At 73.4% G+C, this 57,671-nt stretch carries 41 protein-coding genes (2 of these 41 cut by a window edge); 19 read left to right on the top strand and 22 right to left on the bottom strand.

Annotation, left to right across the window (positions count from 1 at the left end; translation table 11 throughout):
* The 4 genes from AQJ58_RS33730 to AQJ58_RS33715 all read left to right on the top strand — a co-directional run.
* On the top strand, positions 1-117 hold the final stretch of the coding sequence (locus AQJ58_RS33730) for a sensor histidine kinase (protein WP_067257045.1). It extends 2,436 nt beyond the left edge of the window; the window shows 117 of its 2,553 coding nt (coding positions 2,437-2,553); the start codon falls outside the window, past its left edge; it ends in the stop codon at positions 115-117.
* Positions 114-551, top strand: a complete 438-nt coding sequence (locus AQJ58_RS33725; RefSeq protein WP_067257037.1) for a roadblock/LC7 domain-containing protein — start codon at positions 114-116, stop codon at positions 549-551. Before AQJ58_RS33730 ends, AQJ58_RS33725 begins: the two co-directional genes overlap by 4 nt.
* A gap of 22 nt (positions 552-573) precedes the next feature.
* On the top strand, positions 574-984 hold the full coding sequence (locus tag AQJ58_RS33720) for a DUF742 domain-containing protein (protein ID WP_067257035.1): 411 nt from the start codon (positions 574-576) through the stop codon (positions 982-984).
* Positions 985-1,219: 235 nt separating this feature from the next.
* Entirely contained in the window at positions 1,220-1,825 is a 606-nt protein-coding gene (locus AQJ58_RS33715) for a GTP-binding protein (RefSeq protein ID WP_067257033.1), read from the top strand.
* Between the two features lie 10 nt (positions 1,826-1,835).
* Here AQJ58_RS33715 and AQJ58_RS33710 read toward each other — a convergent pair whose 3' ends face one another.
* The gene (locus tag AQJ58_RS33710) at positions 1,836-2,264 is read right to left on the bottom strand and encodes a PPOX class F420-dependent oxidoreductase (RefSeq protein WP_067257032.1); all 429 of its coding nucleotides are present in this window, start codon (positions 2,262-2,264) and stop codon (positions 1,836-1,838) included.
* Between the two features lie 119 nt (positions 2,265-2,383).
* Here AQJ58_RS33710 and AQJ58_RS33705 point away from each other — a divergent pair, with 119 nt between their 5' ends.
* Positions 2,384-2,797 (top strand): roadblock/LC7 domain-containing protein, encoded by a 414-nt coding sequence (locus tag AQJ58_RS33705; protein WP_067257031.1) that lies wholly within the window; start codon positions 2,384-2,386, stop codon positions 2,795-2,797.
* A gap of 127 nt (positions 2,798-2,924) precedes the next feature.
* Complete coding sequence (locus tag AQJ58_RS33700) at positions 2,925-3,821, top strand: DUF6397 family protein (RefSeq protein WP_067257030.1); 897 nt, start codon at positions 2,925-2,927, stop codon at positions 3,819-3,821.
* A gap of 13 nt (positions 3,822-3,834) precedes the next feature.
* On the opposite strand, the gene AQJ58_RS33695 is transcribed toward AQJ58_RS33700, so the two are convergent.
* Together AQJ58_RS33695 and AQJ58_RS33690 are read right to left on the bottom strand one after the other, a co-directional pair.
* Positions 3,835-4,701, bottom strand: coding sequence for an acyl-CoA thioesterase (locus AQJ58_RS33695; protein ID WP_067257028.1), 867 nt, complete (start codon positions 4,699-4,701; stop codon positions 3,835-3,837).
* A gap of 31 nt (positions 4,702-4,732) precedes the next feature.
* Positions 4,733-7,246, bottom strand: coding sequence for a DEAD/DEAH box helicase (locus tag AQJ58_RS33690; RefSeq protein ID WP_067257026.1), 2,514 nt, complete (start codon positions 7,244-7,246; stop codon positions 4,733-4,735).
* A 145-nt stretch (positions 7,247-7,391) separates the two neighbouring features.
* On the opposite strand from AQJ58_RS33690, the gene AQJ58_RS33685 reads away from it, so the two are divergent.
* Complete coding sequence (locus tag AQJ58_RS33685; RefSeq protein WP_067257023.1) at positions 7,392-8,186, top strand: metal-dependent hydrolase; 795 nt, start codon at positions 7,392-7,394, stop codon at positions 8,184-8,186.
* A 26-nt stretch (positions 8,187-8,212) separates the two neighbouring features.
* On the opposite strand, the gene AQJ58_RS33680 is transcribed toward AQJ58_RS33685, so the two are convergent.
* The 4 genes from AQJ58_RS33680 to AQJ58_RS33665 form a co-directional block, all read right to left on the bottom strand.
* The gene (locus tag AQJ58_RS33680) at positions 8,213-8,467 is read right to left on the bottom strand and encodes a type B 50S ribosomal protein L31 (RefSeq protein ID WP_067257022.1); all 255 of its coding nucleotides are present in this window, start codon (positions 8,465-8,467) and stop codon (positions 8,213-8,215) included.
* A 54-nt stretch (positions 8,468-8,521) separates the two neighbouring features.
* Positions 8,522-8,992: a DUF5709 domain-containing protein gene (locus tag AQJ58_RS33675; RefSeq protein WP_067257021.1), complete on the bottom strand. Its 471-nt coding sequence runs from the start codon at positions 8,990-8,992 to the stop codon at positions 8,522-8,524.
* Between the two features lie 983 nt (positions 8,993-9,975).
* A complete protein-coding gene (locus tag AQJ58_RS33670; protein WP_067257020.1) occupies positions 9,976-11,757 on the bottom strand; it encodes an ABC transporter ATP-binding protein in 1,782 nt (593 codons plus the stop codon).
* A complete protein-coding gene (locus tag AQJ58_RS33665; protein ID WP_067257019.1) occupies positions 11,754-13,607 on the bottom strand; it encodes an ABC transporter transmembrane domain-containing protein in 1,854 nt (617 codons plus the stop codon). Before AQJ58_RS33665 ends, AQJ58_RS33670 begins: the two co-directional genes overlap by 4 nt.
* Before the next feature lie 198 nt (positions 13,608-13,805).
* Between AQJ58_RS33665 and AQJ58_RS33660 the strand changes: the two genes are divergently transcribed.
* The 3 genes from AQJ58_RS33660 to AQJ58_RS33650 all read left to right on the top strand — a co-directional run bounded on the left by AQJ58_RS33660 (position 13,806) and on the right by AQJ58_RS33650 (position 17,845).
* Positions 13,806-14,621, top strand: coding sequence for a L,D-transpeptidase family protein (locus tag AQJ58_RS33660; RefSeq protein ID WP_067257017.1), 816 nt, complete (start codon positions 13,806-13,808; stop codon positions 14,619-14,621).
* 57 nt (positions 14,622-14,678) lie between these two features.
* On the top strand, positions 14,679-16,274 hold the full coding sequence (locus AQJ58_RS33655; protein WP_234360372.1) for a peptide-N4-asparagine amidase: 1,596 nt from the start codon (positions 14,679-14,681) through the stop codon (positions 16,272-16,274).
* 218 nt (positions 16,275-16,492) lie between these two features.
* The gene (locus tag AQJ58_RS33650; protein ID WP_067257014.1) at positions 16,493-17,845 is read left to right on the top strand and encodes a cation:dicarboxylate symporter family transporter; all 1,353 of its coding nucleotides are present in this window, start codon (positions 16,493-16,495) and stop codon (positions 17,843-17,845) included.
* Positions 17,846-18,023: 178 nt separating this feature from the next.
* Here the strand turns inward: AQJ58_RS33650 and AQJ58_RS33645 are convergent, their stop codons facing one another.
* Entirely contained in the window at positions 18,024-18,476 is a 453-nt protein-coding gene (locus AQJ58_RS33645; RefSeq protein ID WP_067257012.1) for a MarR family winged helix-turn-helix transcriptional regulator, read from the bottom strand.
* 93 nt (positions 18,477-18,569) lie between these two features.
* On the opposite strand from AQJ58_RS33645, the gene AQJ58_RS33640 reads away from it, so the two are divergent.
* Together AQJ58_RS33640 and mltG are read left to right on the top strand one after the other, a co-directional pair.
* Complete coding sequence (locus AQJ58_RS33640) at positions 18,570-20,372, top strand: ABC transporter ATP-binding protein (protein WP_067257010.1); 1,803 nt, start codon at positions 18,570-18,572, stop codon at positions 20,370-20,372.
* 63 nt (positions 20,373-20,435) lie between these two features.
* Entirely contained in the window at positions 20,436-21,293 is an 858-nt protein-coding gene (gene mltG, locus AQJ58_RS33635) for an endolytic transglycosylase MltG (RefSeq protein ID WP_067257008.1), read from the top strand.
* Positions 21,294-21,305: 12 nt separating this feature from the next.
* On the opposite strand, the gene AQJ58_RS33630 is transcribed toward mltG, so the two are convergent.
* Positions 21,306-22,442, bottom strand: a complete 1,137-nt coding sequence (locus AQJ58_RS33630) for an NAD(P)-binding domain-containing protein (protein WP_079079403.1) — start codon at positions 22,440-22,442, stop codon at positions 21,306-21,308.
* Between the two features lie 104 nt (positions 22,443-22,546).
* On the opposite strand from AQJ58_RS33630, the gene AQJ58_RS33625 reads away from it, so the two are divergent.
* Positions 22,547-22,969 carry a secondary thiamine-phosphate synthase enzyme YjbQ gene (locus tag AQJ58_RS33625; RefSeq protein ID WP_067257007.1) on the top strand — a complete coding sequence of 141 codons (423 nt, stop codon included), beginning with the start codon at positions 22,547-22,549 and terminating at the stop codon, positions 22,967-22,969.
* Positions 22,970-23,048: 79 nt separating this feature from the next.
* Here the strand turns inward: AQJ58_RS33625 and AQJ58_RS33620 are convergent, their stop codons facing one another.
* Complete coding sequence (locus tag AQJ58_RS33620; protein ID WP_234360371.1) at positions 23,049-25,610, bottom strand: SpoIIE family protein phosphatase; 2,562 nt, start codon at positions 25,608-25,610, stop codon at positions 23,049-23,051.
* Positions 25,611-26,155: 545 nt separating this feature from the next.
* Complete coding sequence (locus AQJ58_RS45740; protein ID WP_067257003.1) at positions 26,156-26,500, bottom strand: hypothetical protein; 345 nt, start codon at positions 26,498-26,500, stop codon at positions 26,156-26,158.
* Between the two features lie 274 nt (positions 26,501-26,774).
* Here AQJ58_RS45740 and AQJ58_RS33610 point away from each other — a divergent pair, with 274 nt between their 5' ends.
* The 4 genes from AQJ58_RS33610 (at position 26,775) to AQJ58_RS33595 (ending at position 33,818) form a co-directional block, all read left to right on the top strand.
* On the top strand, positions 26,775-29,834 hold the full coding sequence (locus AQJ58_RS33610) for a SpoIIE family protein phosphatase (protein ID WP_067256999.1): 3,060 nt from the start codon (positions 26,775-26,777) through the stop codon (positions 29,832-29,834).
* Between the two features lie 58 nt (positions 29,835-29,892).
* On the top strand, positions 29,893-31,545 hold the full coding sequence (locus tag AQJ58_RS33605) for a sugar ABC transporter ATP-binding protein (RefSeq protein ID WP_067256998.1): 1,653 nt from the start codon (positions 29,893-29,895) through the stop codon (positions 31,543-31,545).
* Positions 31,542-32,579: an ABC transporter permease gene (locus tag AQJ58_RS33600; RefSeq protein ID WP_067256997.1), complete on the top strand. Its 1,038-nt coding sequence runs from the start codon at positions 31,542-31,544 to the stop codon at positions 32,577-32,579. The genes AQJ58_RS33605 and AQJ58_RS33600 overlap by 4 nt, the downstream gene beginning before the upstream one ends.
* Positions 32,580-32,651: 72 nt before the next feature.
* Complete coding sequence (locus tag AQJ58_RS33595) at positions 32,652-33,818, top strand: substrate-binding domain-containing protein (protein ID WP_067256996.1); 1,167 nt, start codon at positions 32,652-32,654, stop codon at positions 33,816-33,818.
* Between the two features lie 3 nt (positions 33,819-33,821).
* On the opposite strand, the gene AQJ58_RS33590 is transcribed toward AQJ58_RS33595, so the two are convergent.
* The 5 genes from AQJ58_RS33590 to AQJ58_RS33570 form a co-directional block, all read right to left on the bottom strand.
* Positions 33,822-35,630: a glycoside hydrolase family 15 protein gene (locus AQJ58_RS33590; protein WP_067256995.1), complete on the bottom strand. Its 1,809-nt coding sequence runs from the start codon at positions 35,628-35,630 to the stop codon at positions 33,822-33,824.
* 169 nt (positions 35,631-35,799) lie between these two features.
* The gene (locus AQJ58_RS33585) at positions 35,800-36,015 is read right to left on the bottom strand and encodes a hypothetical protein (RefSeq protein ID WP_420712200.1); all 216 of its coding nucleotides are present in this window, start codon (positions 36,013-36,015) and stop codon (positions 35,800-35,802) included.
* Positions 36,016-36,105: 90 nt separating this feature from the next.
* Positions 36,106-37,353: a vWA domain-containing protein gene (locus tag AQJ58_RS33580; RefSeq protein WP_067256993.1), complete on the bottom strand. Its 1,248-nt coding sequence runs from the start codon at positions 37,351-37,353 to the stop codon at positions 36,106-36,108.
* A gap of 14 nt (positions 37,354-37,367) precedes the next feature.
* Positions 37,368-38,618, bottom strand: coding sequence for an AAA family ATPase (locus AQJ58_RS33575; RefSeq protein WP_067256992.1), 1,251 nt, complete (start codon positions 38,616-38,618; stop codon positions 37,368-37,370).
* Between the two features lie 95 nt (positions 38,619-38,713).
* Positions 38,714-40,099 carry a hypothetical protein gene (locus AQJ58_RS33570; protein ID WP_067256985.1) on the bottom strand — a complete coding sequence of 462 codons (1,386 nt, stop codon included), beginning with the start codon at positions 40,097-40,099 and terminating at the stop codon, positions 38,714-38,716.
* Between the two features lie 265 nt (positions 40,100-40,364).
* Here AQJ58_RS33570 and AQJ58_RS33565 point away from each other — a divergent pair, with 265 nt between their 5' ends.
* Entirely contained in the window at positions 40,365-43,079 is a 2,715-nt protein-coding gene (locus tag AQJ58_RS33565; RefSeq protein WP_067256983.1) for an MGH1-like glycoside hydrolase domain-containing protein, read from the top strand.
* Positions 43,076-44,557, top strand: coding sequence for an alpha-amylase family protein (locus tag AQJ58_RS33560; RefSeq protein ID WP_067256981.1), 1,482 nt, complete (start codon positions 43,076-43,078; stop codon positions 44,555-44,557). Before AQJ58_RS33565 ends, AQJ58_RS33560 begins: the two co-directional genes overlap by 4 nt.
* On the opposite strand, the gene AQJ58_RS33555 is transcribed toward AQJ58_RS33560, so the two are convergent.
* The 6 genes from AQJ58_RS33555 to AQJ58_RS33530 form a co-directional block, all read right to left on the bottom strand.
* Positions 44,517-45,059 carry a DinB family protein gene (locus AQJ58_RS33555; RefSeq protein WP_067257153.1) on the bottom strand — a complete coding sequence of 181 codons (543 nt, stop codon included), beginning with the start codon at positions 45,057-45,059 and terminating at the stop codon, positions 44,517-44,519. The two genes, AQJ58_RS33560 and AQJ58_RS33555, sit on opposite strands and share 41 nt — an antisense overlap.
* A 40-nt stretch (positions 45,060-45,099) precedes the next feature.
* A complete protein-coding gene (locus AQJ58_RS33550) occupies positions 45,100-46,905 on the bottom strand; it encodes a hypothetical protein (RefSeq protein ID WP_067256980.1) in 1,806 nt (601 codons plus the stop codon).
* Positions 46,902-50,591, bottom strand: a complete 3,690-nt coding sequence (locus AQJ58_RS33545; RefSeq protein ID WP_079079402.1) for a vWA domain-containing protein — start codon at positions 50,589-50,591, stop codon at positions 46,902-46,904. Before AQJ58_RS33545 ends, AQJ58_RS33550 begins: the two co-directional genes overlap by 4 nt.
* A 107-nt stretch (positions 50,592-50,698) precedes the next feature.
* Positions 50,699-51,868 (bottom strand): ATP-binding protein, encoded by a 1,170-nt coding sequence (locus tag AQJ58_RS33540; protein ID WP_067257147.1) that lies wholly within the window; start codon positions 51,866-51,868, stop codon positions 50,699-50,701.
* Positions 51,869-51,903: 35 nt separating this feature from the next.
* Positions 51,904-56,937, bottom strand: coding sequence for a hypothetical protein (locus AQJ58_RS33535; RefSeq protein WP_067256978.1), 5,034 nt, complete (start codon positions 56,935-56,937; stop codon positions 51,904-51,906).
* Positions 56,934-57,671: the 3' portion of a DUF4132 domain-containing protein gene (locus tag AQJ58_RS33530; RefSeq protein WP_067256977.1), read on the bottom strand. The gene runs 117 nt beyond the window's last position; the window shows 738 of its 855 coding nt (coding positions 118-855); the start codon falls outside the window, past its right edge; it ends in the stop codon at positions 56,934-56,936. Before AQJ58_RS33530 ends, AQJ58_RS33535 begins: the two co-directional genes overlap by 4 nt.

Genomic DNA, 57,671 nt, shown 5'->3' with positions numbered 1-57,671 from the left:
GACCGCATGGCCGCCTACCGGGCCGGCTGGGCACGAGGCGGCGGCAGGCAACCCGGCCGGGGCGGAGCACCGCATCCCGCACCGGGCAGCGACAGCAGCGAAGGAGACCCCGCATGATCCACGACCCGACCCCGAGGCCGGCCCAGCGGTCCGGCGAACTCGACTGGCTGCTCGACGACTTGGTGACGAGAGTCAGCGAGGTACGGCATGCCGTGGTGCTGTCCAACGACGGCCTCGCCGTCGGCGCATCCACCGGCCTGAGCCGCGAGGACGCCGAACACCTCGCGGCCGTCGCCTCCGGCTTCCACAGCCTCGCCAAGGGCGCCGGACGCCACTTCGGCGCCGGCGGCGTCCGGCAGACCATGGTGGAGATGGACGACGGCTTCCTGTTCGTGGCCGCTGCCGGAGACGGCTCCTGCCTCGCCCTCCTCACCGCCGTCACCGCCGACATCGGCCTGGTCGCCTACGAGATGGCACGGCTGGTCAAGCGGGTCGGCGAGCACCTCTTCACCGGTCCCCGTGCGGGCGCGCGGCCGCCCGCCGCCGGATGAGGCGAGGAAGCGACCGGCCGACATGACCGAGGACAGGACCGGCGTCCCGCACGAGCCGGGGAGCCAGTGGTACGACAACGAGGCCGGACCCCTGGTACGCCCGTACGCCATGACGGGCGGCCGCACCAAGCCGGGCCCCTGCGGTGTGCGCTTCGACCTGATCGCCCTGGTCACCCTGGAACCGGGGACCCCCGACACGGACGACCAGGCCCTCGGACCCGAGCACCGGGCGCTCACCGACCTGTGCCGCGCGGAGACGCAGTCGGTCGCCGAACTCGCCGCGGGCGCCGACCTGCCCGTGGGGGTGGTCCGGGTCCTCCTCGGCGACCTCCTGGAGCTCGGCCGCGTCACCGTCAGCCTGCCGGTCCCGCCCGCCCGCCTGCCCGACGAGCGCATCCTCCGCGAGGTGATCGAGGGGCTGCGAGCCCTGTAGGCCGGGGGCCCGGCCACGGCGGACGCGGACCCGAGCCGACCCGGACGCAGAACGGACCCGGACGCAGAACGGACCCGCCTGGCACAGGCTCACGCACACCTTCGGACCGTGAACGCGCAGCGGACGGTCAGATCGGTCAGATTACGGTCGAACCCCTCGGAAGGGGGCCCACCTTGTCATGATGCTGACTTCGCACACCTGCACCGCATCCGTCCTCTCCCGAGAGAAGTGATCCATGGTCTCCGAGCACTCCGATGCCACAGGTGGCGAGACGGCCCCCCTGGCGTTGAAGATTCTGGTCGCAGGCGGCTTCGGCGTCGGCAAGACCACCCTGGTGGGCGCCGTCAGCGAGATCAGACCGCTGCGCACCGAGGAACTGCTCAGCGAAGCCGGCCAGTGGGTGGACGACACCGACGGAGTGGACCAGAAGGTCACCACGACCGTCGCCATGGACTTCGGCCGGATCACCATCCGCTCCGGCCTCTCCCTCTACCTCTTCGGAACCCCCGGCCAGGACCGCTTCTGGTTCCTGTGGGACGAGTTGTCACAAGGGGCGCTGGGCGCGGTCGTCCTGGCCGACACCCGGCGCCTCGAGGACTGCTTCCCCGCCGTCGACTACTTCGAGCACCGGCACATCCCCTTCGTCGTCGCCGTCAACTGCTTCACCGGCGCCCGGACCTACGGCGCCGCGGACGTCTCACGCGCCCTCGACCTCGACGGCGGCACCCCCGTCGTGCTGTGCGACGCACGGGACCGCGCCTCGGGGAAGGAGGTGCTGATCCGGCTCGTCGAGTACGCCGGGCGGATGCACACCGCTCGGCTGCTCGACTCGGTGAGCTGAGGGGCGCCGCTCAGTCGGCGACGGACCTCAGCGCCAGTACTTTGTCGATCGCGACGCGCACCAGCAGTTCACCGGGTGCGCCGTTGCGTGCGCCGAACTCCTCGGCACGCTCCTCGCCCATGTACCGGGCCCCGATGCGGGCCGCCCAGTACCGGACCTCGTCGAGCTCCTCCGAGATCCGGGCCCGGCCCTGGAGCACCACGAAGTCGAACGGCGGCCGGTCGTCGTCCGCGCACAGGGCGATCCGGCCGTCCCGCGCCAGGTTCCGCCCCTTCACCGTCTCCTTGCCGGTGGTGAACACCACGGCGTCCCCGTCGAGCAGGAACCACACCGGTGCCACATGCGGACTGCCGTCGGCCCGCACCGTGGACAGCTTTCCGGTGCGGGTGCCGTGCGAGACGAACGCCCGCCATTCCTCGTCGGTCATCTTCTGCGCCATGCCGTAATCCTCCTTGCTCCGGCGCCCGTTCCTGGGGAAGGCTGGCGGGCGTTTCCTCCGGCGAGGCGGAGGAACACGGGGGAATCTCACGGGGAAATGACACGCGGGGAGACGGAGACATGGCGCAGAACCAGGGGCTGGGCCGGCTGCTGGACGACCTGACCGAGCGCGTCGAACACGTCCGCCATGCGCTCGTCCTGTCCAACGACGGACTGGTGGCGGGCGCGAGCACCGGACTGCGCCGCGAGGACGCGGAGCACCTCGCCGCGGTCTCGTCCGGACTGCACAGCCTGGCCAAGGGCTCCGGACGCCACTTCGGCGCGGGCCAGGTACGCCAGACCATGATCGAGTTCGATGACGCGCTGCTCTTCGTCACCGCGGCCGGCTCCGGCAGCTGTCTGTGCGTGCTCAGCGGCGCGCAGGGCGACATGGGCCAGATCGCCTACGAGATGACGCTGCTCGTCAGCCGGGTCGGTGAGCACGTCACCGTGGACGCCCGCCAGCCCGACCGGGCGCCACTGGAAGATCTCTGACCTGCACTTTTCTTGGCCCCGTGGAGTTATCCACAGGCCCGCCGCAGATCCGCGGTTCCCGCTACGGTTTTTTCCGAGGCCACCGCGGACCGTGCGGGGCCGTCGTACTCCACGGGGGAGACCGGACATGTCCTCGAACACCGTCGCACCACAGCAGACCCCGTCGTGCTCCGCGAGCCGCGCGGCTCGGGAACTCGGCCTGAAGCGCGGCGAGTTCGACCTCGCCGTGCACCTGGGCCGGATCAGGACCGTCCCCGACGAAGGCGGAGGGGGCCGCCGGGTGGTGCCCCGCGCCGAAGTCGACCGGCTGCTCGGAACCACGAGGGAACTGCGCGAGCACGTGCGGGTCGTCGGCACCGGCGAGGCGGCCGCCCTCATGCGGGTACCGGCCTCCCGGTTCACCCGCCTCGCCCGGCTCGGACTCGTCGTGCCCGTGCGCTTCTACCTGAACCGCTATCGGGTCGTCGTCTGGCAGTACCTGGCCGTGGAACTGGAGCAGTTCACCGCCGACGAGCACAACGCCCGCCTGCTCAAGGGCCGCGCACCCGAGTCGATGCGGGCCCAGCTGGCGGCCGGCCGCGATCTCAGGGCCCGGAACTGGCGAGGCCGTCACCTGGGCTTCCTGTTGCGACAGTGCGACGATCCCTGGCAGAAGGCCGGAGCCCTGGCCGCGTTCCTCGACCCGCTCCGGATCGCGGAGATCGTCGAGGACCCCTACGAGCGCACCCACCTGAACCGGTTCCGGCCCGGACCGCCCGCCCACGGCGCTCCGGGCAGCCCGGCCGCACTCCTCGTCGAGAAGATCGCCACGGCCGACGACCCGGACGAGATCGCCTGGCTCCGGGCCGACCTGGACCGCACCCTGGACGAAGCCCGAGCCCACCGGCCCGCGCCCCGCCCGCAATGCTCTGGCCCTGCACAGGAACGAAGGCCCCCGCTCCCCACGGCAGCACCCGGGACGCCACCGCGCCCCCGACGCGCGCCTCGGGGCCTGCTGAGCCTCCTGCGCCGCAGGAACTCCTGACAGGGCGGGCGCGCTACAGCTTGCGGAACAGACCTTCCTGCACGACCGACACCAACAGACGCCCCTGAAGGTCGTAGATCCGCCCGCGGGCCAGGCCGCGCCCCCCCGTGGCGATCGGTGACTCCTGGTCGTACAGGAACCACTCGTCCGCGCGGAACGGCCGGTGGAACCACATCGCGTGATCCAGCGACGCCATGTCGAAGTTCCGCTGCCCCCACAGAGGTTCCACCGGCAGCCGGACGGCGTCCAGGAGCGTCATGTCGCTGGCGTACGTCAGCGCGCAGGTGTGCACCAGCGGATCGTCGCCCAGCGGACCGACCGCGCGCATCCACACCGCGCTGCGCGGCTCGGCGTCCCTGACGTCCTCGGCGCTCCAGCGCAGCCGGTCCGCGTACCGGATGTCGAAGGGCTGACGGCGGGCCATCCGCTCCAACTGCTCGGGCAGCGAGCCCAGATGCTGCCGGATCTCCTCCGTGACCGTCGGCAGCGACTCCGGGTCCGGGACCTCACGGGCCGGCGGCAGCTGGTGCTCGAAGGGGCCTTCCTCAGGCTTGTGAAAGGAGGCGGTGAGATTGAAGATCGTGCGGCCCTGCTGCACGGCGGTGACCCGGCGCGTGGTGAACGACCGCCCGTCCCGCACCCGCTCGACCTGGTACACGATCGGCACGCCCGGCCGCCCGGGGCGCAGGAAGTACGCGTGCAGCGAATGCACCGGCCGGTCGCCGTCGGTGGTCCGGCCGGCCGCGACCAGCGCCTGGCCCGCCACCTGCCCGCCGAAGACCCGCTGCAGGGACTCCTGCGGACTGCGGCCGCGGAAGATGTTGACCTCGATCTGCTCCAGGTCGAGCAGATCGACGAGCCTCTCGGCAGGGTTCGTCATCGGTGCACTTCTCCTGTGCCTCGCGCTGATCTCACAGTTGACCCACGTCCGTGACCCGGACGACCGCCCGGCCCTCCGCGTCGGAGGCCGTGAGGTCGATCTCCGCGCTGATGCCCCAGTCGTGGTCGTCGTTCGGGTCGTCGAAGATCTGGCGGACCCGCCACAGGGCGTTCTGCGGCTCCTCCTGGATCACCAGCAGCTTGGGACCGCGCGCGTCCGGGCCGGTGCCCAGGTCGTCGTACTCGTCCCAGTACTTGTCCATCGCCTCGCCCCACGCGTCGGCGTCCCAGCCCGACTCGGCGTCCATCTCGCCCAGTTCCTCGACGTGGTCGAGAGCCGCCAGCTCTACCCGCCGGAACAGGGCGTTGCGCACGAGCACCCGGAAGGCCCGCGCGTTCGCGGTGACCGGCTTGACCTCGTCGGCCTTCTCCTGGGCCTCCTCCGCGGTCATCTCCTCCGGGTTGGCGAGCTGCTCCCACTCGTCCAGCAGACTGGAGTCGACCTGGCGCACCATCTCGCCCAGCCACTCGATCAGATCCTGGAGGTCCTCCGACTTGAGATCGTCGGGGACGGTGTGGTCGAGGGCCTTGTAGGCACTCGCCAGGTAGCGCAGCACGATGCCCTCGGTGCGGGCCAGCTCGTAGTGGGAGACCAGCTCCGTGAAGGACTGGGCCCGCTCGTACATGTCACGGATGACGGACTTGGGCGACAGCGGGTGGTCGCCGACCCACGGGTGGCTCTTGCGGTACGTGTTGTACGCGTGGAACAGCAGTTCCTCGAGGGGCTTCGGGTACGTGATGTCCTGGAGCCGCTCCATGCGCTCCTCGTACTCGACACCGTCGGCCTTCATCAGGGCGACTGCCTCGCCACGCGCCTTGTTCTGCTGGGCGGCCAGGATCTGCCGGGGGTCGTCCAGGGTGGACTCCACGACGGAGACCATGTCCAGCGCGTACGACGGCGACTCGGGATCGAGCAGTTCGAACGCGGCCAGCGCGAACGTGGACAGCGGCTGGTTCAGCGCGAAGTCCTGCTGAAGATCCACGGTCAGGCGGACGATCCGGCCGGTGGCGTCCGGCTCGTCGAGCTTCTCGACGATGCCGCCGTCCAGCAGCGAACGGTAGATCGCGATCGCGCGGCGGATGTGCCGCAGCTGCTGGCGTCGCGGCTCGTGGTTGTCCTCCAGCAGATGACGCATCGCCGCGAAGGCGTTGCCCGGCCGGGCGATCACCGACAGCAGCATCGTGTGCGTCACCCGGAAACGGGACGTCAGCGGCTCCGGCTCCGACTCGATCAGCTTGTCGAACGTGTTCTCCGTCCAGCCGACGAAGCCCTCCGGCGCCTTCTTGCGGACCACCTTGCGACGCTTCTTCGGGTCGTCGCCCGCCTTGGCGAGCGCCTTCTCGTTCTCGATGACGTGCTCTGGGGCCTGTGCCACCACGAAGCCCGCCGTGTCGAAGCCGGCCCGTCCGGCCCGCCCGGCGATCTGGTGGAACTCACGCGCCCGCAGCGTCCGCACCCGATTGCCGTCGTACTTCGTGAGCGCCGTGAACAGCACGGTGCGGATCGGCACATTGACACCGACGCCGAGGGTGTCCGTCCCGCAGATGACCTTCAGCAGACCCGCCTGGGCGAGCTTCTCCACCAGGCGCCGGTACTTGGGCAGCATGCCGGCGTGGTGCACGCCGATGCCGTGCCGTACGTAACGGGAGAGGTTCTGACCGAACTTGGTGGTGAAGCGGAAGTTACCGATCAGGTCGGCGATCTGCTCCTTCTCCTCCTTCGAGCACATGTTGATGCTCATCAGCGCCTGCGCCCGCTCCACCGCCTGCGCCTGGGTGAAGTGCACGATGTAGACGGGGGCCTGCCGCGTGTCCAGCAGATCGGTGAGCGTCTCCGTCAGCGGGGTGTAGCGGTACTCGTACGACAGCGGTACCGGCCGGGTCGCCGAGCGGACCACGGCGGTGGGGCGGCCGGTGCGGCGCGTGAGGTCCTTCTCGAAGAAGGACACGTCACCGAGGGTCGCCGACATGAGGACGAACTGCGCCTGCGGCAGCTCCAGGATGGGGATCTGCCAGGCCCAGCCGCGGTCGCCCTCGGCGTAGAAGTGGAACTCGTCCATCACGACCTGGCCCACGTCCGCGTGCTTGCCGTCGCGCAGGGCGATCGAGGCGAGCACCTCCGCGGTGCAGCAGATCACGGGGGCGTCGGAGTTGACGGACGCGTCACCCGTCAGCATGCCCACGTTCTCCGTGCCGAAGATCTTGCACAGCTCGAAGAACTTCTCCGACACCAGCGCCTTGATCGGCGCGGTGTAGAAGGTGACCTCGTCCCGGGCCAGCGCCGCGAAGTGCGCGGCCGCGGCGATCATGCTCTTGCCGGAGCCGGTCGGCGTCGACACGATCACGTTCGCCCCGGAGACCACCTCGATCAGCGCCTCCTCCTGGTGGGGGTAGAGCGTCAGCCCCCGCTCCTGCGCCCAGGACTCGAAGGCGTCGTACAGGGCATCGGGATCTGCGGTCGGCGGCAACTGATCGATGAGGGTCACGACCCCATCTTGCCTGCCCGCGTGCCCGAGGGGGGAATCGGCTGCCGGCCCGAAGATCACGGCCGCTACGCTGTGTCGCCGACGGAGCGTCATCGCACCCGGTCAACTGGACAGCGGCACACGAGGAATAGGGCGGGCAACGGCCATGATGGGACCAGCACACTCACTGTCGGGCGCCGCCGCCTGGCTAGGCGTCGGCGCGGCCGCCGCCGCGGCGGGGCACACCATGCCCTGGCCGGTCCTTCTCTCCGGTGCGCTGATCTGCGCCGGTGCGGCGCTGGCACCGGACCTCGACCACAAGGCCGCCACCATCTCCCGCTCCTTCGGCCCGGTCTCCCGGTGGCTGTGCGAGATCGTCGACAAGCTCTCGTACGCCGTCTACAAGGCCACGAGGATGCAGGGCGACCCGCGCCGCTCCGGCGGGCACCGCACGCTCACCCACACCTGGCTCTGGGCGGTCATGATCGGCGCGGGCGCCTCGGCCCTGGCGATCGCCGGTGGCCGCTGGGCGGTGCTGGCGATCCTCTTCGTGCACATGGTGCTGGCGATCGAGGGCCTGCTGTGGCGGGCGGCCCGGGGCTCCAGCAGCGATGTGCTGGTGTGGCTGCTGGCCGCGACCAGCGCGTGGATCATCGCCGGGGTCCTGGACAAGCCGGGCAACGGCGCCGACTGGCTGTTCACGGACCCCGGCCAGGAGTACCTGTGGCTGGGCCTGCCGATCCTGCTGGGCGCCCTGGTGCACGACATCGGCGACGCGCTCACCGTGTCGGGCTGCCCGGTCCTGTGGCCCATCCCGATCGGGCGCAAGCGCTGGTACCCGTTGGGCCCGCCGAAGGCGATGCGGTTCCGCGCGGGCAGCTGGGTCGAGCTGAAGGTGCTGATGCCGGTCTTCATGCTGCTCGGCGGAGTCGGCGCCGCGGCCGCGCTCAACGTCATCTGACGCGCGCCCGGGGCGGGGGTGACGGCTCAGCCGGTTTTGCCCTCGCCGTAGCGGCGCTCGAAGCGGGCGACGCGGCCCTCCGTGTCCACCGTGCGGGCCTTGCCCGTGTAGAAGGGGTGGCTCTCCGAGGAGATCTCCACGTCCACCACGGGATACGTCTCGCCGTCGTCCCACTCGATGGTCTGGTCGCTGGAGGCGGTGGACCGGGTGAGGAACGCGTAGCCGGCGGCGCGGTCGCGGAAGACCACCTCGTGGTAGTCGGGCTGCTTGTCCTGCTGCATGGGTGCTCCTCGTCCTCGATCTCGTTCTCGTCCTCGTTCTCGTCGGGCGGCGGGTCAGCCGGACAGGCTGTCCTCGTCGACGATGTGCATGGCCGCCTCCTCCGCGGACGCGGCCGCGCCGTCGATGCCGATGTCGCTGGCGACCATGGCGCTCTCCTCGTCCTCGTGGGCGCCTTCGTCCGGTGCGACCAGCCGGCCCGAGCGGGCCGCGCCGACCTCGTTGTCGAGGAGTTCCCCGTCGGTGCCGTCGCAGTCGCCGAGGCCGTCCCCGTCGGGCACGGGGAGATCGGGCACCTCCTCGGCGAGCCGCTGGTCGAGGGTCTCGCCCTGCCGGCGCTCGGCGGCCGTCACCCCGTCGTGCTCCACGGCCCAGGGCCGCTCGGGCGGGGACCAGCCGCGGTCGAGGGGGTCGGAGACACCGTCGTCCACGAGTGTGTCCTCTGCGTCGAGCAGTCCGGAGTCCTCCTGGATGTCGGAGGCGTCGGGCTGGTAGACGTCGTCCCCCCATCCGTCGACGCTGTTCACGGGTACCTCCAGGGGGTGACCGGCCCGTTCTCACCGCGATCGGCGGTGGGGTACCGCCGTACGGGGCACCGGCCTGTGCCCGGCGTGCGCCGGACGGATCCGGGCCGACTCCGGCGCGGGTGCCGGTATCCAGCGTTCCATCCCGCTTCGGCACCGCGCAACGCCAGAGCGGCGTGGAAACGGCGCCGGCACTGCCGCGTCCGGAACGCCGGGCGCCATCCCCGCCAGGAGCGCAGGGCCCCCGGCGCCGGGGCCCGCTCAGGGCGCCAGGCCTCGGGCCGCGACACGGCCGCCGGGTGCCGACACCACCCCGCCGCGCAGGCCTCCCGGGCCCGGCGGCCGGGGACCAGCCTCTTGGCCTTCGCCTTCCCGGGTACGGCGGCCAGGCCCCAGCCTCCCGGCCCGCGCCTTCCCGGGTACGGCGGCCGGGGATCCGGCCTCCCGGCCTTGCCTTCCCGGGCCTGGGCGGCCAGGGCGCCGGCGTCCCGGCCCGCGCCTCCGGGGATCCGGCCTTCCGGCCTTGCCTTCCCGGGCCTGGGCGGCCAGGGCGCCGGCGTCCCGGCCCGCGCCTCCGGGGATCCGGCCTTCCGGCCTTGCCTTCCCGGGCCTGGGCGGCCAGGGCGCCGGCGTCCCGGCCCGCGCCTTCCCGGGCCCCGGTGGCCGGGGATCCGGCGTCCCGGCCTTGCCTTCCCGGGCCTCGGCGGCCAGGGCGCCGGCCTCCCGGCCTGCGCCTTCCCGGCCCCGGCGGCTACGGCCCCGGCCTCCCGGCCCGCTCACCGGGCCCCGGTGATCGGGGATCCGGCGTCCCGGCCCGCGCCTTCCCGGGCCCCGGTGGCCGGGGATCCGGCGTCCCGGCCCCCGCCTCACCGGGCCTCGGCCTCCGAGGCCCCCAGCCGCCAGGGACCCGAGCTCCCGGCACCCGGCCTCGAAGGCCGGCACCCGGCCTCGAAGGCCCGGGACCCCTCGCCCCCGCACGGTCCGTCTCAGCCGTGCCAGGAGCGCCACAGTGCCGCGTAGGCCCCGTCCGCGGCGACGAGGTCCGTGTGGCTGCCCAGCTCGCTGATCCGGCCGTGCTCGACGACGGCGATCAGGTCCGCGTCGTGGGCGGTGTGCAGGCGGTGGGCGATGGCGACGACGGTGCGGCCGTCCAGGACGCGGGCGAGGGACCGCTCCAGATGGCGGGCGGCACGTGGATCCAGCAGCGAGGTCGCCTCGTCCAGGACCAGGGTGTGGGGATCGGCCAGCACCAGCCGGGCCAGGGCGATCTGCTGGGCCTGGGCCGGGGTGAGGGCGACGCCGCCCGAGCCGACCTCGGTGTCCAGCCCCCGGTCCAGGGCCCGCGCCCAGCCCTCCGCGTCTACCGAGCCCAGCGCCGCCCACAGCTCGTCGTCCCCGGCTGCGGTCCTGGCCAGTCGCAGGTTGTCGCGGAGGGAGCCGACGAAGACATGGTGCTCCTGGTTCACGAGTGCCACGTGGGAGCGGACGCGTTCGGCGGTCATCCGGGACAGCTCGGCGCCGCCGAGGGTGATCCGGCCGTCGCGCGGCGCGTAGATGCCGGCGAGGAGCCGGCCCAGCGTGGACTTGCCCGCGCCCGACGGTCCGACGAGGGCCAGCCGGGTGCCGGGGGACACCTCCAGGGAGACCTTGCGCAGCACGTCGACGCCCTCGCGGTAGCCGAAGTGGACGCCTTCGGCGACCACGTCCCGCCCGTCCGGCGCCAGCCCGCTCTCACCGGCGTCCGGCTCGATGTCCCGCACCCCGACGAGGCGGGCCAGCGACACCTGCGCGATCTGCAGCTCGTCGTACCAGCGCAGGATGAGGTTGACCGGGTCGACGAGCATCTGCGCCAGCAGCGCGCCGGTCGTCAGCTGGCCGACCCCGATCCAGCCGTGCAGGACGAACACCCCGCCGAGCATGAGGACCGAGCCCAGTACGGTGACGTGCACCAGGTTGATGACCGGGAACAGCACCGAGCGCAGCCACATCGTGTAGCGCTCCCACGCGGTCCACTGCCGGATCCGCAGCTTCGACAGTTCGATCCGGCGGTCGCCGAGGCGGTGGGCCTCGACGGTGCGGCCGGCGTCCACGGTCTCGGCGAGGGCGGCGGCCACGGCGGCGTATCCGGCGGCCTCCGAGCGGTAGCCGGAGGGCGCCCGCTTGAAGTACCAGCGGCAGCCCGCCACCAGCAGCGGCACCGCGAACAGCACGGCCGGTGCGAGGGGCGGTGCCATGACGACGAGTCCGCCGAGCAGCAGGGCCGCCCACAGCACGCCGATGGTCAGTTGGGGCACGGCCTCGCGCATGGCGTTGCCGAGCCGGTCGATGTCCGTGGTGATGCGGGACAGCAGATCGCCGGTACCGGCCCGCTCCAGGACGCCCGGGGGCAGCCGGACCGATCGTACGAGGAAGTCCTCGCGCAGATCCGCCAGCATCCGCTCGCCGAGCATGGCGCCGCGCAGCCGCACCTGGCGGACGAACGCGGCCTGGACGACCAGGGCGGACACGAACAGCCCGGCGACGATGCCCAGGTGGAGTTCCTCGGTCCCGGCGGAGAGCCGTTCCACCACGTCGCCGAGGAGCCAGGGGCCCACCATCGAGGCGACGGTGGCGACGGTGTTGACGAGCAGCAGGAGCAGGAAGGCGCGGCGGTGCCGGCGCAGGAGTTCGGCCACGTAGGCGCGGAGGGTCGCCGGGGCGCCGACGGGCAGCGTGTTCGCCGTCGTCGGTGCCGCCGGGTCGAACGCGGGTGGCGGCACGCCGATCATGCGGTCTCCTCGATCTCTTCCAGTTCGTCCAGTTCGTCCAGTTCGTTCAGTTCGGCCGGCCCGGTCTCGGTGAGCGTGGTCCCGTCCCGCCCCGCCGGCGGGGCGCCGGCGGCCGTCTCCTCGTCGGTCTCGCGGGTGACCACGGCCCGGTACCGCGGTTCGCCGTGCAGCAGCGCGCGGTGCTCACCGACAGCGACGACCTCGCCCTCGTGCACCAGGGCGACCCGGTCGGCCCGGTCGAGCAGCAGCGGGGAGGAGGTGAACACCACGGTCGTGCGACCGGTCCGCAACTCCCGTACGCCCTCGGCGATCCGGGCCTCGGTGTGCGAGTCGACGGCCGAGGTGGGCTCGTCCAGGACGAGTACCTCCGGGTCGGTGAGCAGCGACCGGGCCAGGGCGAGCCGCTGCCGTTGGCCGCCGGAGAGTGAGCGGCCGCGTTCGGTGATCCGGGCGTCCATCGGGTCGTCGGCGTCGAGGGAGCCCTGCACCAGGGCCTCCAGGACGTCCTCGCACTGGGCGGCGGCCAGCGCGGCAGGCGCCGCCACGTCGCCGGAGGCGGGCACGTCGAGCAGTTCGCGCAGTGAACCGGACAGCAGCACCGGGTCCTTGTCCTGGACGAGGACGGCCGTGCGTGCGGCCTCCAGCGGGAGTTCGTCCAGCGGGACACCGCCGAGCAGGACAGAGGGACCGTCCTCCGGAGGGTGGCCGCCGAGTCGTTCGGCGAGCCGTCCGGCCGCGTCCGGGTCGCCGCACACCACCGCGGTGAGCCGTCCGGCCGGCGCGAGCAGTCCGGTGGCCGGGTCGTACAGGTCGCCCGAGGGCACGTCGCCGGCGCGCGATCCGCCGATGTCCGTGGCACGCTCCAGCGACAGCACGCGGGCGGCTCGGCGGGCCGAGGGACGCGAGAAGGAGTACGCCATCGCGATCTCCTCGAAGTGCCGGAGGGGATACGTCAGGACCATGACGGAGCTGTAGACCGCGACCAGTTCTCCGACGGAGATACGGCCCTCGTGCACGAGACGGACGCCGTAGCAGACGACCGCGATCACCAGCAGGCCCGGCAGCAGCACCTGGATGGCGGTGATCAGGGACCACATGCGGGCGCTGCGCACGGCCGCGTGCCGGACCTCCTGGGAAGCGCGGCGGTAGCGGTCGAGGAAGAGGTCCTCTCCGCCGATGCCGCGCAGCACCCGCAGTCCGGCCACGGTGTCCGAGGCCAGTTCGGTGGCGCGTCCCGCCTTCTCACGCTGGTCGTCGGCCCGGCGTGTCGCGCGCGGCAGCAGCGGCAGCACCGCGAGCGCGAGGACGGGCAGGCCGACGGCGACGACGATGCCGAGGGTCGGCTGGTAGACGACCAGGCCGACACAGACCAGCACGACGGTCAGGGCCGCGGCGGTGAAGCGGGAGACGGCCTCGACGAACCAGCCGATCTTCTCGACGTCACCGGTGGACACGGCCACCACCTCGCCGGCCGCGACCCGCCGGGTCAGCGCGGATCCCAGCTGGGCGGCCTGGCGGGCGAGGAGTTGCTGGACGCGGGCCGCGGCGGTGATCCAGTTGGTGACGGCGGTGCGGTGGAGGAAGGTGTCGCCGACCGCGGTGGCCGCCCCGAACAGGGCCATCAGCCCACCGGCCAGGGCGAGTCGGCTGCCGGAGCGGTCGACCACGGCCTCGATGGCGTACCCGACGCAGAACGGCTGCGCCGAGACGGCGACGAAGTGCAGCAGTCCCCAGGCCAGGGACTTGAGCTGGCCGCCCAGTTGGTTGCGGCCGAGCCACCACAGGAAGCGGGGTCCCGAGCGCGCGTCCGGCACACCCGGGTCGGGATACGGAAGGTCTTGGATCTGCATGACGTCCCAGTGGCTCGTGTCAGGAGAGGGGGGAAGGGCCCGCGAGGAGCGGCAACAAACCGTGAAAGGTTCGCGTCGGGGTGTGGTCGGAATCAACTGGTTTTCCGATGCGGGTGCGGGGTTCCGGCTGCTCGCCGACACGGCCCCGGTGTCCGGAATCTGACGCATATGCCGGGAAAGTGATGCAAGCATGGGCGGATGCGACATGGCGGTGTGCGGTCCGGGGCGGCCGTGGTGGTGGCCGGAACCCTCCTTCTCGCGGCTCTGTCCGCGTGCGGCGGCGCGGACGTGGGACGAAGCGGCGGCAACGGGGCTGCGGGTCCCGGGGGCAGTGCCGCCCCGGCGGGCGGCGCGTCGGCGAGCGCCGCCCCGGCGGCTGGCGGTCCGTCGGGTGGTGCCGGTTCGGGTGGATCGGCGTCCAGTGCGCCCGCCTTGACGCGGATCCCGGACATCGGCGACCGGCTGCACCAGCGGATTCCGGCCACTTCGAGCCAGGTTCTGGCGGTGTACGGCGACGGAGCGGACTCCGCTGAGTCGATCGCCGTGCTCTACGGCAGACGGGGCGCGTTCTGGGAGCGCGTGGCCGGCTGGCCCGCGCACAACGGCAAGAAGGGCTGGACCCCCGACCATCGTCTGGGCGACCACCGCAGTCCTGTCGGGGTCTTCACGCTCACCGCCGCGGGCGGGGTCCTGGCCGATCCCGGGACCAGGCTGCCGTACACGCACTCGGAGGACTACGCGGCGCCGCGCTGGTGGGACGAGTCGCACTGGCACGACTTCGACTACGTCATCGCCATCGACTACAACCGGGTCCCGGGCACCCCGCCCGACGACGGGGAGCAGCCGCTGGGGGAGGAGAAGGGCGGCGGGATCTGGCTGCACCTGGACCACGGCGACGGCACGTCCGGCTGCGTCAGCCTCTCCAAGGAGGCGATGGAGTACCTGCTGCTCGCGCTCGACCCGGAGCGGGATCCCGTCGTCGTGATGGGGGACAGGGCCGCGCTGAAGGCGTAGGACCGGTGGGGGAGGCGTCATTGCGGGCGCGGCCCGACTCCCCGTAGAACACCGGCCATGAAGAGACCGTTAATCATGTCCATGCTCACCGGGGTGACCCTCCTGGTGGGCACCCTCCTCGGGGCGGCCCCGGCCCGATCGGCCGACGTGCCCGCCGAGTTCGGCACCGACTGGCACGACCCGGTGACCGCGGCGCCCCCGGTCGACCGGCCTGCGGGCAGGTCCTGCCGCATCACCCTCGCCGAGGCGCAGTTCCGGGACTTCACCCCGTACCGGGGCGTCTACACCCCGCCGGACGGCTGCGGCGACCGCTGGAGCAAGGTGGTGCTGCGCCTCGACGGCAAGGTCGGGGGGCGGCAGTTCGACCGGCTCGGCCATGTGCGGGTCGGCGGGGTCGAGATCTTCCGTACGTCGACGCCGGAGCCCTCGCCCGACGGCATCGCGTGGTCCGTGGAGAAGGACGTCACCCGGTACAGCGACACTTTCCGCCGGAGCCAGGACGTCGAGATGCTCATCGGCAACGTCGTCGACGACACCTACACGGGCGTGCTCGACGTCAAGGTCACGTTGACCTTCTACGCCGGGAAGGAACCGGCCGCGATCCCCGACGGCGTCCTCACGCTGACCGACGGCGCGACCCTCACCGCCCCCCGCAACAGCGAACGCGTCGTCGCCGAGGTGTACGCGACCGGCTCGGGCGGCGGCTGCGAGGAGTACTGGTACCTGACGGTGCCCGCGCAGACGCCGTACTCCTGTCGGGCGGACGACGGCCCGTACCGCGAGGTGCAGGTGAGGGTCGACGGACGACTGGCCGGAATCGCCACCCCGTTCCCGAACGTGTGGACCGGCGGCTGGTCCAACCCCTTCCTGTGGTACGTGATCCCGGGCCCCCGTGCCTTCGACGTCAAGCCGATCGAATACGACCTGACCCCCTTCGCCGGAATCCTCAACGACGGACGCCCGCACCGCGTCGAGGTGTCGGTCGTCGGCGTGCCCGCGGGGCAGAGCGGCTGGAGCACACCGGTCAACGTGCTGGTCTGGCGGGACCACGGCAAGGCGGTCGTGCCCGGGAAACTGGTCACCGCCGATGCCGGCGAGCCGACCGGTTCCAGCGTCTACACGCCCGGCACGGAACACCGCCTCGACACCGAGGGAGGCCACCGGCTGACCGTCGCCGGGTACCTCGACACCTCGCACGGCCGGGTGCGGACCACCGTCACCCGCTTGCTGGACCACACCTCCGCGCACCGCTGGACCGACGGCGAGACCGTGGACGGCCTCGACGCGGTCTGGAAGGACGACGAGAAGGTCACGGTCGCCGGCCACGGACGGGCCGTCACCACCCGGACCCGGCGCGCCTACACGATGGACGGTACGACCACGCTCGGCGCGGACGACCGGCTGCGGACCGTGCTGACGCTCGGCGACCGGGCGGACGCGGTGACGATCCGCAACGGCCGCCGCACGGCCTGGTCGCGGCTCGACGACGCCTACACCGGTGACGCCACCTACACCGTCGGAGTGCCCCGGGACCAGCGGCACGCGGTCGGTACGACGGGGGAGCACTACCGGCTCCGCGGCTCGGGCGGCTGCCACGACCGCCGACTCACCACGGTCCAGGGGGTGTTGACGGAGGACCGCGACGGCTGCTGAGCGCGAAAGGCGTGCGATGCGTCACGGGTGACGGGATTTACACAGCCGAAACGCGGCGGTCTTGTGCGCGATCAACGGCACGTTCACAGTGATCGCAACGGAAGCCGCTTTCCGCATCGCAGAAGTTCCTCTCAGGGTCTTCTGCGATGCCGTCGTCCTCCACAAGTCCCCACGGATCCCCACAGGTCCCCACAAGTCGTCCCCCACAAGGAGTGCCCGTGCCGCCGTCCGTCCCGTCCCTGCCACGACGTGTCGCACGCCTGTTGCGTACCTCGCTCTTCGCGCAGGTCGCCTGCGCGCTCGTGCTCGGCATCGTCGTCGGAAAGCTGTGGCCCGGTGTGGCCACGGACCTCCAGCCGCTCGGCGACGGTTTCACCCGGCTCATCAAGACGATCATCTCCCCGCTGGTCTTCTGCGTGGTGGTCGTCGGCATAGCCAAGGCCGGTGATCTCAAGGCGTTCGGCCGGATCGGGCTCAAGGCCCTGATCTGGTTCGAGGTCGCCAGCACGCTCGCCCTGATCATCGGACTGCTCGCCGCCAACGTCGTCCAGCCCGGCTCGGGGATGCACGTCGACCCGTCGACCCTGGACACCTCGGCGGTCGACGCCAAGACCGGTGGCGGCTCGCTGCCCACGACGACCGAGTTCGTCGTGAACGCGCTGCCCACCAGTTTCATCGGCGCCTTCGCCGAGAACTCCCTCCTCCAGGTGCTCATCCTGGCGTGCCTGGTGGGCGCCGCACTGCTTCACCTCGGGCACACCAAGGTGCCGCAGGTACTGCCCGCGGTCGAGCAGGCCCAGGAGATCATCTTCGCGATCGTCGGCTTCGTGATGCGGCTGGCGCCGATCGCGGTGTTCGGCGCGATGGCCGTGCTGATCGGCAACTACGGACTGGGTGTCATCGAGACCTACGCCAAGCTGATCGTCCTCTGTTACGCGGCGGCCGCGTTCTTCGTCGCGCTGCTGGCCGTGGCCCTGCGCCTGGTGACCGGGCTCAGTCTCTGGAAGTTCCTGCGCTACATCCGTGAGGAGATGCTGCTCGCTCTCGGCACCGCCTCCACCGAGGCCGTCATGCCGCGCGTGATGCAGAAGCTGCGCAGGGCGGGCGCCCGCGACGACGCGGTGGGCCTCGTGCTGCCGACCGGCTACTCCTTCAACCTCGACGGCGCCTCGCTGTACCTGTCCATCGGCACGCTGTTCATCGCCCAGGCCGTGGACGTCGATCTCAGCCTCGGGCAGCAGATCACCGTGATCCTGGTGCTGATGCTGACGAGCAAGGGCATGGCGGGCATCCCCGGTTCGGCCTTCCTCGCCCTGTCCGCCACGGCGTCCTCGCTCGGCGCCATTCCGGCGGGCGCCGTGGCCCTGCTGCTGGGGGTCGACCGGATCATGGACTCGATGCGGGTGGTCACCAACCTCCTCGGCAACTGCGTCGCGGTCTTCGCGGTGTCCCGCTGGGAGGGGGCGCTGGACCTGGGGCGGGCGAAGCAGGTGCTCGACGGGGAGAGCGGGGATGAGGAGGAGGACGCGGAGGTCGCGGTGCCGGAAAAGGCGGCGCCGGTCGCCCAGTAGGGCGGGTGCCGCTGCTGCGTCGGCGGCTGCGAGTGCGCACGGGGTGATCGCGCGGTTCCCCGCGCCCCTTTTGAGGCGGGACCACTGGTCCGGCCTTGCAGGGGTGCGGGGAACCGCGCGATCGGCCACGCGCGATCGGCCACGAACCACCCGCAGCCGCCCGTGAACCGTTGCCGCTCTACCGGTGGCGCCCCTCCGGCACCCCGTCCACGAGCGTGTCCAGCAAGTCACCCAGTACTTCCCGCTGCCCGCCCGACAGCGGGGCGAGGATCTCCTCGGCCGCCGACCGCCGGGCGGCCCGCAGGTTGCGCAGTGCTTCCCGGCCGTCGTCGGTGAGTTCGATGCGGATCACCCGGCGGTTCGTGGGGTCCGGCACCCGCCGTACCTTCCCGCCCCCCTCCAGGCCGTCGACCAGCGTCGTCACCGCGCGCGGGACCACCTCCAGGCGCTCGGCGAGATCGGCCATCCGCGGCGGCGAGCCGTAGCACGCCAGGGTGCGCAGCAGCCGGGACTGGGCCGGGGTCACGCCGATGCCGCACTGCTCGATGTGCCGCTTCTGGATGCGGTGCACGCGGCGCGTGAACCTCAGCAGTTGCTCGGCGAGCACGCTGTCGGAATCGGGGGTGGTCATACGGGAACAATATCAGGATGCCGTTCATTGTGAGTACAGGTAACAATGATCTATGGTCAGCTCGATCCGCCCGCTCACCTCCCGTAGGAGCCCATGCATCCCGACACACCGGCATCCTGGATCCCGTCCGTCGACAGCGAGGGCCAGCCCCGGCAGGTCCGCCGTATCGTCGGCCTCTTCCGTCCCTACCGCGGCCGGCTCGCCGTCGTCGGCGTCCTCGTCGGCGCCTCGTCGCTGGTCTCGGTCGCCACGCCCTTCCTGCTGAAGGAGACCCTCGACGTCGCCATCCCCGAGGGCCGCACCGGACTGCTGAGCCTGCTCGCCCTGGGCATGATCCTCAGCGCCGTGCTCAGCAGCGTCTTCGGCGTCCTGCAGACCCTCATCTCCACCACCGTCGGCCAGCGCGTCATGCACGACCTGCGCACCGCGGTCTTCGGCCGGCTCCAGCGCATGTCCCTGGCGTTCTTCACGCGCACGCGTACCGGCGAGGTGCAGTCCCGCATCGCCAACGACATCGGCGGCATGCAGGCCACCGTCACCTCCACGGCCACCTCCCTGGTCTCCAACTTCACCAGCGTGGTCGCCACGATCATCGCGATGATCGCCCTCGACTGGCGGCTGACCGTCGTCTCCCTGCTCCTGCTGCCGGTCTTCGTCTGGATCAGCCGCCGCGTGGGCAACGAACGCAAGAAGATCACCACCCAGCGCCAGAAACAGATGGCCGCCATGGCCGCCACGGTCACGGAGTCGCTCTCCGTCAGCGGCATCCTGCTCGGCCGCACCATGGGCCGCGCCGACTCGCTCACCCGCTCCTTCGCCGACGAGTCCGAGCGGCTGGTCGACCTGGAAGTGAAGTCGAACATGGCCGGCCGCTGGCGCATGGCCGTGATCTCCATCGTCATGGCCGCCATGCCGGCGGTCATCTACTGGACGGCCGGCCTGGCCCTCCAGCTCGGCGGGCCGGACGTCTCCCTCGGCACGATCGTCGCCTTCGTCTCCCTCCAGCAGGGCCTGTTCCGCCCCGCCGTCAGCCTGCTCGCCACCGGCGTGCAGATCCAGACCTCCCTGGCGCTCTTCCAGCGCATCTTCGAGTACCTCGACCTCCCCATCGACATCACCGAGCGCACCGACCCGGTCCACCTGGACCAGATCAAGGGCGAGGTCCGCTTCGAGAAGGTCGTGTTCGCCTACGACGACAAGGGCAGTCCCGTCCTCGACGGCATCGACGTCACCGTCCCCGCGGGCGGAAGCCTCGCCGTGGTCGGCCCGACCGGCGCCGGCAAGTCCACCCTGGGGCACCTGGTGCCGCGCCTCTACGACGTGACCGGCGGCCGGGTCACCCTCGACGGGGTCGACGTCCGCGACCTCGACTTCGACACCCTCGCCCGCGCGGTCGGCGTCGTCTCTCAGGAGACGTACCTCTTCCACGCGACGGTCGCCGACAACCTGCGCTTCGCCAAACCGGACGCCACCGACGAGGAGCTGTACGCCGCCGCGCGCGCGGCGCAGATCCACGACCACATCGCCGCCCTGCCCGACGGGTACGACACGGTCGTCGGCGAACGCGGCCACCGCTTCTCCGGCGGTGAGAAGCAGCGCCTGGCGATAGCCCGCACCATCCTGCGCGATCCGCCGGTGCTGATCCTCGACGAGGCGACGAGCGCCCTGGACACCCGCACCGAGCACGCGGTCCAGGAGGCCCTCGACGCGCTCTCCGCGGACCGCACCACCCTCACCATCGCCCACCGGCTGTCCACTGTCCGTGACGCCGACCAGATCGTGGTCCTCGAGGCGGGCCGGCTGGTCGAACGGGGGACGCACGAGGAACTGCTGGAGCGGGACGGGCGGTACGCGGCCCTGGTGCGGCGGGACGCCAGCCTGGAGCCGACAAGCTGACAACGGCCAAGCCCATGACCGGTTATACCGGATTTGTGACGATATGAGCGTTACCGTGCCCGCATGCAGATGAACACTCCGCCACGGAGCACGATTCGACTGACGCGCCGGGGCCGGCTCGCCCTTATCGCGGCCGGAGCCGTCGTGGCCGGTACCGCCGTGGCGGTGCCGCTGCTGAGCACCGGGCACAAGGTGGTGCCGGAGGCACCGAAGAAGCCGACGGCCCTGGTCATCCCCGAGGGCTGGCGCGCGAGCCAGGTCTACGAGGCCGTCGACAAGGCCCTCGCCCTGCCCGCCGGCACGACCAGGAAGGCCCTGCCCCAGGCCGGCCTGAAGCTGCCGGACGACGCCGACGGCAACCCGGAGGGCTATCTCTTCCCGGCGACGTATCCGCTCGACGCGAAGACGACGCCGCAGGCGCTGCTGGCCTACATGGTCGACACGGCGAACAAGCGGTTCAACGGGGCACCGGTCACCGCGGGCGCCCAGCGGGGCGCGATGAACGTCTACCAGGCCGTCACCATCGCCAGCCTGGTCCAGGCGGAGGCCGCCACCAAGGCCGACATGGGGAAGGTGGCCCGGGTGGTCTTCAACCGGCTGGCGCGCGGCATGCCGTTGCAGATGGACTCCACCATCAACTACGCCCTGAACCGGTCCACGGTGCGGACCACGGAGAGCGACACCCGGATCGAGAGCCCCTACAACTCCTACCAGCGCATGGGGCTGCCGCCGACACCGATCGACAATCCCGGAGAGGAGGCCATGCACGCCGCCCTCAGCCCCACCCCCGGCGACTGGCTGTACTTCGTCACGGTCAAGCCCGGCGACACCCGCTTCACCGCGAACTACCAGGAGCACCTGCGCAATGTGGCCGAGTTCAACCGTAACCGGCAGAGCGCGTCGGCCAAGGCGGCGGGCTGACGCGAGGGAACCTCAGGCGGCGGCCGCCTCCGGCTCGGTCCCGGGTTCGGGTTCCGGCGCCGGTTCCGGCTCGGCTTCGGGCCGGGGCTTCCCGGTCCCCTCGGACAGCAGCCGTCCGATGTCCCGTACGGCGGCCCGGCCGGCCCGGTTGGCGCCGATGGTGCTCGCCGAAGGCCCGTAGCCGACCAGATGGATCCGCGGATCGGCGGCCACACGCGTGCCCTCCAGCCGGATCCCGCCGCCCGGACCGCGCAGCCGCAGCGGTGCGAGATGGTCGATGGCGGGCCGGAAGCCCGTCGCCCAGAGGATGACGTCGGCGTCCACACGGCGTCCGTCGTCCCACTCCACACCCTCCGGGGTGATCCGGTCGAACATCGGGAGCCGGTCCAGGACCCCGTCCGCCAGCCCCTGCCGGATCGCGTCGTTCAACGGCAGCCCCGTCACCGACACCACGCTCCTCGGCGGCAGCCCCTGCCGCACCCGCTCCTCCACGAGCGCGACCGCCGTACGGCCGGCCTCCTCGTCGAAGGGCCCTTCGCGGAACACCGGAGGCCGCCGTGTCACCCAGGCCGTGGCGGCGGCGTACGGGGCGATCTCCAGCAGGTGCTGGGTGCCGGAGGCGCCCCCGCCCACCACGACCACCCGCTGCCCGGCGAACGCCTCGGGCCCCGGATAGCCGGCCGTGTGCACCTGCCGGCCCCGGAAGGTCTCCTGGCCCGGGTAGCGCGGCCAGAACGGCCGGTCCCAGGTGCCGGTCGCGTTGATCAGCGCCCGTGTCGACCAGGCGCCGCCCGAGGTCTCCACGAGCAGCCGCCCACCGAACCCCTCGCGCACGGCCCGTACGTCCACCGGACGCCGTACCCGCAGGTCGAAGGTCCGCTCGTAGGCGGCGAAGTACCCGGAGATCACCTCGGACGACGCCCGCGCCGGATCGGCCCCCGTCAGTTCCATGCCCGGCAGCGCGTGCATCCCGTGCACCTTGCCGTACGTCAGTGAGGGCCAGCGGAACTGCCAGGCGCCGCCCGGACCGGGCGCGTGGTCCAGCACCACGAAGTCGCGCTCCGGCTCGGACCCGGTGCGCCGCAGGTGATACGCCGCGGCCAGCCCCGCCTGGCCCGCTCCGATCACCACGACGTCGACCTCACGGATGCCCACCCCGGGTATCCCGACCTCAGGTACGTTGTTCACGCCTCAACTAACAATGTGGGTCGGGCGGATCTTCCCCGGACCCGTCCGTGGGCCAGGATGGTGGCATGTCAGACGCGTTCACCACCCGAGTACTGCACATCGCCTCCGGCACCCGGGAGCGGGTCGTCGATCTCACCCAGGACTGCGAGGCCTTTCTGCGGGAGGCCGCCGGAGAGCGGGACGGCCTGCTGAACATCTTCGTCCCGCACGCCACCGCCGGCATCGCCGTGATCGAGACGGGCGCCGGGAGCGACGACGACCTCCTCGCCGCCCTGCACACCCTCCTGCCCGCCGACGACCGCTGGCAGCACCGCCACGGCAGCCCCGGCCACGGCCGCGACCACGTCCTGCCGGCGTTCGTGCCGCCCCACGCGACCCTGCCCGTGGTGGCCGGGCGGCTGGAACTGGGCACCTGGCAGTCGGTGTGCCTCGTGGACACGAACAGGGACAATCCTCGTCGGCAGGTGCGGTTGTCGTTCCTTGCGTGACGAGGGCACCGACGGACCACCCCTTGTCCGCATGGTGCACGACATGGCAGGTGACAGCGGCGTCGGAGAGCGGGCTGCCTCACGGCGTCGGGCCGGAGCCGGCGTGTGCGCACGTCGGCTTTGTCCGCGTCCGCGGTGGCGGGGCGCACTCGGTGAGCAGGAGGGCGATGTCGTCCACCCTGTCGGCGGACCGGCAGGCACTCCGCAGCAGTGCGTCGGCCAGATCCTCCAGGCCGCCTCCGCCCATGCGGGCCAGCGATGCGCGGAGCCGGTCGACGTCGGAACCGATGTCCGAGTCACGCCTCTCGATCAGTCCGTCCGTGTACAGGGCCAGGACCGACCCGGGTACGAGGCGCAGCTCCGTTTCCGGAAAGTGTGCCGCTGCGTCGATGCCGAGCAGAGGGCCGCCTGGCACATCCAGGATTTCGGCCTGTCCGTCGGGCAGGCGCAGCAAGGGCGGGAGGTGCCCGGCACGGACGATGCGCACGACCCCCGAGCGAGGGTGGAGGCGGGCGTAGCAGCAGCTTGCGAGGAGCGCTGGGTCGAGGTCCATGTGGAGCCGGTTGGTGTTGGCGACGACGTCGCTCGGCCGGTGGCCGGCGGTGGCGAAGGCCCGTACCGCGCTGCGCAGCTGGCCCATGGCGGCCGCGGCCGCGACGTTGTGGCCCTCGACGTCCCCGACGATCAGCGCGACCTCGTCGCCGGTGGGGATGACGTCGTACCAGTCGCCGCCGATGTCCATCCCTCTGGTGCCCGGAAGATAGCGTCCAGTGACACCAAGGCCCGGCAGTGTGGGCAGCCGGTGCGGCAGCAGCGCGTTCTGCAGGCCGCGGGCGAGGGCGAACTCGGCGTCGTAGAGCCTGGCACGTTCCAGGGCCTGGGCGATGAGGCCGCCCAGTGCGGTGAGGACTCCGCGCTCCTCGTCGGGAAATCGGTGGACGTCGTCGAAGCCGAGCAGGCAGACGCCGACCGGGCGGTTCGAGGCGATCAAGGGCAGGAACGCCCAGGAGTTGGACGGACTGACCATGATCCCGGGGTAGGTCTCGAGAAGCTCCTCACGGGACTCGACGAACAACGGGGCCCCGGAGGTCAGCGCGTCCGTCACGGGCAGCCGGGCATGCAGCGGAGTGCCTTCGAACCGGGCGAGAAAGTGCTTCGAGTAGCCGCGCTGATCGAGCAGGCGCAGGCGTCGCTCCTCCACCACGGTGATCGCCAGCTTCTGGCCGCCGAAAGCGGGCAGCAGCTGCTCGGCGACGGCCTCGAACACTTCGTGCGCGGTGACCGCCTCGGTGAGCGCGCTGCCCAGCGTGAGCACCCGGTAGAGGGAACCCACGCGCGGGGCTGCGGGCGGAGGCGACCAGGAGGCGGGCGGCCCCCCTTCCGTGAGGATTGCCCCGGGGCCGGTCTCGGCCGGGACGGGCTGTCGCACCGGTGCGGCCCACCCCGTCATGCCCTGAGCGCCTGGGTGGAGGGAAAAGACCAGCCATTTGTCCGATGGGTGGCGAACCAGGAAGGAGACCGGTTGCTGGGAGACCAGGGCGGCCCGGTAGCGGTCCTCGTACACGGGATCGGCCAGCCAGGGCAGGACGTCCCAGGGGCGTCGGCCGAGCAGTTCGTCCAAGCGGACCCGCAGCAGAGTCTCCAGGCTGTGGTTGGCGTAGGCGAGGCGTCCGTCGGGCGAGAGCGTGAAGAAGCCGTCCGCGAGCCGCTCGATCGCCGCCACGGCGGCCATGCGGCTCCCGGAGTCGAGTACGGCGCCGATCAGATGGGCCGAGGCCTCCAGGCCGTCAGGGCTCTCGGGCATCCGGCCCCACAGCTCGACGGTGTGGTGGCCTCCGCGGCCGTCCCGGATGCGCAGGCAGTGTGCCAGTACGTGGCGTTCCTGGACCGCGGCACGGGCGGCGGACCGGAAGCCGGGCAGATCCGCGGGCTCGATCATGGCCGCCAGGGTGGCTGCCCGTCCGTCGAACTCGCGGGGCGGCATTCCGAAGATCGCGCACAGCTCGTCGTCGGCCGTGAGGGCTCCGGTGTCGAGGTTCCAGTCGAACAGGCCCACCCTGATCACCGGAGCGGACGGCAGCGGGACCACTACCGGGGGTGTCCGCTCGTCGTACTCGCCGAACGCGCCGCGGGCCCGCAGTCCGTCGAGGGCGGTGCCCAGCCGGTCGGCGGCGGAGCGCAGCCGCCGACGCTGCGCCCTCGACAGCCCTGTCCCGTCCGGCCTGGCCGTCCACACCACGGCCAGGGTGCCGAAGGTCCGCTCGCCCGCCCGTACGGGGACCGACGCAGAGCCGAACGGGTAGGGCAGGGCGACCGAGAGCTGGGGGAAGCGCCGCATCGTCTCCTCCGCGCCGGCCAGGTGGACCATGCGCCCGCGCCGGTACGCCTCCGCCACCGGCAGACGGCTGTTCACCGGGATCCGACGCCACCCGCTGAGCAGGGAGGGCGGCGTCCCGCACGACGCGGCCACTACGAGCGAGCGGTGGTCGCCGGAGAGCAGAAACACGCTTCCGGTATGCGCTCCGGTCAGCTCCACGGCACCGACGACGGCACTGACCAGCGCGTCGTCGCGCTCGGGCGCTTCGCCGACACTTGCGGCGCCGAACGGGTGCAAGTCCGACGCCACACCGTTGGTCGACACGTTGCCCTCGATCGTCGATGGATTATTTGTTCCATTTTAGGATGGTTTATGTATCCCCGTGGGCAGGCGCCGGGCCGGGAAGGGGGAGTCAAGCCCCGGGTGACCAACGGCGTGGGAGCACCACCGCGGACGGTGTACCGAACGCCCGCGGCGGCCGGGTCCCGGTGTCAGCCGTTCGCGGGCACTGGGCTCGCGGCCTCCGCGGCGGCTATGAAACGCGCCACATGACCAGGCAGTTGACGTACAGGTGGTCACCGCAGTGCGGGGAGAGCACCTCCGGCAGCGGTGCCGGGTCGGTGGTTTCGCCGCAGGACAGCAGCCGCGCGGCACGCGAGACGCGTCCGAGTGGGGGGCGAGCCCCCAGGGGCGCGTCGAGGTTCCGCTGACGCCGCTGCTGTAGGGAAGTTATTGAAGGTGCGCCCGCACATGCGGTTGGCTGGTTTTGACGCGTTGATGATCCGAAGTAGATCGCTGTGGAGGAAGGACCCTTCTCTACAGTCGCACTCCATCGAATCGACCTTCAAGGACACCGAGCCATCACGCCTCTAGATGCGCTCTCCCGCATCGGCTACCGGGGCCTGCTCCACGACGGCCGTACGGCATGCGAGGCCGTCACCGTCGGCGGCGCCCGCTTCGGCGCGGTGGCGGAACTGGGGCCCCGGTGACGAGGGGGTGCTGCTCGATCCGCCCACCGCGCTCGGGGTCCCCTGGCCGACACCGGGGCAGGCGGTGCACGCCCGCGACGTCCTCGCCGCGACGTCCTCGCCGCGAAGGCGGCGCTCGGGGCGACGCTCGGCGAGGGGGACGCGGTGCTGCTGCGCACGGGGCAGGTCCGCCGTCGTACGGAACGCGGACCGTGGGGCACCGGCGCGCTCAGCGCGGGCTTCCACAGGGGACTCCTGCTCGTCTTGGCGCCGCTGAACATCCCGACGGGCCCGGGTCGCCCGTCACCCCCGTCGCCGTTCTGTGACGACCGGCCGTCCGGACGTCACCGCACGTGAGGGGCGGGCGGAGGTCGTCGCGGACCAACGCGGGCGGCCCATGACTCACGCCGCTTATGTCCGTATGCTCTTCAATGTCGGATTAAATAGTTCTCCGGTCATCTGCGACCGGAGGGGGACGGGGCCACAGGGCGAGTGGACGCGGGCCCGAGTGAGGCGAGGCGTGTTTCGATCCGAAGGAGAGCAGGCCGCTGTGGGGCGTGCGACGCACGGCACGGGTCCCGCGCTGTTCCGTGAGCGGTTTCTGCAGGGCGAGTCCGTCGAGCGCGGCGTACGGCTCTCCATTCTGGACTCCTGGCAGCGCTGCCGGACCCTGGGACTCTCGCCGGACCGGTCCGACCTGCCCTTCCGGGACGACTTCGAGGCGGACGGCCGTATCGTCCGCGCGGCCGCGCCGGTGCTCGACCGGCTGGAGTCCCTGTTCTCCGGCAGCAAGATCAATATCTCCGTCGCCGACGCGAACGGGACGGTCCTGCTGCGCCGCTTCGGCGAGGCGTCCATGGCCCACGATCTTCCGGCGATCCAGCGCGTCCCGGGCTTCGTGTTCGCCGAGCGGGTCGCCGGCACCAACGGCATCGGTCTCGCCCTCGCCGAACGCCGGCTCATCCGGGTCTACGGCGCCGAGCACTTCGCCGAGCGCGCCCAGGCGAACGCGTGTGTCGCGCTGCCCGTGCGCGATCCGCTCAGCGGCGGCATCGAGGGCGTCCTGTGCTTCGGCTACCCGCGCGGCTTCGAGACCCCGGCGCTCAGCGGCGTGATCCGCAAGGCGGCCCGCGCCATGGAACGCCGGCTGCTGGGACAGAGCTCCGCGCGCGAACGCGCACTGCTGCGGGCGTACCTGGCCACCGAAGCCGACACCGAAGTCGATGCGGCCGACGGCCGTGAGGGGAGTGCGCCGCACCTGCGGCTGCGCCCCGGTGACCGGGCGCTGCTCATGGAGAAGGCCACCGAGCTGATCTCCCGCGCCCAGCGGGCCGCCGTGGACGTATCGCTGCCCGACGGGCGGCGGGTGACCCTCGTGAGCCGCCCGATGCGGAGCGCTTCAGGCGTGGAGGGCGTCGCCATCGAGGCGGTCCTGCCGGGCTCCACGCCCGGGGAACGCCTCGCGTCCAGGGAACCGCTCGTCGTACCGGGCCGGGGTGACGAGCGGCTGCCGGACCTCCCCGTCGGATTCCCCGTCGAGCCGGCCGTCGTCGCCGCCGTCTCGCGGCTCGACCGGCTCTCTCTCACGCCACCGGTGGGGCACACGCCGAACGGGCACGGCGGCGCAGCGGAGGACGACGCCACGGTCGACGGCGCAGGAGGCGAACGAGCGACAGTCAACGGCGCGGGAGCCGAAGGCGCAGTCGGTGCCGGAACCGCGGCTGTCTCCGTCACCGGAGCCGCAGCGGCAGGCATCACCGCCGACGGCGTCGCAGGCGTCGGGGCCGACGGCGTCGGCGTCGCGGGCGTCACCGCCGACGGCCTCGGTGCCGCCGCCAACGGTTCCCCCGAGCCGCCGCCCTCCGCCCGGGGGCTCGTCCTGGTCGGGGAGCCGCAGGTCGGCGCCTACGCCCTGGCGGCGCGCCGCAGGCTGGAACTGCTGTCCGAGGCCAGCGCCCGCATCGGCACCACCCTGGACGTCCGTCGCACCGCCGAGGAACTCGCCGAGACGGCCGTCCCCCGCCTGGCCGACTACGTCACCGTCGATCTGCCCGACGCCGTCCTGCGCGGCGAGGAGTCCACCGACCCGGTCGGCGACCTGCGCCGGACGGTGATCCACGGCCTCCGCGACGACCTGCCCTTCACCCCCGTCGGCAGGCGGACCGACTTCGGCCCGACCGCGCCCCAGCGGCGCGCGCTGACCGGCGGACAGGCGGTCCTGGAACCGGACCTGGCGAGCGCCGCGGGCTGGCTCGCCCAGGACCCCGAGCACACCGGGACCCTGCTCACCCAGGTGCACTCGCTCATCGCCGTCCCCCTGGTGGCACGCGGGGTCGTGCTGGGTGTCGTCAGCTTCTACCGCGCCCAGGAACCCGCCCCCTTCGGCGACGACGACCGCTCGCTGGCCCAGGAACTCGCCACCCGCGCCGCCCTCTCCATCGACAACGCGCGGCGCTACACCCATGAGCGCGCCATGGTCCTGGCCCTCCAGCGCCGGCTGCTCCCGCACGGGCTGCCCCACCAGGAGACCGTCGAGGTCGCCCACCGCTATCTGCCCGCCGAGGCCGACGTCGGCGGTGACTGGTACGACGTCATCCCGCTCTCCGGCGCGCGCATAGGCCTCCTGGTCGGCGACGTCGTCGGCCACGGCATGCTCTCCGCCGCCACCATGGGCCGGCTGCGCACCGCCGCCCGCAGCTTCGCCGAACTCGACCTCCCGCCCGACGAGGTCCTCGTCCACCTCGACAACCTCGTGGGCCGCCTCGACCGCGAGGCCCCCGAGGGGGAGGGCGAGGGCGTGGGCATCATCGGCGCGACCTGTCTGTACGCCGTCTACGACCCGACCTCGCAGCGCTGTGTGATGGCCCGAGCCGGACACCCGCCGCCCGCGCTGGTCCACCCCGACGGCGGTGTGACCTACCCGGACCTGCCCGCCGGACCGCCCCTCGGCCTCGGCGGACTGCCCTTCGACGCGGTCGAGATCGACCTGCCCGAGGACAGCCAGCTGGTCCTCTACACCGACGGTCTCATCGAGGACCGCCACCGTGACGTCGACCTGGTCCTCGACCAGCTGCGCGGGGCCCTCGCCCACCACCCCGAGCGCACCCCCGAGGACACCTGCCAGGCGATCCTGGACGCGGTGGCGCCCGCCCATCCGTGTGACGACATCGCCCTGCTGGTCGCCCGCACCCATGCCCTGGACCCCGGTCGGATCGCCACCTGGGAGCTGCCCGCCGACCCCGCCCGGGTCGGCGAGGTCCGTGCCGCGGCCATCAGACAACTGACCGACTGGGGACTCGACGAGGCCGCCTTCGCCGCCGAGCTGATCCTCAGCGAGCTGGTGACCAACGCCATCCGGCACGGCACCGGGCCCGTACGGGTACGGCTGCTGCACGACCGCTCCCTGATCTGCGAGGTCGCCGACTCCAGCAACACGGCCCCGCACCTGCGCCGGGCGGCCAGCACCGACGAGGGCGGGCGCGGCCTCTTCCTCGTCGCCCAGCTCTCCCGGACCTGGGGCACGCGCTATCTCCCGGAGGGCAAGGTCATCTGGGCCGAGTGCGGGCTCGACGGCGTCTGAGGCGCCCAGCCGAGTCGAATATCCGAAATGACATGAATGATCCCGATAGGATCGCCCCATGTGCGACGCTTCCGACCCGTCCGCCCCGGCGGCCGCGCCCCTCGCGTCGGAGCCCCTGGTCCGCATCCGCGGGCTCGGCAAACGGTTCGGCGGGACGCTCGCGCTGGCCGGGGTCGACCTGGACGTCCACGCGGGCAGCGTCCTCGCCCTCCTCGGGCCCAACGGCGCCGGGAAGTCCACCCTCATCAAGATCCTCGCCGGCGTCCACCACGCGGACGCGGGACGGATCACGGTGGACGGGCACCCCCTCGGCAGCCAGGCCGCCGCCCGCCGTATGTCGTTCATCCACCAGGACCTCGGTCTCGTGGACTGGATGACGGTCGCCGAGAACATCGCCCTGAGCACCGGCTATCCACGCCGCGCCGGACTGGTCTCCTGGCGTCGCACCCGCGAGCGGTGCGCCGACGCCCTGGACACCGTCGCCGCCCACGTCGACCCCGACACCCCGGTCGCCCGGCTGGCGCCCACCGAACGGTCCCTGGTCGCCATCGCCCGGGCGCTCGCGGCCCGCGCCCGGCTGATCGTCCTGGACGAGCCGACCGCCCGCCTGCCCGCCCCGGACTGCGCCCGGCTCTTCGGCGTCCTGCACGCCCTGCGCGACCGCGGACACGCCGTCCTCTACGTCAGCCACCGCCTCGACGAGGTCTACGAGGTCGCCGACACCTTCGCCGTCCTGCGCGACGGCCACCTCGTCGGTCACGGCCTGCTGGCGGAGCACGGCCCCGCCCGCCTGGTGCATGACATCGTGGGCCCCCAGCCGGCCGCTCCAGGGACCGAACAGCCGGCCACCCATGCCCCGGAGCGGGGCCCCCGCCCCGAGGAGCCCCCGCCCACGGCCCACGGCCCAGGTCCCGGCGGCCCGGCCCCCGCATCCACCCCCACCCCTACCCCCACGCCCACCCCCGCGCTCCTCACCCTCGAAGCCGTACGGGTCACCGGCGCCGGCCCGGTCGACCTCGCTCTGCGGGCCGGGGAGGCCCTCGCGCTGGTCGGTCTCTCCGGTGCCGGGCACCTCGAACTCGGCCGGGCTCTCGCCGGGGCCCGCCCGCCCCTGGCCGGGCAGGCACGGCTCGACGGGCGGCCGTACCGCCCCCGCACGGTCGCCGACGCCGTACGGCAGGGCGTCGGCTTCGTGCCCGGCGACCGGCTGCGCGAGGCCTGCCTCGCCGACCTGACCGTGCGCGAGAACCTCTTCGCCAACCCCGCCACCGGACGCCGCCCCGCACCCCGCTGGCTCGGCCCGCGCCGGGAACGCGCCGAGGCCGCCGCCCTCGTCGAGCGGTTCGCGGTGCGCCCCCACGACACCGAGGCGCCTCTCGCCACCCTGTCCGGGGGGAACCAGCAGAAAGTCGTGATCGGCCGCTGGCTGAGCGCGGACCTGCGGCTGCTGATCCTGGAGGAGCCGACCGCGAGCGTCGACATCGGCGCCAAGGCCGCCGTCCACCGCCTGCTCGACGAGGCGCTGGCCGCGGGCCTCGCGGTCCTGCTGATCTCCACCGACTTCGACGAGGTCGTCAGTGTGTGCCGACGCGCCCTCGTCCTCGTCCGGGGCGCCGTGACGGCCGAGCTGAGCGGCGCGGCCCTCACCGCCGCCGCGCTGACCCGCGCCGCCTCCGCCGTGCCCCCGCCCCGGACGGACCCGGGCCGGTGACGGCCCCCACCCCGCCCCGGCCCCGCCGACCGGGCGGGCACCTCGTCGGCGCCTACGGCCTGCTCGCCCTCACCGCCCTGCTCGTCCTGGTCTTCTCCCTCGCCCTGCCCCGCACCTTCCCGACCCTCGACACCCTCGACTCGATCCTGTCCTCCCAGTCGATCCCGGCGATCCTCGCCCTCGCCGCCACGATCCCGATCGTGACCGGCGCGTTCGACCTCTCCCTCGGCTATGCCCTCGGGCTCGCCCACGTCATGGCGATGGAGCTGATCGTGAACGAGGGCTGGCCCTGGCCGCTCGCCGCGCTCGCGGTGATCGCGGGCGGGGCCGCCGTGGGCGTGCTCAACGGGGTGATCGTCGAATACGGGCGGATCGACTCCTTCATCGCCACCCTCGGCACCGGCAGCATGCTCTACGCCCTGACCGGCTGGGTCACCGACGGCGGCCGGATCGTCCCCGGCCCCCAGGGCCTCCCGCCGGCCTTCACCGACCTCTACGACTCCACGTTCCTCGGCCTCCCGGTCCCCGCCTTCTACGTCCTCGCCCTCACCGCCGCGCTGTGGCTGGTCCTGGAACGGCTGCCCCTCGGCCGGTACCTGTACGTCGTCGGCTCCAACCCCCGCGCCGCCGACCTCCTCGGCATCCCCACCCGCAAGTACACCGTGTACGCCTTCACCGCGTCGGGCCTGATCGTCGGCATCGCCGGGGTGCTGCTCGCGGCCCAGCAGCAGATCGGCAACCCCAGCGTCGGCCTGGACTACCTGCTGCCCGCCTTCGCCGGGGCCCTCCTCGGCGCCACCGCGATCAAGCCCGGCCGGCCCAACGCCCTCGGCACCCTGGTCGCCGTCACCGTCCTCGCCGTCGGCCTCACCGGCATCGGACAGCTCGGCGCCGACTTCTGGACGGTCCCGCTGTTCTACGGCGGCACCCTGCTCCTCGCCGTCGGCCTCGCCGGTTACGCCGGCCGCCGCCGACTGAGCGGCGGTGTGGGCGCAGCCCGCGACGCACCGCCCGACCCCGAACCCTCCCCGTAGTTCCCCACCCGGCCCCGGGGCCTCACCTGGCCCCCCTGTTCTCCGTCCGTCCCTCTCCCGCGAGGAGTACCCGTGCACGGCAACCGCAGAGCCACCCCCGGCGCCCGTACCGCCCGGACCGGCTCCTGTGCCCTGCTGCTGGCGGCGGTCACCGCCCTCGCCGGCTGTCAGCGCGGCTCCTCGGACACCTCGGGGGACACTCCCACCGGCCCCAACGGCTGCCGCGCCGTCCACGCCGCCGCGCAGGCCTCGGTCCTGCGGGCCGAGCAGACCGACGTGCCCTGGGACGGGCCGACCACCGGACCGCGGGCCGTGCCCCGCAAGACCCTCGTCTACGTCGCCCAGACCATGACCAACCCCGGCGTCGCGGGCGTCGCGAAAGGCGTGCGGGAGGCCGCGCGGGTCATCGGCTGGAACGTCCGGGTCATCGACGGCGGCGGCACTCCCGCCGGCCTCCAGTCGGCGATGAGCGAGGCCGTCGCCCTCAGACCCTCCGGCATCGTCATCGGCGGCTTCGACCCGAACTCGACCTCGGAACAGGTGGCGCGGGCCAACCGGGCCGGCATCCCGCTCATCGGCTGGCACGCCCTGGCCGCCCCCGGCCCCAGCCGTCGGCCCGAGCTGTTCACCAATGTCACCACCCATGTCGAGGAGGTGGCCGAGATCAGCGCGCGCTGGATCATCGCCCACTCGCAGGGCCGCGCCGGGGTCGTCCTGATCACCGACGCCTCGATCCCCTTCGCCAGGAACAAGTCCGAGCTGATCAGGAAGGAACTCGCCACCTGCCCGGGGGTCAGCCTCCTCGCCTACCCCAACATCCCCATCCCGGACGCCGGCAGCCGCACCCCCCGCGAGATCTCCTCCCTCCTCGCCCGCTTCGGCGCCCGGTGGACCCACTCCGTCGCCATCAACGACCTGTACTTCGCCGACGCGGCCCCCGCCTTCCGCGCCGCGGGGAAGAAGGGAGCCGGGCCGCCGTACAACATCGGCGCGGGCGACGGCGACCCCTCCGCCTTCCAGCGCATCAACAGCCGCCAGTACCAGGCCGCCACCGTGCCGGAACCGCTGTCCCTCCAGGGCTGGCAGATCGTCGACGAGTTCAACCGCGCCTTCTCCGGGGCGCCCGCCAGCGGCTACACGGCACCCGTCCACATCGCCACCGCCGACAACAGCGCCGGCACCACCTCCTGGGACCCGACGGGCTACCGGCAGGCGTACCGCACCATCTGGGGGAAGTAGGCGTCAGCCCAGGGCCCGGTCCAGGGTGAAGGCCGCGCTGATCAGGGCCAGATGGGTGAACGCCTGAGGGAAGTTCCCCTGCTGCTCACCCGTCTGGCTGATCTCCTCGGCGAAGAGGCCCAGGTGGTTGGCGTAGGTCAGCATCTTCTCGAACGCCAGTCGTGCCTCGTCCAGCCGCCCGGCCTGCACCAGCGCCTCGACGTACCAGAACGAGCAGATGGAGAACGTGCCCTCGTCGCCGCGCAGCCCGTCGGGGCTGGCCACCGGGTCGTAGCGGTAGACCAGGGAGTCGGAGACCAGGTCCTCGGTGAGCGCGTCCAGCGTCGAGAGCCACTTGGGGTCGGTCGGCGCGATGAACTTGGTCAGCGGCATCATCAGGACCGCCGCGTCCAGCACGTCCCCGTCCTCGTGCTGGACGAACGCCCGCCGCCGCGCCGACCAGCCACGGGTGTGGATGCGCCGGTAGATGGTGTCGCGGGCCTTCTGCCAGCGGGGCAGGTCGGCGGGCAGTCCGCGCCGGTTCGCCATCCGGATCGCCCGTTCGAGCGCCACCCAGCACATCAGCCGCGAGTACAGGAAGTTCTTGCGGCCGCCCCGGGTCTCCCACACGCCCTCGTCCGGCTGGTCCCAGTGGGCGCACACCCAGTCGACCAGGGCGCACACGTCGTCCCACTGGTCGCTGGAGACCGGTCGCGCCCACTTGTCGTACAGATACACCGAGTCGATCAGCGCGCCGTAGATGTCCAGCTGGAGCTGGTCCGCGGCGGCATTGCCGACCCGTACCGGGGCCGATCCCTGATGGCCCTCCAGGTGCGTGAGCTCGGTCTCGGACAGGTCGGTGCGCCCGTCGATGCCGTACATGATCTGCAAAGGCCCGGAGGGCTTGCCGTCGCCCGGGGTGATGTGCCGGGTCACGAACTCCATGAAGGCCCCGGCCTCGTCCGAGAACCCCAGCCGCAGTAGGGCGTACACACAGAACGCGGCGTCGCGCACCCAGACGTAGCGGTAGTCCCAGTTGCGCTCGCCGCCCAGCTGCTCGGGCAGGCTCGTGGTCGGCGCGGCCACGATCGCCCCCGTGGGCGCGTAGGTGAGCAGTTTCAGGGTGAGCGCGGAGCGGTGCACCATCTCCCGCCAGCGGCCCCGGTACCGGGATGCGGACAGCCAGCGCCGCCAGTACGTCACCGTCGCCGCGAACTGCTCCTCGGCCTCCGTGCGCGCGCACCGGCGCGGGTTGACCTCGCCGCCCACCTGGTCGAGGGCGAACACCGCCGACTCGCCCTCCGCCAGTTTGAAGTCCGCCCGCACGTCCGGCCCGTCGCACTCCAGGGGCACCGTCGAGGTCAGGGAGAGCGCCAGCTTCTCGGACTCGAACACCGCCATGCCCTCGACCAGGCGGACGGTGTGCGCACTGGCGCCGTAGTCGAACCGGGGCGCCACCCGGGTACGGAACGGCAGCGCGCCGCGCACACACAGCACCCGCCGGATCAGCCGGTGCCGCTCGACCTCGGCGGACCCGCCGGTCACCGGCATGAAGTCCTGCACCTCACCCACCCCGTCCCCGGTGAAGAACCGGGTGATCAGGACGTTGGTGTCGGGGAAGTAGAACTGCTTCGTACGGGCCGCCACCGCCGCCGCCAGCTCGAACGAGCCGCCCCGCCGGGCGTCCAGGACCGACCCGAACACGCTCGGCGAGTCGAACGCGGGACAGCAGTACCAGTCGATCGTGCCGTCCGTCCCCACCAGGGCCACACTGCGCAGATCACCGATCAGCCCGTGCTCGGCGATCGGCAGATAGCCGTCGGCATCGGCCATGACAGCCTCCCTGTCCCGACCCGCTCCGGCGAGGCTTCCAGCCTAGGCGGGATCGGCCGCCACGTCCTCGGCAGCCGGTCGCCCAGGGCGTCAACGGAGGGGCTCGCCGATCCGGTCGGGGTCCTGGTCCCGGCCGCGGTAGCGGTCCTGGTCCAGGTCCCCGCCCGTGTCACACCCGGTGCGGTGCGAACAACTCCAGGTGACCGCAGGCACGGCAGCGATAGGCGTCTGTCCGGAAGCGGGGCCGGCCCAGGCGCTTGGCCCCGCCGAAGATCCCTCGCTGGAGCGGCCCGGGAATCCACCGCGCGTAGCCCCGGGAGTGGTCCCCCGCGTCCTCGACGAACCCCGGCTCCAGCTCGAACCCCTGGCACTGCGTGCATCTCATCTCCATGGCCGCACAGTAGGTGCAGCCGGAGCGGGCCGGTGAGCCCCCCGCGCCGACGGCCCGTCACCGTTCATCCGTCGTCGTCCACGCTCACCCGATGTCCACCACCCGTGCCCAGTCGGGCGGCGCGTCGGGCACGTAGTCGGGGTCGCTCTCCCGCCAGGCGCCGCCCCCGGGCCGGGAGAAGAGCCCCACGACCGTACGGCACGCCGGACGCGCCTCGGGCCACGGCGTCTGACCGTCCGTCAGCACCACGATCACATCCGGCCTGGGCCGCGTCCGCAGCGCCCTCGCGAAGCCCGTGCGCAGATCCGTACCCCCGCCGCCCATCAGCGCGATCCCCTCGCCCCGGCAGAGCGAGTGCGCGAACGGGGCGTCCGCGTCGCACGGCAGTACGGTGACCAGGTCCCGCCGCCCGCCCACCGCACGACAGATCGCGGCGACCTCCAACAGCGCGCTGCCCAGTTCGGCGTCGCTGACCGACCTCGACGTGTCGATGATCACGGACACCCGGGGCGGACGCCGCCGCAGGCTCGGCAGGACGACTCCGGGCACCCCGGACGAGCGCCGCGACGGCCTCCCGTACGAGTAGTCCTCGCCCCCGCCTGCGCCCGACGCGGCCGAACGGACCGCCGCGCCCAGCAGCTCCCGCCAGGGCTGCGGCGGATGGAACGCCTCCTCGGCCCACCGCCGCCACCGCTGCGGCGCGTTCCCCGGACGGCCCTTGATGCCCTGCGCCACCCGGAAGCGGACGGCGTCCCGTTCCTGCTCGCTCAGCCCGTGCGTGCCCTCGGGGCCGAGGTCCCACTCCCGCGCCAGCCCGTCGGCACCGCTGCCGCAGTCCAGCCAGGCCAGGTCCTGGGTGCGTGCCCCCAGGGTGAAACACCGCAGGTAGTCCTCCATCAGCATGCCCTCGGTCAGCCCCAGGAACTCCGGGTCGACGGCGCCCGACGGCCGGACCAGCCCGTCGCCGTAGACGTCGTCGTTGATCTCGCAGTCCGCCGCGATGTTCATCCGCAGCCGTTCCCCGGGCCCGGTCAGTCCGCGTTCCCGGGCCACCCGGTCGCTGCGCCCGTGATGGTCGCGCAGCAGGTGCGAGACCTCGTGCACCCAGACCGCCGCCAGTTCCTCCACCGGCATCCGCGCCACGAACGCGGGCGAGACATAGCACCGCCAGTGGGGGTCGACGCCCATCGTCGGAACCTGCCGGGACTCGACGACCTGCAGGGCGAAGAGCGCGGTGGCCAGGTAGGGACGGGCCCGCGCGGCCTGCAGCCGGGCGCTGAACAGCTTGTCGCGGTCCAGGGGCGCCGCGTCGTCCGCATCCCGGTCCTTCATCCGCCGTGTCCCCTTCATGCCTTCGCCTGGGCCGCCGCCCGTGCCGCCGCCCGGTCCGCCCGCCGGGACAGCGAGACGACCCCGGCGAGCTGTTCGATCGAGGCCGGCACCTGCCACTCCTGGCAGCGCAGCGCCGCGAGGCTCGTCGCCGGGACCACCACCAGGTCCGGTGCCCCCGTCTCCACCGCTCGCACCATCAGGGCCCAGGCCGCGTCCCAGCGGGACTTGTCGGGACGCTCCCGGACGGCGGCCACCACCCCGTCGAGCACGGCCTGCCGGAGGTCCCCGCGCTCGGGCAGCTCGGCACTCGCCGGATCGGCGAGCAGCGTCTCGGGGTCCGGCAGGTCCAGCCGGTCCAGGCTCGCGAGCAGCTCCAGCCCCGGACCGTCCCCCACCGTGCCCCGGACCAGCAGGGAGAGCACGTCCCGCGAAGAACCGGCAGATGTCACGAAGGCGATCAGATGCAGGGTCATCTCCCAGCTCCGGGGCGACGGCCACGGTCCGCCCCGGCGCGTCTCGCCACTGGGCAGCCGGTGGACGAGCGGCGGCCGCGCGGTGAGGAACGCGCACACCGCCCGGCGGGCGTACGCCACGGCCTGCGGCAGCTTCTCCGGGTCGAACCGGGGCAGGGTCGCCCGTGGCCAGGTCCCGCCGAGGCCCCGTACGACGACCTCGTGGTCGTGGTGCCACGGGAGGTGCACGAACCGGTTGGCCAGCGGAGGGCTCAGTTCCCAGCCGTCGGCCGCGGAGGCCCGCGGGTTGGCGGCGGCCACGATCCGCACGCCCGGCGGGAGCCGCAGGGCGCCGATCCGCCGCTCCAGCACCAGCCGGAGCAGCGCTGCCTGGACGGCCGGCGGGGCCGTGGACAGCTCGTCGAGGAACAGCAGCCCCCGGCCGGCCCGCACCAGCCGTACCGCCCAGTCCGGCGGGGCCAGCGGGACCCCCTGCTCGGCGGGGTCGTCCCCGACGACGGGCAGTCCCGAGAAGTCGGAGGGTTCGTGCACGCTCGCGATGACCGTGGTCAGCGGCAGATCCAGGGTGGCGGCGAGCTGGGTCAGGGCGGCGGTCTTGCCGATCCCCGGCTCGCCCCAGAGCAGCACGGGCAGATCGGCCGCCACGGCGAGGGCGAGGGCCTCCAGCTGGATGTCGGGGCGTGGTTCGGTGCCGGCCTCGCGCAGCAGGGCCAGGAGGTCCGCGGCCACGTCGAGCCGGGAGCCGTGGGCCGGGTCGGCGGACGATGCGGCGAAGGGGGTGTTCGTGGGCATGCGTGTGATCACCTCTGGTTCGGGTCGAGCCGAGTGGGAGAAGGAGAAGAGAGCGGGGAGAAGAAGCAGGAAGGGGGAGGGGAAGGGGCTTCCGGTCAGCGAAGGGTGCCGTGACGGGGATGCCACCGCAGGTCCGGCGGACGCCGGTCCCGCGGGGGGACAGGGGTGGGCACGGCCCCCGTGAGACCCGCCCGGAACAGCCCGTAGGTGATCCGGCGGTGCGCGGCCTCCTCCAGGGCGTCCCGCAGCGCGCCGTCCCGCAGCGGCGCCTCGGGGCCGAGGAGGTCCTCGACCACGGCGAGCGCACCGGCGATGTCCCCGTGGGCCAGGCGCTCGCGGACGCCGTCGAGACAGTCGGGGTGCCGGTGTGCCCGGTCGACGGCCTGGAGACAGGGCAGGGGCGTGCCGGTCAGCGCGGCCAGCAGTTCCTCGCGCCGGATCTCGTCCGGGTCGTGGTCCAGCGCGGCCAGTACGCCGTCGACGAGCCCGATGCGGTGCCGGGCGCCCCGGCACTCCACGAGCCGCGCCCGCCCCGCCGGATCGTGGCTCCGCGGCGCGGACCCGCGCGGACGATCCGGGACGAGCGCCGCCGCGACCAGGGGATGCAGCAGGTCGGCGTCGATCGCACCGGTGCGCAGCAGCTCCAGGTCGGGGAGGACCCAGGTGGCCGCGTCGGGCAGGACCGGCAGCGCGGAGACAGCACCGCCGGTGGGCGCGCCGGTGATCCGCGGCGCGGTCGGCCCGCCACCGGGCTCGCGCACCGCCGGTTCCAGGGCCAGCCGGCGCCGCCCGCCGAGCCGTACGAGCACCGTGCCCGTCCCGTCCGGCCGCCCCTCGGCGGCGAGCAGCAGCCGCGCCTCGTCGGCCCAACGGCCCACGGCGCAGCCGAACCCGGGTGGCACCAGCGCGGGGTCCACCCCGGGCTCGGGTCCCGCGCCCAGCACCCGCGCACCCAGCTCACCGGCCCGCTCCGCATCCCACAGATGCCGGTGCAGGTCGAGCCGGAAGCGCCGGTCGGGGCAGGGATGCGGATGGTGCCGGGCACGGTCCGCCGGACGGGAGTCCCACACCGCGAGGCTCATCCGCTGCCCGGCGTCCGCCCAGGCCGGCGCCGTCCGCACCACGAGATGCACCGGGCGCGCACCGCCGGGCCCGCCGGGGTCGTACCGGGCCAGGGTGAGGGTCAGCGACGGGCGGAGCAGTCCGTCGGGCGCGATCCTCGGCATGTGCCAGCGCAGCAGGTCGGGAGCGAGCCGGCGCAGGTCCGCGCGGACCCGGGCGGCCAGCGGACGGCCGTGGGCCCGTGCCACGGAGCGCAGGGTGAAGTCGACGTCGACCCCGGCGGCGGCACAGGCCCCCGCCCAGTCACCGGCCAGCCGACGGGCGGTCGCCGTCTCGATCATGGAGGGCGGGACGGCGAACTCGCGCACGCGCCGCCAGAGGGAAAGCCGGGAATCCCGGTTCGCGGTGTCGGTGGGCATCAGCACTCACCTTGCGCGGACGGGTCCCCCAATCTCTGAGCAGAGGAAGTGGTCATCGCGATGAGCGTACGGACCGTAGCCACGGCCCGCCACACCATTTATGACGGCCCGCCGCACTACTTATGACGGCCCGCCACACCGTTTCGGTACGACCCGTGTCCCCCGTTCGGCCCACCCGGACTCACCGACGGCCTCCGAGTCATTGCGGCCGGGGCCGAGCCGCCCGACTGTGGAGGCAGGTGCAGGTGAGCGAGGAGGACGGGCGATGACGGACGCCGAGGAACCGGTGGACGCCGAGCGGCGGCGGCTCGCGGAGGCCGACGCCGGCGTGGCGCCCTGGCGGCGCTGGGGCCCGTACCTGAGCGAGCGGCAGTGGGGGACGGTCCGCGAGGACTACAGCGCGGACGGCGACGCGTGGTCGTACTTCACCCATGACCAGGCCCGCTCCCGCGCCTACCGCTGGGGCGAGGACGGCATCGCGGGGGTCAGCGACGACAAGCAGCTGCTGTGCTTCGCGCTGGCCCTGTGGAACGGCCGCGACCCCATCCTCAAGGAACGCATGTTCGGCCTGACCAACGCCGAGGGCAATCACGGCGAGGACGTCAAGGAGTACTGGTTCCACCTCGACAACACGCCCACCCACTCGTACATGAAGTACCTCTACAAGTACCCGCAGAACGCCTTCCCCTACGCCGACCTCGTCGACACCAACCGGGCGCGTGGCCGGCGCGACCTCGAGTACGAGCTGCTCGACACCGGCGTCTTCGACGAGGACCGCTACTTCGACGTGTTCGTCGAGTACGCCAAGGCCGGCCCGGAGGATCTGCTGGTCGAGATCACCGCGCACAACCGGGGCCCCGACGAGGCCACCCTGCACCTGCTGCCGACCCTCTGGTTCCGGCACACCTGGTCCTGGGCCGGCGGCACCGCCGTCCCCGCCCTGCGCGCGACCGACGGCGCCGTCCGCGCCGACCATCGTGACCTGGGCCCGCGCTGGCTCCACCATCAGGGGGGCGAGCCGCTCTTCACCGACAACGAGACCGACGACGAGCGGATCTTCGGCAGCCGGAACACCACCCCGTACGTCAAGGACGGCATCGGCCGCCGCGTCGTCCACGGTGACACCGCCGCCGTCAACCCGGCCCGCACCGGTACCAAGGCCGCCGTCCACCACGTCCTCACCGTCCCCGGCGGCCGGAGCGCCACGGTCCGCCTGCGCCTGGCCGACACCGAACTGCCCGCTCCCTGGGGCGACTTCACCCAGGTCATGGATACGCGCCGCACCGAGGCCGACGCCTTCTACGACGCCCTGACCCCCGAGGGCATGGGCGACGACGAGCGCCGCATGGTCCGCCAGGCGCTCGCCGGAATGCTGTGGTCCAAGCAGTACTACCACCTGGACGTCGAGCGCTGGCTCGCCGAACACGGGGTCGACCCCCTCGCCGCCGACCCCCGGATCCGCAACAGCGGCTGGTACCACATGGTCCACGACGAGATCATGTCGATGCCGGACACCTGGGAGTACCCCTGGTTCGCGGCCTGGGACCTCGCCTTCCACACCCTCGCCCTCGCCATGGTCGACATCGCCTTCGCCAAGGACCAGCTCGCCCTGCTGCTGCGCCGCCTCTCGCTGCACCCCAACGGCCAGATCCCGGCGTACGAATGGAACTTCGGGGACGTCAACCCGCCGGTGCACGCCTGGGCCGTCCTCTTCGTGTACGAACTGGAGAAGCGCCGCACCGGCCGCGGTGACCGCGCCTTCCTGGAGAACGCCTTCCAGAAGCTGATGAAGAACTTCACCTGGTGGCTCAACCGCAAGGACACCGACGGCAACAACGTCTTCCAGGGCGGCTTCCTCGGCCTCGACAACATCGGCGTCTTCGACCGCAGCGCGCCCCTGCCCACCGGCGGTCACCTCGACCAGGCCGACGGCACCGCCTGGATGGCGCTCTACTGCCAGAACCTCCTCGACATCGCCATCGAACTCGCCGTCGACAACCCGGTCTACGTCGAACAGGCGCAGATGCTCTTCGAGCACTTCGCGTGGATCGCCGTCGCCATGAACCGCATGGGCCCGGACAACGCCAGCCTCTGGGACGAGGAGGACGGTTTCTTCTACGACGTGCTGCGCCTGCCCGACGGCAGCGCCACCCCGCTGAAGGTGCGGTCCCTGGTCGGATTGGTACCGCTGGCGGCGACCAGCGTGATCGGCGGCCGGGCCGATCGCGCTTTCCCCGAACTCGTCGCAGGAGCACAGGAGTTCATCCGTCGGCACCCGGCCGTGGAAGCGGTCGTCGAGCAGCACGACCTCGGGTCCGGAGCCGACGGCCGCTACCTGTTCGCGCTGTTCGGCGAGGACCGGCTGCGCCGCGTCCTGTCCCGGATGCTCGACGAGGACGAGTTCCTCGGCCCCTACGGCATCCGCTCCCTCTCCCGCCACCACGCCGAGCACCCGTACACCTTCGAGGTGCACGGGCAGACGTACGGCGTCGGCTATCTGCCCGCCGAGTCCGACTCCGGCATGTTCGGCGGCAACTCCAACTGGCGCGGCCCGGTGTGGTTCCCCGTCAACGTCCTGATCATCCGCGCCCTGCTGAACCTGCACGTCTACCACGGCCCCGCCTTCACCGTGGAGTGCCCGACCGGATCCGGCCGGTCGCTGAACCTCTACGAGGTCGCCCGCGAGATCTCCGACCGGCTCACCGCCACCTTCCTGCGCGACGCCGACGGTCACCGCCCGGTGCACGGCGCCCAGGCCAAGTTCGCCAAGGACCCGCACTGGAAGGACCTGATCCTGTTCCACGAGTACTTCCACGGCGACGACGGCTCGGGCCTCGGCGCCTCCCACCAGACCGGCTGGACCGGACTGGTCGCGGCCATCGCCACCCTGTTCCACACCATCGACGCCGACGACTGGCGGGACGGCGGCCGCACCTCGCTCGAACCCGCGCCGGGCGACCGTGGGGAGCCGCTGTCGTGACCGTGATCCATGAGATCAACACCCTGGTGTGGCTCGACGAACTGGGCCGGCGTCTCGGCCGCCGCGTCACCCTGGGCGAGGTACCCGGCGAGGTCTGGGACGCGGTCGCGCGGCCCGGTGTCGACACGGTCTGGCTGATGGGCGTCTGGGAGCGCAGCCCGGCCGGCCTCGGGATCGCGCTGCGCGACGAGCACCTCCTGGAGTCGTTCCGCGAGGCCCTGCCCGACCTCACCGAGGCGGACATCGCCGGATCCCCCTACTGCGTACGCGACTACGTCGTCGATCCGTCCCTCGGCGGCCCCGGGGGCCTGGCCGAGGCCCGCGCCCAACTGGCCCGTCGGGGACTGAGACTGATCCTCGATCACGTGCCCAACCACGTGGCCCCCGACCACCCCTGGCTCGCCGCCCACCCCGAACGCCTGATCCGGGGCACGGCGGAGGACCTGGCCCGTGACCCCGGCGGGTATCTGGAGCGGGAGGGACGCGTGTTCGCCCGGGGCCGCGACCCCTATTTCCCGCCCTGGCCGGACGTCGTGCAACTCAACGCCTTCAGCGCGGAGTTGCGCCAGGCCACGGTGGACACGCTCGTCGCCATCGGCGACCAGGCGGACGGCGTGCGCTGCGACATGGCGATGCTGATGACGAACGACGTGTTCGCCAAGACCTGGGGCGAGGGAGCGGGACCCACGCCCGCCGAGGACTTCTGGCCCCACGTCCTTCCCCGGGTGCGCGCCCGCCACCCCGACCTGCTCCTCGTCGCGGAGGCGTACTGGGACCTCGAAGGGGCCCTCCAGCAGCAGGGCTTCGACCACTGCTACGACAAACGGCTCTACGACCGGCTCGCCCACGAGGGCGCCGGGCCGGTCCGCGCTCATCTGGCCGCCGACCTCGCCTTTCAGCGAGGCCTGGTCCGCTTCCTGGAGAACCACGACGAACCGCGCGCCGCCACCGCCCTGCCCGGCGGCCGGGGACGCGCGGCGGCCGTCACCGTGGCGACCCTGCCCGGCGCCACCCTCTGGCACGAAGGCCAGTTCGAGGGGCGCACCGTGCGGCTCCCCGTGTTCCTGCGCCGGGCGCCCGAGGAACCGGCCGACGCCTCGCTCCGGGACTTCTACGCCCGGCTGCTGCCCGCCGCCGCCCGCGCCCGCCGCGGCGAGTGGCGGCAGCTCACCCCGATCGGCTGGCCCGACAACGACACCCACACCCGGCTGCTCGCCTGGACCTGGACCGCCCCCGACGCCCGCCACCTGGTCGTCGTCAACCACTGCGACAGCCCGTCCCAGGCGAGGATCCCCCTCACCTGGGACGGACTGCGCGGGCACACCCACCGACTGACCGACCTGCTCACCACCCAGTCCTACGACCGCGAGGGCGCGGAACTGACCGACCCGGGCCTCTTCGTCGCCCTGGAGCCCTGGCAGGCCCACCTCTTCGAGGTCAGCCCATGCTCTTCGCCCCGTCCAGGGACTCCCGGATGATGTCGGCGTGACCGGCGTGCTGGGCCGTCTCGGCGATGATGTGGATCAGCACCCGGCGCGCCGACCGACGGCCGCCCGGCTCGAACCACGGCGCCTTCGGCAGCGGGTGTTCCAGGTCCAGGCTGGGCAGGGAGACGACCAGCTCGTCCGTCCGGCGGGCCACCTCCTCGTACTCCTTCAGCACGCCCGCCAGCGTCTCGCCCGGCAGCATCCGGAACTCGTCGGCCCGCCGGGCGAAGTCCGCCTCGGTCATCGCGTCGAAGTCACCCAGCGCTGACGGGCCCTCGACGATGAAGTCGGCCCAGGCGCGCTCCGTCGAGGTCACATGCTTGATCAGCCCGCCCAGACACAGTTCGCTGGCCGTCGTCCGCTGCCCGGCCTGCTCGTCCGTGAGGTCACGGGTGGGGAAGCGCAGGAAGTGCCGGGCGGCGGCCAGCTCCTTCAGCAGGTCGGCGCGCTCGCCGGTGGCGGCCTGGGCGGGGGTGGCGGTGGAGTCGCTCATGGTCCTCTTCTCCCGTGTGGTTCCGCGGTCGAGTACCACGTTAGGAGCCATCCAGGTCAGATCCTGACCTAAAGCCCCACGCCGTCGCGCACAAGTCCCGCTCCACCTCTCCCGTGTAGCAGGCCGCCGCCAGCCACGCCCGGGCGAAGCGCGGCGTGTCGGCCGGGAGGAGCCGGCCGAACGCGTCCCGCGTACGGTCCGCCGCCGTCGCGTGCAGCTCGTCGAGCACGGCCGCGCCGGTGGCGAACCCGCTGCGGCGCAGCCGTGCCGGATCGCCCGCCGCACCCCCCGGGAAGGCCAGCACCCGGCGCCCCCCGGACACCGCCTGGTGCACCCGGCGCCGCAGCAGGTGGAGCGGGGCCTCGTCCGGCACGGGAGCGGCGGCGGGCGGCACGGCCGACGCGGGCAGATCGGCCCGCTGGAGACGGTCCAGACCGAGATCGACCCGCACGCCCGGCCGGGACGGGTGCTCGGCGGCCAGCAGCAGGACCCGGGGGAGCGGCCCGGGCGCCAGCCGCGCGATCACCCGCAGCCTGCTGCCGAGGGCCGCCGCCAGCAGCCGCAGGTTCTCCCGATGGGGGAGCGCCGGATCGTCGTGCGCCGCGACCAGCCGCAGCGCCAGCCCCTCGCAGTCCGCCAGCAGACAGTCACCCGATGCCTCCCGGACCGTGCCGACGAGCGTGACGTCGAGGAACAGCAGGTCATGCGGCCCGCCGTCGAGGGCCCGGCGCACCTGCTCGGCCACGGGCACCGCCCACAGCCGCTCCAGCGGCTCCCCGCGCCAGTCCGCGCCGGACGCCCGGACCGCCCGTACCCCCGCCCCCGCGCCCAGGCGTCCGGACGGCGACACCGTGGCGCCGGACACGGCGAGCCCGGCGCGCGACAGCTCGCGGTGGGTCAGGGCCGTGTCCCCGATCCGCACGGTCCGGTCGGCGGCGCCGGTGGCCCGGCCGGCACCGCCCGGCGCCACGTCGGACACGGTGTACAGACGCCCCTCCGCGTCCGCCGTCCAGGTGACCGCGCCCGCGTAGCCGGTCGCCGTCAGCACCGGTTCGGAGAAGAGCCCGTACAGCCGCAGCGAACCGTCCGGCGTGTACGGCTGCCGTACCGTCCCGCGCAGCTCCGCCAGCTCGGCTCCCGCCGCACCCGGCAACCGGTGCGCCACCCCCAGGACCGTCCGCAGCGCCTCCACCAGGTCGGGCAGCCGGTAGGCCGGGTCCGCGGAGCGCGCCGCACGCACCCCGGTCACCACCGTGACCGCCGCCGAGGCGGCCCGGGGGAGCCCGGCGAGCCGCGCGGTGTGCGCGGCCCGCAGCAGCTCCGCCTGGAGCACGGCCCCGGCCCCGTCCGTACCGGCCTCGAGCACGGCGGCCGCCGCCTCGAAGACGGCGCGGGCGGCGCCGAGCTGCTGGGCGGAGGGACCCTCGGGCTCCGGTTCCGGTACGGGTTCCGGCACCGGGGATGACGGCTGCCGCGGGGACTCACCGGCCACCGCCCGGCCCGCCGCCGGTGTCCGCGGCCCGCCGTCCTCGTCGGCCCCCGCGGGGATGCCGTCGGCCACCGGCGCCGCCGAGACCGCCGCCGCGCGGTGCAGACAGTCCGGGGCGAGCAGACACCCGCAGCGGACGGCGTCCGCGCTCGTCACCACGGAACCCGGGGCGTGCAGTTCGAGATCCGTGTCGTCGTCGATCGCGATCCGCACGGTGTCCCCGTCGCGGACGACGGGACGCCCCGCCAGCTTGGCGACGCCCGCGTCCAGCCGCTTGCGCAGCCGGGGCGACAGCGCCTCCACGAGTTCGGCGGTCACGGCCGGGACGACCGCGGGCAGCTGCCCACTCGTGCTCATGCGATCTTCTCCCCTACCCAGCGGGCCAGTTCGAGCGGACTGAGGGCGGCCACGGGCATGCCCGCCGAGACGAGCTGACCCGCGACCCCCGTGGAGTAACGCGGCCGGCCGGAGTCGTCGAGGCTGGCGCAGCCCAGGACATGACAGCCGGCGCCGACCAGGGCGCGGACCTCGGCGAGCAGCCCGCCGAGCGGATACCCCTCCTCGAAGTCGCTGACGACCACGACGAGGGTGCGCGAGGGCACGCTGACCAGTTCGCGCGCGTGCCGCAGACCCGCCGCGATGTGCGTGCCCCCGCCGACGCTCACCTCCAGCAGCAGCGACAGCGGGTCCTCGACATGCCCGGTGAGATCCATGACCTCCGTGGAGAAGGCCAGGAAGTGCGTGGACAGGGTCGGCACCCCGGCCAGCACCGACGCCGTGAGCGCCGCCCACACCGTGGAGGCCTCCATGGACCCCGACACGTCCGTGACGAGGATCAGCCGCCAGTCGGCGGCCCGGCGCGCCCGGGTACGGAACACCGGGTGCTCCGGGACGACCCGGACCGTGCCGTCCGGGCCGCGCCGGGCGGTCGCGAGGTTGGCCCGCAGCGTGCGGGGCAGGTCCAGCCCGCCGCCCGGCCGCCGGCTGGGCCGGGGCAGGACCGTCCCGTGCAGTGCGGGCCGCAGCCGGGTGGCCAGCTCCCGGGTGAGCGCGTCCACCAGCCGACGGACGAGCGGCCGCAGCGCGTCCAGCCGTGCCTCGGGCAGCCCGCCCGCATGGCTCAGCACCGTGCGCAGCAGCTCGACCGACGGCCGCACGGCGGCCGCGTCCAGCTCCGTCAGCACGTCCTTGCGGCCCTCCGCGGCGGCCGCCGCCAGCACCTCCTCCCGGATACCCGGTCCGAACAGCGCCGCCAGCTCCTCCGACCACTCCCGCACCCCGGGATACGGCACCTCCCGGCCGCCGCCGGCCCCCGCCCCCGTCAGGTCCCCCCGGCTGCCCTCGCCGCGCCCGCTGCCGTACAGCTCGTCGAGCGCGGTCGCGAGCGGTGCGGCGGCGGCGGAGAGCCGCTCCTTGCGCCGGCCCAGGACGAGCCGCCAGCGGTCGGCGGGGGCGAGCCGCCGCTCCTCGGCCGGGGACGGCGCCTGGTCTTGAACTTGTTCTTTGTCTTTACCGTCGACTTCATCCCGGTCTCGGTCCGGGGCGACCGGTGACGTGCCGGTGCCGGCCGGCTCGGTGCCGGGGGCGGGGTGGGGCAGCAGGCCGAGGGAGCGCAGGGCGGTGTGCGCCGCCAGGTCGGCCTGGGCCCAGGCGGCCAGCGCGGCCGGGTCCACCCCGCCGGTGTCGGCCACCCGGTCGGTGCCGAGGCGTTCCTCCACGGCCGACAGCAGCCGCTCCCGGGCCGCCGGGCTCAGCGTGTCGAAACCGCCCCGCAGCGCCGGGAGCCGCTCCAGGAACGCGCGGTCGGGCAGCTCCGCCACCCGGCCCAGCAGCGGATCCAGGGCGTCGGCCGCGGCCTCCAGCAACGGCCCCGCGGCCGTCAGCAGCCCCGTCAGCCGGGCGGTCAGAGCGGACCGGGCGTCGGCGTCCACGGCACCGTCGACCCAGGAGGCCACCCGGTCCCCGAACGCCCGCGCGTCCTCCTGCCCGAGCAGCACCCGTACGGCCCCGGCGGCGCCGCGCATCAGCGGCGAGCCCCCGGCGGCCAGCCGGGCGAGGGCGTCGGCGAGCCGGATCCCGCCCAGCAGGTCCGCGCGATGGGCCAGTTCGAGCAGGGCGTGCGCGTCGGCCGCCTCCTCGGAGCCGGTCAGACCGTCCACCTGCCGCACCGCGGCGGACGTCAGCAGTTCGGCCACGGCCGCCGCCCGCGCCGTACGGCGGCCGTCGGCGCCGAGCCCGGCCACGTGACCGGAGCGGACCCGGTCCAGCAGGGCCAGCCCGGCGAGCAGTTCGGGCAGCGTGCCGGCCTGCGGCAGGGTCTCGGCGAGGTCGTCGAGCCGTTCGTCCGCCAGCGCCGGCAGACCGCACTCCGCGGCCCGCGCCAGCCCTTCGAGCACCTGGGCGCCGGTCGACCCGCCCTCGTCCCGCTCCGCGCGTCGCCGCTCCCGCAGCACTCCCTCGGCGGCCTGGGCGGCGGTCACCCCGCGCACCCCGGCCGCGGTCAGCATGGCCGCGGTGGCCGGCGTCCAGCGCACCTCCCAGCGTGAGGTCAGCGCCTCGGCACCGCCCGCGCCGGCGACCTCCTTCGCCTCCCCGTACGGCACACCGCACACCGCCAGCCGACGCAGCAGCAGCTCCCGGCGCCGGTCCAGGTCGGACCGCAGCGGGTCCAGACGCAGGTCCTTGGCGGCCGTGGCCGTGCCGTTCCCCGGTCCGGGCAGGCCCAGCTCGGCGACCTCGGCCTCCACCGCCGGCACGAGCCCGCTGCGCGGGGCCCCGGGCGCGGGACGCCCGGTGCGGGTGCCGACCAGCACCCGCTCCATCGCGCGTGCCACGGCCCGGCCCCGTCCGTACGGCTCCCCCTGGGCGAGCACCGTCTGCACCGCCTCGACCAGCTCGCCACGGCCCGCCGCCGGGAGTCCGCGCAGCCGGGCCAGGTCCGAGGCGAGCCGGGTGATCTCCCGGGCGTCGGCGGGCCCGGACGGATGCCCGAGTCCGCGCAGCTCCGCGCACACCCGCACGGCCGCCCGCGTCAGCGCCTCCTCCAGCGCGGCGGGCTCTCCGCCCGCCCGCAGCACCAGGTCCTGCCACTCCGGGTCCCGGATACCGGCCGGATACCCGGAGCGCTCGTCCAGGAGGGCGTAGGTGTAGGGGATGAGCGAGGTGGTCCAGGTGCTCGAAGGGTTGCCTGCGGGGGAGAGGCGGTCACCGGAGGCATCGGTTCCGCAGGCGTCGGCGTCCGGGGCGCCGGAGGCCGCTTCCTCCCCGGCCGCCGGCTCCGTCAGCGCCGGGGCGTGGAAGGCGCCGACGACCACCGCCGCCCGCCGGCCGCCCGCCGTGGCCTCGGCGATCCGGGCCCGCATCCACCGCTCCCGCCGCAGATCCAGCTCCGGCACCCCGCCCGCAGCGGCCGCGTCCTCGCGCAGCGCCCAGCCCGTCAGCAGAGCAGCCCTGCGCAGCGCTTCCGGCGGTGACCCCGGGGCGGTCGCCTCGACGAGCCGGTCCCACAGATCGTCCCCGGGGCGCCCCGTGAGCCGGGACCGCAGCGCGGAGGTGAGCCCCAGGGACGACTCCCCGGAGGCCGAGCCGGCCCGCCCCTCGCCCCACGCCCGGTGCGCGAGCGGCAGGTCGCAGGCGACGAGGGGCACGCCGCGCCGGGCCGCCCACCGCACGGCCGCCAGCTCGGGCGAGAAGTCGGCGAACGGATAGAACGCCGGCCCGGCGCCGCCCCGGCCGTCCCCGGGCGCGGCGGCGAGGGCGACCGGCGCCCGCGTCTCCTCGTGCCCGAGCCAGGGCAGCCACTCCTGCATCTCGGCCGGCAGCTCGACGAGCACCACGTCCGGCCCCGCCGCGTCCAGCAGCGCGGGCACGGCCGCGGCGAGGGAGGGCGCGTGATGCCGCACACCGATGAGGAAGGGCGCGCCGTGACGGGTGAGCGCGGCGAGCGCCCGCTCGGGGGCGACGACGGCCCTGCCGCGCGAGTGGGGCCCGCCGGCCACGGCCGGGGCGGCTGCCCCCGCGGGTGCGGCGGGGCCGCCTGCCATGGCCGCGGCGACCGGCTCGGCCGAGGCGGCCCCGTGCTGCGACGAGCCGGGGCCGCACGAGATTGCCGTGGTGCGGGGCGCGACCCCGTGGGAGTGGGACACGGTCGTCAGCCCTCCAGGACCGTGCGCAGGTCCCACAGGGTCCGCCAGGTCGCGGAGCCCTGCTCGGCGCGGCGCCGTACGGGGCCGTCCCAGTAGCCGCGCAGCCGGGCCGCGTCCGCCGGGTCGTCCTTGCGGACCACCCCGAGCAGATGTCCCGGCAGCAGACCGAGCACATCACGGTCGCCGGGGAAGTACGCCGCGGCCAGCCCCAGCGCTCCCGCCACCGACACCGCCTCCGCGGTGCTCATCACGGTGGACGGCCGCTCCACCTCCCAGCCCTCCGCCGACCGGCCCTCCCGCAGGTCCCGGAACGCGGTGACCAGCGCCTCCAGCACCGCGTCGTCGACCTGGAACGACGCCCCGGCCCGCTCCACCGAGGCCCGTGCCTGGCTGCGCACCAGCGCGGTCTCCGCGTCCAGGTCGGGGATCGGGCCGACCGTCTCGAAGTTGAAGCGGCGCTTGAGGGCCGCGGACATCTCGGAGACGCCCTTGTCCCGCAGGTTGGCGGTGGCGATGAGGTTGAAGCCGGGTGCCGAGTGCGCCAACGCGTCGTCCGTGCCCGCCAGCTCGGGCACCGCGATCCGCCGCTCCGACAGCAGCGACACCAGCGAGTCCTGCACCTCCGGCAGACACCGGGTGACCTCCTCGACCCGGGCGATGCCGCCCCGGCGCATGGCGGTCAGCACCGGCGAGGGCACCAGCGCCTGCGGGCTGGGCCCCTGCGCCAGCAACAGGGCGTAGTTCCAGCCGTACTTGAGCTGGTCCTCGGTGGTGCCGGCGGTGCCCTGCACGACCAGTCCGCTGGTCCCGCACACCGCGGCCGACAGCAGCTCGGACAGCATCGACTTGGCGGTGCCGGGCTCGCCGACGAGCAGCAGGCCCCGCTCCCCGGCGAGCGTGACCACACACCGCTCGACCAGAGCACGGTCGCCGACGAACTTGCCCTCCACCACCAGCCGGCGCGGCACCCCCTCGGGCGCCTCCGCGCCGTCGGGCAGCTTCAGGGCCCGGCCGTCGCTGCCCATGACGAAGGTGACGACCGCGCGCGGGGTGAGCCGCCAGGCGGGCGGGCGCGGACCGGCGTCGTACGCGGCGAGGAAGGCCAGCTCGACGGCGTACCGCTCCTCCGGCGGCACGATCTGGCGGGCGGTGTCGGGGGACAGGGTGGTGGTCATCGCGGTGCGTTCTTCCAGGTGGGGCGGGACGGTGGTCATCGGCGGCGGCCCTTGCGGGTGGCGCGGGTGGTGAGCTCCTCGTACGCCGGGGCGTCACCCGTGCGGACCCGGTCCCAGGCCCGCTCGTACAGCTCGGCCACCGGCAGCAGCGGTACGGCGCGTCCGTACCCGCCGAGCGGGTAGAGGCCCTGCTTCCAGAGCTCCACCGGCAGCGCGCCCCGGGACTTCAGGTCCAGCCAGCCGCACGGCAGGAACAGCGTGCGCCCGGCGCGCGACCGCTTGGCCTCCACGACCAGGTCGGTCGCCGCGAGTTCGGCCCGGGCCTTCTTCATCCGCGCCGGCTTCCAGCCGGTCCAGCGGGCGCAGTTGCGGTCCGTCGGGTCGGGCAGGGCGAGCAGCATCAGATACAGCGCCGCGGCGTCCGCACCCAGACCGTGCCGCTCGGCGACCTCGGCGACCAGCGTGCGCACGCTGAACGTCGGGTCCTGCGCATGCCCCGTGGGTCCCCCGGGGTCGACACCGACCGCGAGAGCGCGCGCCAGCTTGTCGTCGAGGAGGGTCCGCAGGGCCCACATGCCCTGTCCGCGCCCGGGGCCGACGATCCCTTCGAGCAACCCGAACACCGGGTCGTCCGAACCGGTGAGCGCACCGGGACGCACCAGTACCGTCTCCTGCTCCCCGTACCAGGGGCGCAGCACCAGCGCCTCGCCCGCCCGGATCAGCCCGTCCTGGCCGGCGCCGCCGGTGGCGGGCATCCCGTACGCCTTGCGCAGGGCGACGGCGGTCGGCTCGCCGGTCGCCGTCCATGCCAGCTCCAGGTCGAGCAGCAGCCCCGGATCGGCGACCCGGCGGCGCAGCGCGGCGAGGCTGTCCGGCAGCACCGCCCGCAGCGGATGCCCGTACGGCAGCGCGTAGGCGAGGCCGGCCAGGGCGTGCACGGCCTGCGTGACGTCGTACCGGCCGGGCAGGGCCTGCGGGTCCTCCGCGACCAGGGCGCCGTCCTTGTCGGGCCGCTGCACGGTGGTGCGGCTGATCCAGGGGGTGCGCCCGGGGTTGAGGACCTCGTACGCGGAGCCGAGGGGCAGGGAGACGAGGGAGAGCTCGGCCGCCAGGTCCTCGGGCAGCCGCACGACGTCGTCCAGGAACCGCTTCCAGATGCCGCCCACCGCGTCCGTGTCCGGGCCGGTCGTCCACAGGTCGGCGGGGTTCTCGGGCAGCAGCGCGCCGACCATCGGCTTCCAGTTGCCCGGCTCCAGAGAGTTCAGCAGCTGGTCGCCGAGCTCCTTCTGGCGCGGCTTCAGCCCGGTCGCCGCGCTCACCTCGTCGGTGAGCTGCGAGGGCCGGCCCGCAAGCAGCAGGGCCGCCTGCACGGGCCCCAGCCCGCCCCGGCTCGCCGTGACCAGCGCGTCGACCGCCTCCGGCTGCCAGGGGGCCGGGCCCTTGTCCCGGACGAGCCGGGTGGCGGCGGCGAGCGTCTCGGCGGGGTAGACCGCCGGATGCGCCTGCTCCTGCTCCAGGGTGAAGTGCGCGATCGCGCCGCGGTCGTCCGCCGGGCCGTGATCCAGGGCCAGCCAGTGCATACGGTTGTGCTCGTCGACATTGCGGGAACCGATGACGACGACCGTGCGGCCGGCCCGGCGCAGCACCTGGCCGACGCGCTGCTGCTTGTCGTGGGGCTCGCTCAGCACGACCTGCCGCAGCAGCTTGCCCGGAGCGGCCAGCGGCCCCTCCACGATCGCCTCGAACAGCAGGAGCAGCGCCGCGCGGTGCGTCTCGGTCGTCGCCGGGGTGGCGGCCCGGTACGCCAGGGGGCGCAGCGCGTCGAGCAGGGACAGCCACTGCGCGCCGTCGCCGGGGACGGTGAACTCGTCACTGGTCCAGCCGTCCTGCGCCCCGGTGGTCCGCAGGGCCTTCGGCAGCGGCTTGCCGTCGGCGGGCTCGCCGGACAGCACGTGGTTCACGGCGCGGATCTGCCGCAGCGTGCTCCACCGCGGGGTGCCGCCCCACCAGCCGTGCAGACCCGCCAGGCCGCTCACCGCCTCCTTCAGAGTGGTGTCGTCGCCGTACTCGGGGCGGTAGTCCGCGAACATGCCCTCGGTGCGCCGGGGGTCCGGCTGCGACTTCTCGGCGGGAGGCGCCACGTACGCCGCGGTCGACTCGTCGAAGCGCAGGGCCGCGCGTACCAGCGCCGCCACCCCGGTGACCAGCCGTTCGTCGCCCAGCTCGGGCAGGGCGGTCGAGACCACCGTCCGCAGCACCTCGTCGGCGGCCGTGACGACCGCCTTGGCGTCGTCCGTGCCGTCGACCGCCGCGGCCGCGGCTATCCGCGCCTGCCGCTCCGCCAGCGCCTCGGCGCCGGCCCGCATCACCTCGGCCACGCGCTCGTCGGTCAGCGCGCGCAGCACGGCCGAGGCCCGCTCGTCGCGCGGACGCAGCGCGTGCCAGAACTCCACCGGCGGTACGAACCGGGTGCCGGCGGCGAACTCGCTGCCGCGTTCCATCGGCGTCACCCGCCCCAGCTCACCGGCTGCGGACGTGTCGTCACCGCCGTACAGCGCGAGGTGCTGCTGCCTGCGCACGACGACCGGCGCGGCGCCGCCCGGCAGCCGCAGCGCGCCGAGGGGAACGCCGGAGTTCCCGCCGCTCAGTGCCACGGTGACGGTCCGGCCGTCCGGGGTCCCGGCGACCGTACGCGCCTCGGCGCCCTCCCCCTCGGTACGCACCCAGCGGCCGAGGACCGTGCCGTCGGTGCCGAAGGGGCTGTGCTCCAGCCCGGGCTGGAGCGGCAGCACCTCGCAGTCCTGGTGCCTCAGCGTGGCGTCCTCCCGGACACCGCCCTGCACGAAGGCGGGCAGCGAGGCACGCCCGTGCGTGCCGGTGGCCGGGTCGTACTCCAGCCACACCTGCTGTCGGCCCTGACGCCCCTGACGCCAGTAGGAGGTGCCGTCGCCCAGGATGCGGCGGCCGGGCGGCAGCACCGTGTCGCCGGCGTGCAGGGTGCGTCCGCCGGTGGCCCGGCCCCCGCCGGGCAGCGGAACGGAGGCGGTGCCCGCGTGGCCGGAGCCGTACCAGTAATAGGGGATCGTCTCACCGCCGAGCGGGAACACGTCGGCCGCGCGGGCGGACCAGTAGCCGACCTGCTTGCCGTCCTCCCGCCACATCACCAGCAGCTCGCCGTCCGTGTAGCGGAACGACGGACGGTTCCACCGGCCCAGTTCCACGGGGAGCCGCAGATCGTGCTCCAGCAGGATCTCCTCGGGGCCGACGACGAACACCTTGTGGCCCCGGTGGACGATCAGCGCGGGCCAGGCCTCCTGGACCGTCACCGCCTTGTCCTGGTCGCCCTGGGGCTTGGTCTCGGCATCGATCCGGCGCAGCGCCTCGTCGAGCGCGGGCCAGCCCAGCTCGTCCAGGAGGCCGGTGCGCAGGGTGTGCCCGAGCAGGGGTGCGGCCTCGTGCGCGGCGACCCGCGCCACGGCGTCCGGGGCCACCTCGGCGGCCACCGTCCGGAAGGGCTGCATCCGCTCCAGCGCCGCGCGAGCGGAGGGCAGACCCACGGCGGCGGTCAGCTCCCCGGCCGCGTCCCTCAGCCACTCGCGCAGGACGTCGCTGAGCACCGGGTGGGCGGCGATGCCCTGGAGCACCGCGGCGTCCGGGCGGTTGCCGCTCTGCGTACCGATCTCGGTGTACAGCAGACGCCGGAAGCGGGCGTCCGCCGCAATGCCCGTCAGCTCGCGCCGGCCGGCCCGGTCCTCGTTCAGCCAGCGCTGGAGACCGAGGTACACCACCTCGTCCGCGGGCGGCGGCGCCAGCGGGATGCCCTCGGCCAGGCAGAGGTCGAGCAGGTCGAGGTCGGCACCGGCGTGCCAGCGGCCCGTGACGATGTCCACGGGCCGGCCCTGGGCCCGCAGCCGGGGGGCCATCCTCGCCACGAGCGCGAGGGTGGCCGCGGAGCGGTCGCAGATGTTGCCACCGTGCTTGCGGTGCAGCGCCCAGCGCGTCAGCCAGTCCGCCGCGTCGACCGTGTCGACCGTGTCGGCCTTGTCCGGCCCCGCGCCGGCCTCACCGGTCAGCAGCAGGTCCGCCCCGCACTCCGCGAGCAGCGCCAGCCAGAACTCGTCGTCCTCGACGGACCGGCCGAGACCGGCCGGCATGATCTCCAGCAGCCGGCGCCGCACCGCGGGCTCCCGCTCGGCGAGCACGACGAGCGTCGCCCGGTAGGAGTTCCAGAAGGACGCCGGGGCCCGCACGGCCGCGGGCGAGGCGAGCAGGTCGCCGACCAGCCCGCACTCCTCGGTGACCCGGTCCAGCCCCGCCGCCCTGATCAGCCCGCGCGCGTCCTGCGGCAGCGACGCGTAGGGCGGCATCCCGGCGGCGCACCGCTCCACCGTGAGCTGCCGGAACTGGGTCCAGGCGTCGGCCGGGCTGAGCCGCGCCGCGAGCGCCTTCACATGCTCCTTCAGCGCCTTGACGGTCAGCGCGCCCGCGAACGCGAACTCCAGGAACACGGCGCGCTGCCGCTCCTCGTCCACCGTCAGCGCGTGCACCCGCTCGGCCTCGCGCGCCTTGCCGAAGAAGGCGGCGGCGTACGTCGTGTTCTCGTGCTGGAGGAAGACCCGCGCCGCCTGCTCGTAGAACGTCGGCAGGAAGTGCGGCACGGCCCGGCCCAGCCGGGTGCCGAGCTCCTCGAAGCCGTCCTTGGCGTTGCCGGGCCGGGACTTGGCCTGGCGCGCGAGCCGCTCGACGTCCCTGACCAGTGCCAGCGCGTGATGGCCGTTCGCCGGGTCGTTGACCAGTGCCCAGGCCGGGAAGCCCAGGGTCACCCGGCGCACCTGGCCCACCTCGGGGACCTCCGGGTCCCGCACCAGACCGAGGAAGTCCAGGGCGAGGTCCTCGGCCTCGCCGAGGGTGCCGGGCACCAGCCGGACGATCCGCCGGTCGTCCAGTCCGGGGTGGGTGTAGGTGCGGACGGTGAGCGTGTCGGCGTCCTCGCGGTCCGTGCTGCCCGGCGGCAGGACCGCGCCCGCGTCGAGCAGCGTGCCCGCGGTGTTCTCGTCGTAGGTCGTCATGCCGCCCGCTCCTCGTCCTCGATGTCGCGCCCCGCGTACAGTGCGGCCGCCATGCGCATGCCCTCCGACCAGGCCACCGGTCCCACCTGACCGAGCCTCAGCACCCGGCCCGCGGGATCGGTGAACGTCAGCGGGCCGGTCTCGGACTCCTCGTAGCTCTCGTAGTCGCCCACCCACACCCGCGCCTCGACCGTGCGCCCGTCCTCCAGGACGGAGTGGACGGCGTTGCCGCCGCGCACCCGGTAGCCGAGCTGGGTCACCCGGCCGTGCAGGAACCGCTGCTGCTTGAAGGCGCCGCCCGCGTACTCCTCGACCGAGGTGCCCTCGGCGTCCAGCGTCGCCGGCCGGTGCCACACCTCGCGGAAGAGCTGCTGGGCGCGCTGCTCCACACCGAGCTCCACCGCGAACTCCCGCAGGTCCTCCAGGTCGTCGAGGAGGACCGGGTGCGGCAGCCGGACCAGGTCGGGGGTGATGCGCACGGTGTCGCCGTCGAGGTCGACCAGTCCCAGGCCGCGTCCGGGGTCGGCGTCCCGCAGGAACCCGGCCACCTCTCCGTCGGCACCGGTGACCACCAGGTCCCGCAGCGCCGCCTGCCAGGCGGGGTCGGGCCACACCCGGGCGACGACCGCGAACGGCACCGGCAGCGAGCGCACCATCCACCGCTCCACATCGGTCAGGCACTGCCGCTCGTGCCGCTCCAGCCACTCGACGAGCTGGCGCAGGCCCACCACCGC

The organism is Streptomyces sp. DSM 15324, from assembly GCF_001514285.1.
Taxonomy (GTDB): Bacteria; Actinomycetota; Actinomycetes; order Streptomycetales; family Streptomycetaceae; genus Streptomyces.
Note: the sequence above shows the minus strand (reverse complement) of the source record. Positions and strands in the feature narration are given on the sequence as shown.

Bases quoted from the DNA above. Each gene is read 5' to 3' on its own strand.
- AQJ58_RS33725 (WP_067257037.1), top strand. From the start codon at position 114: ATGATCCACGACCCGACCCCGAGGCCGGCCCAGCGGTCCGGCGAACTC.
- AQJ58_RS33720 (WP_067257035.1), top strand. From the start codon at position 574: ATGACCGAGGACAGGACCGGCGTCCCGCACGAGCCGGGGAGCCAGTGG.
- AQJ58_RS33715 (WP_067257033.1), top strand. From the start codon at position 1,220: ATGGTCTCCGAGCACTCCGATGCCACAGGTGGCGAGACGGCCCCCCTG.
- AQJ58_RS33710 (WP_067257032.1), bottom strand. From the start codon at position 2,264: ATGGCGCAGAAGATGACCGACGAGGAATGGCGGGCGTTCGTCTCGCAC.
- AQJ58_RS33705 (WP_067257031.1), top strand. From the start codon at position 2,384: ATGGCGCAGAACCAGGGGCTGGGCCGGCTGCTGGACGACCTGACCGAG.
- AQJ58_RS33700 (WP_067257030.1), top strand. From the start codon at position 2,925: ATGTCCTCGAACACCGTCGCACCACAGCAGACCCCGTCGTGCTCCGCG.
- AQJ58_RS33695 (WP_067257028.1), bottom strand. From the start codon at position 4,701: ATGACGAACCCTGCCGAGAGGCTCGTCGATCTGCTCGACCTGGAGCAG.
- AQJ58_RS33685 (WP_067257023.1), top strand. From the start codon at position 7,392: ATGATGGGACCAGCACACTCACTGTCGGGCGCCGCCGCCTGGCTAGGC.
- AQJ58_RS33680 (WP_067257022.1), bottom strand. From the start codon at position 8,467: ATGCAGCAGGACAAGCAGCCCGACTACCACGAGGTGGTCTTCCGCGAC.
- AQJ58_RS33670 (WP_067257020.1), bottom strand. From the start codon at position 11,757: ATGATCGGCGTGCCGCCACCCGCGTTCGACCCGGCGGCACCGACGACG.
- AQJ58_RS33665 (WP_067257019.1), bottom strand. From the start codon at position 13,607: ATGCAGATCCAAGACCTTCCGTATCCCGACCCGGGTGTGCCGGACGCG.
- AQJ58_RS33660 (WP_067257017.1), top strand. From the start codon at position 13,806: ATGCGACATGGCGGTGTGCGGTCCGGGGCGGCCGTGGTGGTGGCCGGA.
- AQJ58_RS33655 (WP_234360372.1), top strand. From the start codon at position 14,679: ATGAAGAGACCGTTAATCATGTCCATGCTCACCGGGGTGACCCTCCTG.
- AQJ58_RS33645 (WP_067257012.1), bottom strand. From the start codon at position 18,476: ATGACCACCCCCGATTCCGACAGCGTGCTCGCCGAGCAACTGCTGAGG.
- AQJ58_RS33640 (WP_067257010.1), top strand. From the start codon at position 18,570: ATGCATCCCGACACACCGGCATCCTGGATCCCGTCCGTCGACAGCGAG.
- mltG (WP_067257008.1), top strand. From the start codon at position 20,436: ATGCAGATGAACACTCCGCCACGGAGCACGATTCGACTGACGCGCCGG.
- AQJ58_RS33625 (WP_067257007.1), top strand. From the start codon at position 22,547: ATGTCAGACGCGTTCACCACCCGAGTACTGCACATCGCCTCCGGCACC.
- AQJ58_RS33605 (WP_067256998.1), top strand. From the start codon at position 29,893: ATGTGCGACGCTTCCGACCCGTCCGCCCCGGCGGCCGCGCCCCTCGCG.
- AQJ58_RS33590 (WP_067256995.1), bottom strand. From the start codon at position 35,630: ATGGCCGATGCCGACGGCTATCTGCCGATCGCCGAGCACGGGCTGATC.
- AQJ58_RS33585 (WP_420712200.1), bottom strand. From the start codon at position 36,015: ATGAGATGCACGCAGTGCCAGGGGTTCGAGCTGGAGCCGGGGTTCGTC.
- AQJ58_RS33580 (WP_067256993.1), bottom strand. From the start codon at position 37,353: ATGAAGGACCGGGATGCGGACGACGCGGCGCCCCTGGACCGCGACAAG.
- AQJ58_RS33575 (WP_067256992.1), bottom strand. From the start codon at position 38,618: ATGCCCACGAACACCCCCTTCGCCGCATCGTCCGCCGACCCGGCCCAC.
- AQJ58_RS33570 (WP_067256985.1), bottom strand. From the start codon at position 40,099: ATGCCCACCGACACCGCGAACCGGGATTCCCGGCTTTCCCTCTGGCGG.
- AQJ58_RS33565 (WP_067256983.1), top strand. From the start codon at position 40,365: ATGACGGACGCCGAGGAACCGGTGGACGCCGAGCGGCGGCGGCTCGCG.
- AQJ58_RS33555 (WP_067257153.1), bottom strand. From the start codon at position 45,059: ATGAGCGACTCCACCGCCACCCCCGCCCAGGCCGCCACCGGCGAGCGC.
- AQJ58_RS33550 (WP_067256980.1), bottom strand. From the start codon at position 46,905: ATGAGCACGAGTGGGCAGCTGCCCGCGGTCGTCCCGGCCGTGACCGCC.
- AQJ58_RS33545 (WP_079079402.1), bottom strand. From the start codon at position 50,591: ATGGCAGGCGGCCCCGCCGCACCCGCGGGGGCAGCCGCCCCGGCCGTG.
- AQJ58_RS33540 (WP_067257147.1), bottom strand. From the start codon at position 51,868: ATGACCACCACCCTGTCCCCCGACACCGCCCGCCAGATCGTGCCGCCG.
- AQJ58_RS33535 (WP_067256978.1), bottom strand. From the start codon at position 56,937: ATGACGACCTACGACGAGAACACCGCGGGCACGCTGCTCGACGCGGGC.